Source organism: Streptomyces sp. SS8 (assembly GCF_054072955.1).
Genome location: NZ_JBSVCZ010000013.1, coordinates 112,095 through 161,800 on the forward strand (window position 1 = coordinate 112,095; position 49,706 = coordinate 161,800).

The window sequence follows — 49,706 nt, forward strand, 5'->3', positions numbered from 1 at the left end:
GCTGCGCTGCGAGGTCGGGGACGACGTGCCGCAGCTGCCCAGGCTGCGGCAGGCCAGGGCGACGGACGAGGGCGGCCGGGGCCTGTATCTGGTCAACCGGCTGGCCCGGCGCTGGGGCGCGACGAGGCTGAGCACCGGCAAGGTGGTCTGGTTCGAGCTGCCCCTGCCGTAGCGCGGCCGCGGGGTGAACGGAACGGACCCCGCACCACCGGTGGTGCGGGGTCCGTTCCGTTCACGCGGAGGGTTCGCGGCGGACCGCCGGTCCGCGGCGATCCGTCAGACCGCGGCGGCCGCCGGGGCGTCCGCCTGCGCTCCGGCCAGCGTGGCCTCGGCGTCCAGCACGGTGCCGACGGCCTGGATGACGGAGGCGATCTTGAAGGCCTCCTGGACCGTCTCGCGGTCCACACCGGCCTTGCGGAGCACCTGCTCGTGGGAGTCCAGGCACTGCCCGCAGCCGTTGACCGCGGAGACGGCCAGCGACCACAGCTCGAAGTCGGTCTTGTCCACGCCCGGGTTGCCGATGACGTTCATCCGCAGGCCCGCGCGCAGGGTGCCGTACTCCGGGTCCGACAGCAGGTGCCGGGTGCGGTAGAAGACGTTGTTCATCGCCATGACGGCCGCGGTCGCCTTGGCGGCGGTGTACGCCTCGGGGGAGAGGTTGGCCTTCGCCTCCGGCTCCAGCTCGGTGAGCACCTTCGGCGAGCGCGAGGCGATCGCGCAGGCCAGCACCGTGCCCCACAGCTGCTGCCGGGGCAGGTCGGAATTGCCTATCACGGAGCCGAGGTTGAGCTTGAGGTCCTTGGCGTAGGCCGGCAGCGCCGACTTCAGGTCGTCGAGAGCCATGTCGTCGTCTCAGCCCTTCACTCGCCCGAGAGCAGCTTGACCGGGTCGAGGGTGTCCTCGCCCTTGGACCAGTTGCAGGGGCACAGCTCGTCGGTCTGCAGGGCGTCCAGGACCCGCAGGACCTCCTTGGGGTTACGGCCGACGGAGCCGGCGGTCACCATGGTGAACTGGATCTCGTTGTTCTGGTCGACGATGAAGACGGCGCGCTGGGCGTAGCCGTCCTCGCCCTCGACGCCGCAGGCCCGCATCAGCTCGTGCTTGGGGTCGGCCAGCATCGGGAACGGCAGGTCGCGCAGGTCGGCGTGGTCCTTGCGCCAGGCGTGGTGCACGAACTCCGAGTCGCCCGAGACGCCGAGGATCTGGGCGTCGCGGTCGGCGAACTCGTCGTTCAGCTTGCCGAAGGCGGCGATCTCGGTCGGGCAGACGAAGGTGAAGTCCTTCGGCCAGAAGAAGACGACCTTCCACTTGCCCTCGTACGTCTTGTGGTTGATCTGCTCGAACGCCTTGTCGGCGTCGAGGTCCACACAGGCGGTCAGATCGAACTCGGGGAACTTGTCACCGACAGTGAGCACGCTCGCTCCTTGTTGCGTGGAAACGCCCCGTCGTGGGGCTTTCCTGAGGGTTGGACGCGATCCACACTGCCATAGCCAACATTGATCACAGAAATAGCTAGACTCACTGGCATTGATCGGAGGTGGTTATCAGTGACCCTGTCGGCGCACAGGCCGGGCCAGGAGTCCCGCAGGCGCCCCCACCAGGGGCCCGTGCCGCACGGCAGGGGGGAGGCCCGCAGGCCCACGCTGTCCCAGTTGCGGGCGTTCGCGGCCGTGGCGGACAACCTCCACTTCCGGGAGGCCGCCGCGGAGCTCGGGATGAGCCAGCCGGCTCTCTCGGGTGCCGTCGCGGCGCTGGAGGAGTCGCTGGGCGTGAAGCTGCTGGAGCGTACGACGCGAAGAGTACTGCTCTCCCCGGCGGGTGAGCGCCTGGCGTCCAGAGCCCGGACAGTGCTGGACGCGGTGGAGGAACTGCTGGAGGAGGCGGAGGCGGCACGCGCCCCCTTCACGGGCGCGCTGCGACTGGGAGTGATCCCGACCTGCGCCCCCTACCTGCTGCCGACGGTCCTGAGGCTCGTTCACGATCGCTATCCGGCACTGGATCTGCAGGTGCACGAGGAGCAGACCGCCTCGCTGCTCGACGGCCTGGTGGCCGGGCGGCTCGACCTGCTGCTGCTCGCGGTGCCGCCCGGCGCGCCGCGGACCGCGGACGCCGGCGGGGTGGAGACGGTGCCCCTGTTCGACGAGGACTTCGTGCTGGTGACCCCGAGCGGACACGAACTGGCCGGCCGGGACCGCCTGCCCCGCGAGACGCTGCGCGGTCTTGACCTGCTGCTCCTGGACGAGGGGCACTGCCTGCGCGAGCAGGCCCTGGACGTGTGCCGCGAGGCCGGGCGGACCGACGGGGTGCCGGCCACCACGAGCGCTGCGGGGCTGTCCACCCTGGTCCAGCTCGTCGCCGGCGGGCTGGGCGTGACGCTGCTGCCGCGCACCTCGCTGCACGTGGAGACGGAGCGCAACGAGTTGCTGGCGACCGCGCGCTTCGCCGACCCCGCCCCCTCGCGGCGGATCGGTCTGGCGATGCGGGCGGGAGCGGCGCGGCGGGACGAGTTCGCGGTGCTCGCCAAGGATTTGCGGGAGGCAATGCGTCCGCTTCCGGTGCGCATCGTGGACTGACGGTGCGGCGGGCCGGTGCGGCCGCCCGACCCGCCGCACGTCACGCTGCGCACACGGCCGCCGCACCCCTGGCCGGGCGCCGCCGGAGGGGCGCGCGGCGGGCCGTCCGGCCGTACGCCACCGTATGCATAAGCGTGCGCACAGTGGGTAGAGCCGATGCATCGTCTCTCGTACGGCCGCAGCGCGAACTGCCGTGCGCAGCAAGGCGGGTCAGGGTGACTCAATCGAAAGATCGAACAGCCGTAGCCGTCGTCAGGAGTGGACCGTGCTGCAAACGCCGCATCAGTCTCCGCAGGCCGCCGTCGTCCCCGTCCAGCGCACCTCCTCGCGCGAGCAAACCGGACCGTGGCACTCCGAGGCGGTCTGCCGCAGGGACGAGGCCGGCCTGTTCTTCGCGCCCTCCAAGGAGCCCACGGCGGCCCGCCTTTCGCGCGAGCAGGCGGCCAAGCGGGTCTGCGCACGCTGCCCGGTGCTCGTCGAGTGCCGTGAGCACGCGCTGCTCCAGCCCGAACCGTACGGAGTGTGGGGCGGGTTGACCGCGGCCGAGCGCAGAGTGGTGCTCGCCCGCCGCCGTCGCCACGACGCCGAGCTGGGACAGCCGGCCCAGGTGTCCCGCATCGCCTGACACCTCCCGCCGCACCCCGGCTCCCGCCCGGCGCCCGCACGCCGCCGCCACCGATACCGGTCCCGGCGCCGGCTCCGCCTTCCGGCCGGTCCGGGACCTTCTCCCGCGCCCCCGCGGCGGCGGGCCGCCCGGCCCGCCGCCGGGCGCGTCAGCGGGCCCGGTCGAAGTCGACCGCGCTGTAGGCGCGCAGCTTGGACAGCTTGTGGGTGGAGTCGATCTGGCGGATCGTGCCGGACCTCGACCGCATCACCAGGGACTGGGTGGTGGCCGTCTCCGCGCGGTAGCGCACCCCCCGCAGCAGGTCTCCGTCGGTGATGCCGGTGGCGACGAAGAACACGTTGTCGCCGCTGACCAGGTCGTCGGTGGTCAGCACCCGGTCCAGGTCGTGGCCCGCGTCGATCGCCTTGTGCCGCTCCTCGTCGTCCTTGGGCCACAGCCGTCCCTGGATCACACCGCCCAGGCACTTGATCGCGCAGGCGGCGATGATCCCCTCCGGCGTACCGCCGATGCCCAGCAGCAGGTCCACGCCCGTGCCCTCGCGGACGGCCATGATCGCGCCCGCCACGTCGCCGTCGGAGATGAACTTGATCCGGGCGCCGGACTCCCGCACCTCCCTGACGATGCCGTCGTGGCGCGGCCGGTCGAGGATGACGACGGTGACGTCCTCCGGCGTGCCGCCCTTGGCCTTGGCGACCCGGCGGATGTTGACCGAGGGCGGGGCGGTGATGTCGACGAACTCGGCCGCCTCCGGGCCGGTGGCGAGCTTGTCCATGTAGAACACGGCCGAGGGGTCGAACATCGAGCCGCGCTCGGCCACGGCCAGCACCGACACCGCGTTGCCCATGCCCTTGGCGGTCAGCGTCGTGCCGTCCACCGGGTCCACGGCCACGTCGCACTCCGGGCCGGTCCCGTCGCCCACGCGCTCTCCGTTGTAGAGCATCGGGGCCTCGTCCTTCTCCCCCTCGCCGATGACGACGACGCCGTTCATCGAGACGGTGGAGACCAGGGTGCGCATCGCGCGGACGGCCGCACCGTCCGCGCCGTTCTTGTCGCCGCGGCCGACCCAGCGGCCCGATGCCATGGCGCCCGCCTCGGTCACGCGGACGAGTTCGAGGGCGAGGTTGCGGTCGGGTGCCTCGGGGCTTACTTCGAGCTGGGAGGGAAGGTGGTGGTGATCGGTCATCGTGACGCACCTTTCTGCACGTCTGTACGGCGTCCGAACGCGACGGCCGAAGTGTTGAGGGTGCCTTCGACCCTATCCGGAGCAGTCGCAAAGTGAGCAGGCTGCCCCACGGATGAGCGCGACGGGGGTGGTGGTCCGGGCGGAAACGGGCATGGGGGACCATGGAGGCGTGGCAAGCACGGAGAACAAGCGCGGTAGGCAGACGGCCCGGGACATGGTGCTGTCGTTGCTGGTGATCCTTCTGGGTGCGGGGTTCGTGTACCTGCTCGTCCCGCACGACGACTCACTGGACCCGGTCCGCCCGGTCAGCTACGACGTGGAACTGGTCACGGCGCGGCGCGCGGCGCCGTACCCGGTGGCGGCGCCCGCGGGGCTGCCGGACACCTGGCGCGCGACCTCGGTGAGCTACAAGCGGCAGAGCGACCTCGGGGCCGTGTGGCACCTGGGCTTCATGGACCCGGACGACCAGTACGCGGCCGTCGAGCAGAGCGACGGCGATCCGGAGAAGTTCGTCCGGAGCGTCACCCACGGGGCGGAGCCGGCCGACCGGGCCCAGACGGTCGGCGGCGAGGAGTGGGAGCGCTACGAGGGCGAGAAGTACGACGCGCTCGTCCGGCGGGAGTCCGGGGTGACCACGGTGGTGACGGGCACCGCGTCCCTCGAGAGCCTCACACGGCTGGCCGCCTCGCTGGAGGCGGAGCGGGCCGGGGAGCCGGGGGAGGGCGAAGAGGCCGGCGAGGCCGGTACGGGCGGCGAGCCCGCGAAGTCCCAGGAGACCCAGGAGGCCGGGGCGTCCGGAAAGGACTGATCGCGGGCACCGGCCGGGAGCGGCGGCGGGCCGCCGGAACCCCGGTTCCGGCGGCCCGCCGCCTTCGGACCCTCCCGGCAGACGCTCCCCGGCCGGCTGCGGCGGCCTCCTCGCACGCCGGGCGCGAGAGGAGGGAGGGCCTTACCCCGTCACTCCCGCCCGTCCGCGGCCGTGCCGCCGTCCGCCGGCCCCGCCTCGTCCGCGGCCCCGCCGGAGTCCTCCCCGTCCTCGGCCAGCACCGCGTCCAGTCGCGCACGGGCGCCCTCCAGCCGGCGGCGGCAGACCGCGGCCAGCTCCTCGCCCCGCTCCCACAGCGCCAGCGACTCCTCAAGCGTGGAGCCACCCGCCTCCAGACGGCGGACCACGGCGACCAGCTCGTCGCGCGCCTGCTCGTAGCCCATCTCCCCGGCCGGCGGGGCGTCCGTGCTCGTGTCTGTCATGCGCCTCAGCCTAGTGTCCGGGCCTGACAGCGCGGCCTGTTCACTCCTCCTCGCCCCGCCGCGCGACCACCGTCAGCTCCCCCTCGGCCACCCGGGCGCGCAGCCGCTCGCCGTCGGCCACCTCCCGCGCCGCCCGCACCGCGCTGCCGTCGGCCCGCTGCAGCACCGCGTAGCCGCGTGCGAGCGTCGCGGCGGGGGAGAGGGCGACGACCCGGGCGGCGGTGTGCTCCAGCTCCGCCTCGGCCCGCGCCAGCAGATGCCCGAACGTCCGCCGGGCGCGGTCGAGCACCGCCGCGACCTGTTCCTCGCGCTCGGCCACCATCGTGTACGGCCGGGCCATCACCGGGCGGCTCATGGTGTCCGCCAGCCCCCGCTCCTGCCGCTCCAGCATCCCCTCGACCGCCCGCAGCGCGCGCTCGCGCAGCTGCCGCACCCGCTCCAGCTCCTCGCGCACGTCCGGCACGACGTCCTTGGCCGCATGGGTGGGCGTACGGGAGCGCAGGTCGGCGACCAGGTCCAGCAGCGGGGTGTCCGGCTCGTGCCCGATGGCCGAGACCACCGGGGTGACACAGCCGGCCACCGCCCGCACCAGCCGCTCGTCGGAGAAGGGCAGCAGATCCTCCACGCTGCCGCCGCCCCGGGCCACGATGATCACGTCCACGGCCGGGTCGGCGTCCAGCTCCCGCACCGCGTCGATCACCTGCGGCACCGCGTGCACGCCCTGCACGGCCACGTTGCGCACGGCGAAGCGGACGGCGGGCCAGCGCTGCCGCGCAGTCTCCAGCACGTCCCGCTCGGCGGCGGAGGCGCGGCCGGTGACCAGGCCGACCAGACCGGGCAGGAACGGCAGCGGCTTCTTCCGCTCGGCCGCGAACAGGCCCTCGGCGGCCAGTGACTTCTTCAGCTGCTCCAGCCGCGCCAGCAGCTCGCCCATCCCCACCGGCCGGATCTCGCTCACCCGCAGGGAGAGCTGACCGCGCGGCGCGTACCACTCCGGTTTGCCCAGCGCCACGATCCGGGCGCCCTCGCCCACCACGTCCGCCACCTTGTCGAAGACGGCGCGGTAGCAGGTCACGGTCAGCGAGACGTCGTAGGAGGGGTCGCGCAGGGTCAGGAACACCATCCCCGCGCCGGGGCGCCGGGAGAGCTGGGTGATCTGCCCCTCCACCCACACCGCGCCCAGCCGGTCGATCCATCCGCCGATCAGCCGCGACACCTCGCCGACGGGGACCGGCGCCTCGGGCGACGTGTTGAGAGCCATGGAAGGAGGCTAGCCGCACCCGCCGACAACCGGGGCCCGCCCACCCGCCCGTCCGCCCACCCCTCTGCCCGCCCGTCACGCCCCGCCGGGCGCCCGCGGGCCGGGCCCGTACGATGGCCCCATGACTGCTACGACCGCACGCCGGGTCCTCCTCGCCGCGCCCCGCGGCTACTGCGCGGGCGTCGACCGCGCCGTGATCGCCGTCGAGAAGGCGCTGGAGCAGTACGGCGCGCCGATCTACGTGCGCAAGGAGATCGTCCACAACAAGTACGTGGTGGAGACCCTGCGCAAGAAGGGCGCGATCTTCGTCGACGAGACGGAGGAGGTGCCCGAGGGCTCCATCGTGATCTTCTCCGCCCACGGGGTCGCCCCGGTCGTCCACGAGGAGGCCGAGCGGCGGAAGCTGGCGACCATCGACGCCACCTGCCCCCTGGTGACCAAGGTCCACAAGGAGGCCGTCCGCTTCGCCAAGGACGACTACGACATCCTCCTGATCGGCCACGAGGGCCACGAGGAGGTCATCGGCACCAGCGGCGAGGCACCCGACCACATCACGCTGGTCGACGGCCCCGGGGACGTGGAGAACGTCGAGGTGCGCGACCCCGAGAAGGTCGTCTGGCTCTCCCAGACCACGCTGTCGGTCGACGAGACGATGGAGACGGTCGACGCGCTCAAGCAGCGGTTCCCGGCGCTGGTCAGCCCGCCGAGCGACGACATCTGCTACGCCACCCAGAACCGCCAGACCGCTGTCAAGCAGGTCGCCGCCGAATCCGACCTGGTCATCGTCGTCGGCTCGAAGAACTCCTCCAACTCCGTGCGTCTGGTCGAGGTCGCCCTCGGCGCGGGGGCGAAGGACGGCCACCTGGTCGACAACGCCTCCGAGATCGACGAGGCATGGCTGGAGGGGGTCGCCACCGTCGGCGTCACCTCGGGCGCCTCGGTGCCGGACGTACTGGTCGAGGGCGTCCTGGAGTGGCTGGCCGAACGCGGCTACGGCGATGTGGAGGTCGTCCAGCCGATGGAGGAGAAACTGACCTTCTCCCTCCCCAAGGAGCTGCGCCGGGATCTGCGGGCCGAGGCCGGACGCAAGGCCGCCGGCTAACCGGCGGGCTGCCCCGCGGGCCGCTCCCCGCCGCCCTCCGCGCCGGCGGGGGCGGGCGGGGCCGCGGCCCGCCTCCGTGTCCCGGCCCTTCCGCTCCGGGCCCCGGCCCTCCTCGCCCCGCGGGACCCGGCACGCCTGGCGCCGGCCCTGCGGCCGGCCCGCCCGCGGGCGACCGCCAGGGCCACGGCGGTCAGCGTGCCCCCGTAGAGCCATCCGGCGTGCACGGCCAGCGCGGTCACCAGCTCCACCAGCCGGTCCGCCGGACCGCCCGAGCCGCCGCTGACGAAGACCAGTCCGGCGGTGAACGCGATGGGCACGGCGATCGGCGCGGCGGCCAGGTCGGCCGGGCGCACCCACAGCGCGCACACGGCGCTGACCAGCACGAAGGAGACCCCGTAGACGGCGGGCCGGCCGTCCAGCAGCAGCGCGTCGAGCCCGCCGGCCAGCAGCATCGCGCCCGTGGCCAGCAGCCCGCAGCCCAGCCCGGTCAGGCGCGCGCCCGGCGGCCACTCGCGCCGGGCGGGCGGGCCGGTCCGGGCATCCGCGCGCGGCGGGTCCGGCTCGGGCCGCTCCGGCGCGGCCCGGCGCGTGCTCTTCGCGGCTTCGGGGGATGGGGGCTGCGCCGTCCGGCGTCGCGGACGGAGACGGGGGATGCGCGCACTGTGTTGCTCCACCGCACCAACGTAGGCCGGGCACCGGCCCGGGGCCGGGCACGGACACGCCAGGGCCGTCCTTTGGAGTGCCCGTAGACTGGTGGATCGGCCCCCATCCGGGCCGGTCCACCCAGATCCTCTCGCTACGGGAAGTCGCCACGTGTCGCTCACGATCGGAATCGTCGGCCTGCCCAACGTCGGCAAGTCGACCCTGTTCAACGCCCTGACCAAGAACGACGTGCTGGCGGCCAACTACCCGTTCGCCACCATCGAGCCGAACGTCGGCGTCGTCGGCGTCCCCGACCCCCGGCTCGCCCGGCTCGCGGAGATCTTCGGCTCCCAGCGCGTCCTGCCCGCGACCGTCGACTTCGTCGACATCGCCGGCATCGTGCGCGGCGCGAGCGAGGGCGAGGGGCTGGGCAACAAGTTCCTGGCGAACATCCGCGAGTCGGACGCGATCTGCCAGGTCATCCGTGCCTTCGACGACGAGAACGTGGTCCACGTCGACGGCCGGGTCTCGCCGAAGGACGACATCGAGACGATCGACACCGAGCTGATCCTCGCCGACCTCCAGACCATCGAGAAGGTCCTGCCCCGGCTCCAGAAGGAGTCCCGGATCAAGAAGGATGTCCAGCCCAAGGTCAAGGCCGTCGAGGAGGCCAAGGCCATCCTGGACGAGGGGCGCACGCTGTTCTCGGCCGGCATCGTCCAGGGCTCCGAGCGGGCCGGGCTCCTGCACGACCTGCACCTGCTCACCACCAAGCCCTTCCTCTACGTCTTCAACGTGGACGAGGACGAACTGGGCGACGAGGCGTTCAAGGAGGAGCAGCGCAAGCTGGTCGCCCCGGCCGAGGCGATCTTCCTCAACGCCAAGCTGGAGTCCGACCTCGCCGAGCTGGACGAGGACGAGGCCCTGGAACTGCTCCAGTCGGTCGGCCAGGAGGAGCCGGGCCTGGCCACCCTCGCCCGTGTCGGCTTCGACACCCTCGGCCTTCAGACGTACCTGACGGCGGGCCCGAAGGAGGCCCGCGCCTGGACGATCAGGAAGGGCGCCACGGCCCCCGAGGCGGCCGGCGTGATCCACACCGACTTCCAGAAGGGCTTCATCAAGGCCGAGGTCATCTCCTTCGAGGACCTGGTCGAGGCGGGCTCGGTGGCCGAGGCCCGCGCCCGCGGCAAGGCCCGCATGGAGGGCAAGGACTACGTGATGCGCGACGGCGACGTGGTGGAGTTCCGCTTCAACGTCTGACACGTCCGGCGAAAGGCCGTCCGACCCGCAACGCAGCGGGTCGGGCGGCCTTCGCGGTCCACGCAGGGTCCGCGAGGACTCCGCGGTTGCTCCCTGATACCGCCACGGCTATCCCCCTCGGGACCGCGGGCCGGTCTGTGCCAGGGCCGTGATCAGCTACCGCTGATGCCTGGCTGGGGCTCCATGTCACGGGGGAGCTCCAGCCAGGCAAGTTTCCCCGCTTATTCGGCCGACGAGCTGGCACTGATCGCGGAGTCGTTCCCGGAAGCTCAAGGTGATGCCCTCACTGACGAGGCAGCGGTCGCACTGCGCACATCATGTGACCTCGTCGTCACCAATGGCATGGTCGACCAGCTCGGTAATGGCCGCTTCGCGCGCGAACTCGCCCGGAAGGCTGCCGCGGCTCGGGACTTGCGGCTCTACGACGCGCATGGCAGCTCCGGAGTCCCGTCGGAGGACGAGGCGACCACACTGCATATGGGTGATGTCATGGACGCGTACCAGGAACTCGCTGACGGTCTTCCGCCGAACCGCTGACTGATCGGTCAAGGCTGTCCCCGCACTCCGCAGGGCAGGCATGAGCGACCGGCGAGACCCAACGCCTGTCCGCGGCGAGACCCCTGGGTTGTCTCCCGTGCTGGGACAGCCCTGGGAGGACCGATGCCTCTTCACCTGAGAACCGGGCTTCGACAGGGTTGCCCGTCGCCCCTTCTGTCCGTGCCGCAGAGGGGGCTGACGGCTGTTCGGTATGTCCTTTGATCGAGGAAGACGCGGCGACGGTCGGTGACTGTGGGCGCGGTCGAGACCGAATACTGAGGCAAGACACTAACATTCATGTCAGTAACATTGACGTTAGTGCCTTGCGTGGGAGTCGGAGAGCGTGGTGAATTTTGTAGGCCGCCGGCAGGAGCTGGCGACTTTGGAACGAGAGCTGCAGAAGGTGGCGGCAGGGACGGGCAGGGAGCGCCCCGGTCGGTGCGTGATGTTGCGTGGGAGGCGCCGAGTGGGCAAGTCGCGGCTGGTCGAGCGGTTCGCAGAGCGCTCCGGAGCCCCGTTCTTGTTCTACGCGGCCACCGGCGCGTCCCCTCGGGACGACCTGGCACGGCTGGCCAGAGACGCCCAGGCGTCGACGCTGCCGCTGGCGCGGTTGGTGGCCGCAGCGCGGCCGGAGAGCTGGGACGCCGCGTTCGACGTGCTGGCCGCAGCGCTGCCCACCGACCGGGCGAGCGTGTTGGTCATCGATGAGGTGCCGTATCTGATGGATGCCGATGGCGCCTTTGAGGGAATGTTGCAGCGAGCCTGGGACCGGGTGCTGGAGACCAAGCCGGTGCTGCTGATCCTCATCGGCTCCGATCTGTCGATGATGGAGGCTCTGAACAGCTACGGGCGCCCCTTCCACCAGCGCGGCCGGGAGATGGTGCTCGGCCCCCTGAACCCCGCCGAGGTGGGGCGGATGCTCGGACTGGGACCGGCGGAAGCCTTTGACGCCGCGCTGGTCACCGGCGGGCTGCCGCTGATCTGTGCGGAGTGGCCGTACGGCGCGGGGCTGTGGGACTTTCTTGGCGAGGCCCTGAACGACCCCGTCTCGGCCCTGTTGGTGTCGGCCGAGCGCTCGCTGGCTGCCGAATTCCCCCCGCAGGCTCAGGCGCGTACGGTGCTGGCGGCCATCGGCAGCGGCGAGCGGACCTTCACCAACATCGCCCGTGCGGCCGGCGGAATCAGGGCCACGCCGCTGCAGCGGGCGCTGGAGCTGCTTGCGGACAAGCGGATCGTCGCCGCGGAACTGCCCGTGTCACTGCGTCCGTCGAAGGATCGTCGCTACCGGGTGGCGGACCCGTACCTGCGCTTCTGGCTGTACCTGCTCGGCCCCTCCATCGAGGAGATCGAGCGGGGGCGGGGTGATCTGACCTTGGCGCGGATCCGGGAGAGCTGGACCAGTTGGCGCGGCCGGGCGATCGAGCCGCTCGTCCGCGAGGCGCTCGCCCGGATACTGCCCGACGACCGGCTCCCCGCGGCCCCCGTGGTGGGGGGCTACTGGACCCGCACCAACGACGTCGAGATCGATGTCGTCGGGGCGGACCGTGCCCCCATCGCCAAGGAACTGGTCTTCGTCGGTTCCGTCAAGTGGCTGGAGCAGTCGCCCTTCGACCGGCATGACCTGGCGGCTCTCCATCGACACCGGGCCGCCCTCACCGGCGAACCCGTTCCAGTCGTGGCAGTCTCGCGCAGCGGAGTCGACTGCTCAGGGCTCGATGCCGCCTACGGCCCCGAGGATCTGCTGACCGCGTGGCCGCTGTGAGAGGCGGACAGCAGACGGGGGACGGAAGCCGGTGAGCGCGATCAGGCCGCAGGCGCTGGAGACGTTCCTCGTGCCCCGGCCCGTAGCCAACACCGTTGTGCGGTGTTGGCGGTCCTGGGACCCCTCGCACCCCGTCGAGGACCCCACGCTGGGGTGACTCTGTGTACTTCCTCAGGCCACATCGGTTGTGGTGGAGTTCCGCCCCGACGTGTGGCGGTTGAGACGGCGCCGGTGGCGAACCGCTCCCGGGAGCGCGGTCGCCGGCGTCGGCTGTGCCCGGGGCGCGGTGTTCGGCAACGCGCCCGTCGGGTCCGGGACGACCGTTCGCTATCCGGAACCCACCAGGGCCGCTCCGCACAGCAGGAGGCCGGTGGCCAGACAGCAGGTGCCCCACCGCAGCCACCGGTACTTGGAGGTGAGGATGAGGCTGACATCGACCATCTGCACCGTCAGCCACGACACCCGGTCGCGGGCCGCCGCGGTGATCGCCCGGACGAGCCGCTCGGTGTCCGGCGGCGCCGCGAGGACGTCTCCGAAGAACGTCATCCCCGGGCCCGGCCGGGCGGTGCCGGTGCGGGGCAGGACGACCCAGGCCAGCAGTGCCGTGCCGACGGCCCACAAGGTCCCTCCGGCGAGGAGCAGGACCTTCGTGGCGCCGGTCACCGAGGACGGGGTCCACACTTCTCCGCCCAGGAGCAGCACGGGTGCCGCGAAGGCGCCCGAGAGCAGTACGGCCGCCTTGGTGTCGGCCCGGGCGAGATCCTCCCGAGCGGTGGACAGAAGCCGTTCGGCCACGTAGACGGCCTGCTCCCGGCCGGTCGGGGGCACGTCGGTGGCGGACTCACCCGTTGTGCTCATCCTGGTCCTCCCGCTCCGGCCGGTGCGGCTCCTGCCTGATGTAGTCCACCCTCCCGCCGTCGGGCCCCGCCGGCGACTCGTCCCGCGTCTCCGCCGTGCCCGGCGGTACGGCGGAGGGGACCTGCGGCGGTACGGGCGGCATGGGGGGAGTACCCGGCGCGAGCGGGGCGAGGGGCGTGGCCGCGGCCTGTGCGGCCGGTTCCCGGGCCGTGGTGATCCACTGTCCGGGCGCCGGGTCGGCCGGCGGCACCGGCAGTGCCGTCGGGGGCTGCGGCAGACCGCTGTCGAACAGCGCTCTGCCGGTCGCCCTGGCGTAGTCGATGAGCTGCTGCACCTGGCCCTCCACCTGATGGCGCTGTACGACGCCCTGGTCGATCAGCCGCGTGAGGTACTCCAGGGCCCCCTGTCGCTGCTGCCGCGCCTGGCTCTGCAGTTCGTGCAGGATCTCCTGGGCGCGGGCCGGGTCCTGCGCGAGCATGTGGGCGTACTGCCCGGCCTCGCCCGCGGCGATGAGCTCCTGCGCGGCGGCCAGGTTGGACTGCACCCGGGCGGCGTCCGCCTGGTCCTTCGCCGACTGCACGATCGCGGTGTGCTGCACATCCAGCAGGGCCTGCTTGTGGTCGGCGGCGGCCCGGCCCAGGTCGATGCGTACGTACACCGTCGTGGCCAGGCCGATGTCGGCGCCGAGGGAGGACTGGTTCCCGGCGGCCAGTTCGGCCTGGATCGCCTCGTCGGCCTGCTGGGCGCCGTCGAGCCCGTAGCGCCTGGTGAAGGTCCGCAGCCGGGCCAGCAGGGGAGCGCGCAGCATCCTCTCGACGTCCACCACCCGCTTCTCCGCGGCCAGCAGGAAGTCCTGGACCTCCCAGTGGATGTCCACCGCGCAGGTGAAGTTGCCCTCGTCGCCCCGGGTGGGCAACTGCATCTCGAAGGAGGTCTGGTGCCGCCCCTGGGCGATCAGGCAGACCGACACCGGCCGCCTTCCCAGCCGGGGCCTGTTGTGGTGCCGCGCACCGCGTACGGTGATGACGCTGTGGCCGCCGTTGCGGTAGTGCACGACCGACGCCTGCTGCAGCCCGATGTGCCGGTAGGGGCCGTCCGGTGTGATCTCGAACAGGAACGGCCCCCGCAGCTCGTCCGGCAGCGTCACGCTGTTGTCGAGGGGCCCGCCTGCCGGTGCTTGGTGGTGGATGTTCTGGTTCATCGGGTTCTTCCTGTCCGGATCGTCTGCAGGAGGCGGTGGGCGTACTCCTGGGCCAGCGGTTCGTCGGGGTCCTGGGAGAGTTTTCCGACCAGCGAGAGCATTCGCTGCCGGTCGTCGTCGGTCAGCACCAGCAGGGGCAGGAAGCCGAGGACGGCCGCCTCCCACGGCTTGCCGGGGCATGTGCGCAGCCAGGCGGCCACGGCGTCCAGCGCCGCCTGGTAGGAGCGGCTGGTGTTGAGGGCCGTCCACAGCAGCCCGGCGACCTCGGACGCCTGGGCCGGGCGTGTCGCGCAGATCGCCAGTGCCAGCGGCCACTTCTCGCGGCCGGCGAGCTCCGCGGCCGGGTTCCAGAGGGCCTCCACCAGCGTCTCGGCCAGGAACAGCGTGCTGACCAGGCCGAGGTTCTGATGCTGCCGCCTGCTGTCGCCGAGCCACGCCCGGATCCTGGCCAGCGGTTCCCGGCCCGAGGCGGAGCCGGCCAGGTGCGCGACGCTCTCCGCCGCGATGGACCGCAGCCGGCCGTCCTCCCAGGTGCCGATTCGGCCGAGCCTGCCCAGCGCCTCGTCCACGGTCCGGGTCGCGGTGCCCCGGCTGAGCACCGCGGCAGCCGTCCACCGGAGGTTGCCGTTGCCGTGGGAACCCCACTTCTTCACCAGCGACCGCAGGGCCCCGCCGACCGTCGGGTCGTCGAGCACGTCCTGCAGGGCGGTGGCGACGAACAGGCCGCGGCGGGCCCGGTCGGCCTCGGCCATCGGGACGAGCAGCTCCCTGAGCGTGTGGGAGCAGTCGAGCCGGCACAGCTCACCCGCCGCCACGGCGGCCCTGGTCCACACCTCGTCGCGCGGGTCCTGGCAGAGCGAGTCGAGCCAGCGCAGCACCGGGCCGCGCATGTTGTGGTGGTGCTCCCACAGATGGGTGAGCAGGGCCGGCGCGAGGGCGGTGCCGAGGAACTGCACGGTGCGGACCGGGATCTCCTCGTCCGCCACCACCGGCTGGAGACTGATCCGGGTGGTGGCGCGGGCCGAGGTGAGCCTGGCCTCCAGGCCGTCGCTGAGCAGCGGCCGTCCGGGCACCCGCTCGGGATCGGCGGTCACCGCCAGTTCCCAGGTGAGGAGCTCCGCGGCCTCGGCGGCGACGTTGAAGGAGCTGTTGCCGAACACCGCGAGTGCGATCCGGTATGCCGCGTCCCGCAGCGCGGGCAGGGTCTCGGCCGCCGCGCCGCCGGCGAACCACTCGCGGACCTGCTCGGCGGCGAATCCGCGGCACGCGGTCAGCAGCTCCTCCTCGGTCAGCTCGCCGGTGACGTGCCGGGCCACGAGGCCGGCGAGCCTGGCGGCCTCGGCGGGCAGCAGCGTCTCCAGGCCCAGCGCGGCCCGTACGGTGTCCCGGCGGGCCAGCAGCCGGGCCGCCCGTCTCGCCTCGGCGGGTGCGCTGTCGAGTTCCGCGGCCAGGTGGCCGTCGAGTACGGCGTCCTCGGGGGCGGGTGTGTGCGCGCGGCGGTAGCGGGCCTGCGGCGCGCCGGGGGCACCGGTGTCGGGTACGGACAGCAGCACGGCGTAGGCGCCGCGGTCGGCCAGCAGGCGGCGCAGCCGGTCCAGGTGCAGTTCCGCGGGAAGCCGGCCGTCGGCCGGCTCCAGGGCGTAGCCGTGGCTCTCGGCCACCCGGCCGCCCTCGTCCTCCGAGTCCAGGCCGGCGAGGTCGGAACCGGGATCCAGCCGGGACACCTTCCCGCGGGTGAGGTCGTCGAGGAGCGACAGGGCGGTGTACGTCCGCCCGCTGCCGGGCTGACCGCAGAGCACCAGCAGGCGGTCGTCGCGCAGCTGCCGCTTGAAGTCCTCGTAGCCCGGCGGCCGGGTGAACCGCCGCCGCAGCCGTCGCAGCTCGTCCTCGGGCAGCGGTCCGGCGAGCAGGGACGCCCGGGAGGTGTCCCCGAAGCGGAAGTTGACCGCACCGATGGTGCCGCCGACGTAGGTGCTGGAGTCGCGCAGGAAGAACGCCCGGGACTCGCGCGCGATGCGGGCGGCGGCCCCTCCGGCCGCTGCCCGCCCCTCCTTGGCCGACGGGTCGGTCTCGGAGTCGCCGAAGAGTTCGTCCTCCGGTGGTCCGTCGGGCGCGGCTGGTCCGCCGTCCTGCCGCGGTCCGCGGTCCTGCCCTCCGTGCCGGTCCGACTGCGGTCGGCCGCCACCGCCGCCGCCTCCGTCCGGTCCGGGCGCGCTGTCCGCCCGGGACCCGGGGGTGTCCGTGTCGCCGGTGCTCATGCGCGTTCCCCGGAGCCGCCGGCGCCGCCGCGACGCTGGTCGAAGGTGAGATCTCCGAACCTGCCCTGCAGCACCTGGCCGGACCCGTGGTGGGTCACGGTGCCGAACCGGAAGTCGTCCCCGGCACTGTCCCGCCGCCCGGCGTCCTCCCGCGGCGGCCCGTCCTCCCGCGGCGCGGCGCTCTCCTCCTGACCGGGGAGCGGTGGCGGTGCGGTGCGGCCCGGCACCGTGAACCAGGGCTGCTGCGCTCCTTCCTTGAGCAGGACGCGGTACCGGCGGTAGTGATCCGGCTCGATCCACCGGCCCCCGTGCCGGATGACGTCCCGGTAGAGCTGCTCGGTGACGGCCACCAGCAGCGGCGAGCCGGGGGCGGCGGCCAGTACGGCCTTGGCCTCGGGGCAGTTGCCGATCCGGCAGGCGAGGTCGACCGCGGCGCCGGAGAAGCCCTGCCCGTCGGGGGTGAACGGGCCGACGTTGAGCCCGGCACGCAACCGCAGCGGCCGGCTCAGCTCCCGGTTGACCTGGCGCAGGTTCTGGTGGAGGTACTCCACCCACTCGCCCGCGAGCGCCTCGGTGCGGCGTGGCTCCACCACGGCGAGAATGCCGTCACCGCGGTCCTCCTGGACCAGCCTGGCGTCGCTGATGCCCGCCCTGTCGAACGCTTCCTCCGCCACCCGGTGGATCCGTGAGCGCAACCCGGGGCGGTCCGGGTCGGGGGCGGTGCCCGATCCCTGGGCGTCCAGGCTGATGATGAATCCGTACCGCGTCTCGCCGTGCATCGCTCCACTGCCTTTCGCCCCGGCCTGCCCGGTGTTCGTCCCGGTCCGGCCGCCACTGTCCCGTGGCGGCCGGAATCGCGCTGTAGCCGTTTACACACGGCCGTCACGTCGGCGTCGCGGAACCGCCGAGCAGCCGCAGCGGTTCCGGATCGTTGACCACGATGACCTTCGGCCCGGTGCGTACGAGCCCCTCCTCACGGAGCAGCCGCAGCGCCTTCGCCACCGCCTCGCGGGTCGCGCCTATCGCCGCGGCGATCTCGTGCTGGGACAGCGGGAGCCGGATCACCGTCGAGCCGCTCTCCTGGCGGCCGGTACGGTCGGCGAGTTCGACGAGGCAGGCGGCGAGCCGTTCCAGGACGGTGGCCGAGGCCAGGGAACGGCGCTGGTCGTCGGCGCTGCGCAGCCGCTCGGTGAGCTGTGCCATCACGAGACCGGTCACGAAGGGGCGGGCCGAGATGAAGTGCCGGAAGCGGTCACCCGGCACCACGAGGGCCTCCACAGTGCCCAGCGCGCTCACCGTGGCGCTGCGCGGGCGTCCGTCCAGGGCCGCCATCTCGCCGACCAGTTCACCGGCCTGACGCAGCGCCAGGATGAGGCGCCCACGCTCGGTGGCCCGCCACACCGTGCACCAGCCGGTCAGGATCAGCAGGACGAAGGTGGTCGCCGAGCCCTCACCGACGAGTTCCTCCTGCGACCGGTAGACGTGCCGGTGGCCGAGCGCCAGCAGCGACTGCTGGTCGGTGTGGGCCAGTCTGCTCAGAAAAACCGCGTTCTCTCCGAATAACCCCACGGTCCCCCCATGGTGCTCGGCAGGGCACACAGAGTATTTCAGCGGGTGTCGTCTTTCAGTCGAATGGCCGAAGTGGGACAGATCGTCGGTGAGCGGCGAACCGGCGCGGCGCCCGGTACCTCCGGCCGTACCGTCCGGCCGGGGAAGGAAGCGCGGGGCCTCCGCGCCCCGCGTACGCCGCCGGGTCCGGCCCGGCGGCGGAGTACCGCCGTGCCCGACCGGCGACGGAGGGGCGTGGACGTCCGGCCGTCGTCAACGGCCCGCAGGACCGCCCGGGGACACCCGCACGGCGCTCGCCCGACACCCGCCGGACACCCGGCGTCCGCCGTGGAGAGCGGCGTTCCGCAGGGCCCTGTCTGATGCCTCCGTACGCCAGTACGCTGTGCCCCCGGGCCACGGACCGTCGCGGAGGGCGCGTGGATGGGGGAGCCGACTTTCGGGGTGCTGGGGCCGCTGAGGGTACGGGGGTGTGGTGCCGAGGTCCGTGTCGGCGGCCCCAAGCCGAGGGCGGTCCTCGCCACGCTGCTGCTGCAGCCCGGCGCCTTCGTCTCGCTCGACATGCTGACCGAGGTCCTGTGGCCCGGCGGCGCCCCCCGCTCCGCCGTCGCCAATGTCCGCACCTATGTGCGCACACTGCGCCGTGCCCTGTCGGAGGCGGGGGTCGCCACCGGCGGGCTGAGCACCCGGCCGTCGGGGTACGCGTTCGACGTCGCGCCCGGTGACATCGACTTGTCGCTCTTCGAGCAGCGGCTGGAACGGGCCCGCGCGGAGCGCGAGAGCGGCGACGACGAGGCGGCGCTGCGCCGCTACGAGTCGGCCCTCGGGCTCTGGCGCGGCGGCGTGCTGCAGGACGTGCCGTCCAGCGTGGTGTGGGATCCGGTGATCGTCAGGGCCGAGGAGGCGCGGTCGGCCGCGGTCGGCGAGTGCCTCCAAGTGCGGCTGCGCATGGGGGAGTACGCGCCGCTGGTCGTGGAGCTGCGCTCCCGTCTGGCCGAGGACCCGTTACGCGAGGACCTGTGGCAGATGCTGGTGCGGGCGCTGCACGGGTCGGGCCGCACCGCGCAGGCCCGTGCCGCCTACGCCGAGGCCGAGCGGATCCTGGCGGCCGAGCTCGGCGTCGAACCGGGCGCCTCCCTGCGCCGCACCGGGGAGGAGGTCAACGGCTACACGGGCCGGCGCCGGCCCGTGCCGGCCGAGCCGGTGTGCCAGCTGCCGATGGACGTACCGGACTTCACCGGCCGGTCCGAGGAGGTCTCCGCGCTGGAGCGGCTGCTGTCGGCGGCAGGCCGGCAGCCGGTCGTGGCCGTCCTGTCGGGCCCGCCGGGATCGGGAAAGACGACCCTGGCGGTCCATGTGGCGCACCGGGTGCGCCACGCCTTCCCCGACGGCCAGCTCTTCGTGGACCTGGGCGGGATGAGTGACCGCCCGCGCGAGCCGGCCGACGTCCTGGCCGAGATGCTGCGGGGGCTCGGCGTCATCGACAGCGCGGTCCCCGGCGAACTGGGCGAGCGGGCCGCGCTGCTGCGCTCGCGCATGGCGCAGCGCCGATACCTCGTCGTCCTCGACGACGCGGCGGGCGGCGCGCAGGTGCGCCCCCTGCTCCCGGGGACCGGTGGATCGGCGGTGCTGGTCAGCTCGCGCCGCCGGACGCCGGAGCTGCCGGCGCACCACTTCCCCATCGGGGTGATGAGCCGCGACGAGGCCCGCGCGCTCCTGGGCGCGATCGTGGGGGAGGACCGGCTGCGCCGGGAGGGCGCCGACGCCGACCGGGTGCTCACCGGCTGCGGCTCGCTGCCGCTGGCCGTACGGATCGCCGGCTCCCGGCTGGCCAACCGGCCGGGCTGGAGCGTCGGCACGCTGGCCGACTTCCTGCACGACGAGCGCGGACGGCTGGACCAGCTCCAGACGGGCGAGTTGGAGGTGCGGGCGAGCGCGGAGCTGAGCTACCGCCATCTGCCGGAGCGGGCGGCGGCGGCCTTCAGGGCCTTCGGCCACCTGACCGGCGACGCGGTGCCCGGCTGGCTCGTCGCGGTGGCGATGGACCGCCCGGACGGGGCCGCCGGGGAGCTGGAGGCGCTGGCCGACGAGCATCTGGTCGAGGTGGTGGGCACCGACCCGCTGGGGCTGCAGCGCTACCGGATGCACGACCTGCTGCGCTGCTACGCCGGGGAGCTGGCCGAGGCGGACGGCGCGGGCGCGCTCCGGCGGCGCCGGCTGCAGGTCGTCGACGCGCTGATCGCGCTCGCCCGCTGCGCGAACTCGGCGATGCCCACCCGCTTCCTGGGGGTGCTCGGGGAACCGGTCCGGCCCACCGGGCCCGCCGCCGCGGTCGCGCAGACGGTACGCGCCCGGCCCGTCGAGTGGTTCGAGACCGAGCGCCGGCTGCTGGTCCGGGCGGTGGAGTCCGTGCTGCGGCTGGGCCGGGTCTCCCTGGCCGCCGACCTCGCCGTCGAACTGGCGGGCTTCTTCGACATGCGCGGCCACTACGGCGACTGGCTGAGAACGCACCGGCTCGTACTCGACGCGATGCCCGACCCGGCCGACGCCCGGGCCGCGGCGCTGCTGCGCAACCTGGGCCAGCTCCACCTCTACCAGGACCGGTACACGGAGGCGCTGGAGTCGTTCCGGACCTCGCGCGCCCTCTTCGCCCGGCTGGGGCATCCGCCGGGCGAGGCGGTCGCCGCGGTGGGGGCCGGTTCCGTGCACCGGGTGGTGGGCGACCTCGGCGCGGCCCTGAAGGCGTTCACCGAGGCGCTGCGCGGGTTCGGCCGTGTGGGCGACCCGCACGGCGAGGCGGTCGCGCACAACGCGATCGCCTCGGTGTGGCTGGAGCGCCGGGATCCGGACGCCGCGGCGCCGTGGCTCGACGGCGCCCTGGAGCTGTCCCGCGCCGTCGGCGACCGGCACCGGGAGGCGCAGGTGCGCCGCCGGATCGCGGTGCTGCACGAGCTGCGCGGCGAACCGCACGCCGCGCGGGCCGAGCTGGAGCGCGCGCTGGGCATCTTCGACGACCTGGCCGACACCCACTGCGCGGCCTGTGTGCAGCAGAGCATCGGGGAGCTGTGCCTGCGGCAGGGCGACGCGGGCCAGGCGTCGGCGCTGCTGGTGGACGCGCTCGCCGTGCAGCGGCAGCTCGGCGACCGCCGGGCCGAGGCGCGCGTCGCGTGCCTGCTGGGTGAACTGCACCGGGCGACCGGCCGGGAGCAGACCGCCAGGCGCTACTTCCACCGCTCCCTGTCGACGTGGCGCCGGCTCCAGGCGTGCGATCAGGCCGAACTCGTGGACGCGAAGCTGCGATCGCCCCGCTGACGCGTCCGCGCCCCTGACGCGTCAGCGGGGCGTGCCGCCTTCGGCGCCGAAGGCGGCACGCCCCGCGGGGGCGGACGGCGGGTGCGGCGGGCCCGGCCGCCCGTCACGGGGCGGGCGTCAGGTCAGCACCTGTTGGTGCTCTTCTGGTAGCGCGTGGTGTAGTCGGGGTAGCCGACGCCCTGCACGACCGCGGTGACGACCGATCCGTTGTGGATCTGCTCGTAGTGCAGGTGGGGGGAGAGGCTGTACTTGGCGGACGACTTGCCGACCCGGCCGATCCGCTGGCCCGCCGCGACCTTATCGCCCTTGCTGACCCCCCGGCTGTACAGGTGGGCGTAGCGCGTCCGCCAGCCGTTCCCGTGGCCGATCACGATGGTGTGGCCGTAGCCGGTGGTGGTGGAGTAGTGGGAGGAGAGGACGGTGCCGCCGGCGCTGGCGAACACCCGGCGCTTGAAGTCGTCCGGGTTGCCGTTCGCGTCGTAGTGGTTCCAGTCGATCGAGTGGGCCGGGCTGTGTCCGCTCCAGTTGCTGCCGCGCCAGACCTGGCCGCACAGGAACGGCATCTTGAAGTTGGGCCGGGACAGGGCCTGTACGGCGTCCGGTGAGCTCTCCTGCGGTGTCGCGGCGGCGGTGGGGGCCGTGGCCGCGAGGGCGGCGACCGCGCTCGCGGCCGCGAGTATCCGGCGGGAACGTCTCTGCATGGGCTTCCCCTTGTGGTCGGTGACGGGGCGATTGAAGGGGGCGCCCATACAAAGCGGATACAACCGCCGGGCCCCGCCCGGCGGCCGGGCGGAGCGGTGGTGCGGCCCCGGCCCGGGGGCCGGGGCGCCGTGGCCGGAAGTGTGTTGACGGCGCGTGACATGTACGTGTCTTTGTGCACGCACCCTTGTGTCTTTCCTATGGATCGGCGAATCTTTCGAACGGCGAATCATTCCGGCACCGCGCACCTCCCGGTGCTTGATTTGTCATGCTCATGCGCATTCCCTCAGTAGCGCACCCCACAGGAGGAGGACCCCCACATGGCAGCGATGCGTCCCACCCGACGCAGACGTGCCCGTGCGGCCACGGTGACCGCCGCGGCCCTGGCCATCGGCTTCGTGCCCGCGGTGACAGCCGTGGCCGCTCCGCCCGCCGAAGGCGTGATCCAGAACGCCGGCGCCCCCGGAGCGATCAAGAACAGCTACATCGTGACCCTCGACGAGGACGCGGCCGACGCCGGCTCCTCGAAGGGCAGGTCGCTGGTGGAGAAGTACGGCGCCTCCATCAAGCGCACCTACCACGAGGCGCTCAACGGCTACGCGGTCCGGCTGACCGAGGCCGAGGCGAAGAGGCTCGCCGCCGACCCGGCCGTGGACGCGGTGGCGCAGGACCAGAAGGTCTCCATCGCCGGCACCCAGACCAACCCCCCGTCCTGGGGCCTGGACCGCATCGACCAGCGGTCCCTGCCGCTCGACCGCAGCTACACCTACCCTGACTCCGCGGGTCAGGGCGTGAACGCCTACATCATCGACACCGGTGTGCGGATCAGCCACAGCGACTTCGGCGGCCGGGCGGTGAACGGCTACGACGCCGTGGACGGCGACAACGTCGCGCAGGACGGCAACGGCCACGGCACCCACGTCGCCGGCACCGTCGCGGGCACCTCCCACGGCGTCGCCAAGAAGGCGAGGATCGTGGCCGTGCGCGTGCTGGACAACAACGGCTCCGGCACCATCTCCGGCGTGGTCGCGGGCGTCGACTGGGTGACGCGGAACGCCGTCAAGCCCGCGGTGGCCAACATGAGCCTGGGCGGCGGCGCCAACTCCACCCTCGACACGGCCGTGCGCAACTCCATCGCCTCCGGCGTCACCTACGCCGTGGCCGCGGGCAACTCCAACACCAACGCGTCGAGTTCCTCGCCCGCCCGCGTCGCCGAGGCCATCACCGTCGGATCCACCACCAGTTCCGACGCGCGCTCGTCGTTCTCCAACTACGGCAGCATCCTGGACATCTTCGCGCCGGGCTCGTCCATCACCTCCACCTGGCACACCTCGGACAGCGCCACCAACACCATCTCGGGGACGTCGATGGCCGCGCCGCACGTCGCCGGCGCCGCCGCGCTGTACCTGGGGGACAACCCCGGCGCCACCCCGTCCCAGGTCGCGGCCGGCCTGGACTCCGCCGCCGTCACCGGCGCGATCTCCGGCCCCGGCAGCGGCTCCCCGAACAAGCTGCTGAACGTGGGCGAGGGCGACCCGGGAGACCCCGGCGACCCCGGTGACCCGGACGGCCGCTTCGAGAACACCACCGACTACCCGATCCGCGACAACTCCACGGTGGAGTCCCCGATCACCGTCTCGGGCATCAGCGGCAACGCCCCCTCCGGCCTGAAGGTCGAGATCGACATCCGGCACACCTACATCGGCGACCTGCAGATCGACCTGGTCGCCCCCGACGGCAGCGCCTACCGCATCAAGAGCTACGGGACGGGCGGCAGCGCCGACAACGTGATCGGCACCTACACCGTCGACGCCTCCTCGGAGACCGCCAACGGGACCTGGAAGCTGCGGGTCAGCGACAACGCCTGGTGGGACACCGGAACGATCAACTCCTGGGCGCTGCAGTTCTGATCCCCCGGAACCCCTGCTCCACGGACCGGCCTCCGGTCTGATCTCCGGGCCGGTCCGCGGCCCGGCCCCCGGCGGCTTCGACCGCCCGCGCACAGCCCCGGCCCCCACGGCCCTGCCGTGGGGGCCGGATTCGTGCTTGAAACCTGCCCTGAGCAGCACTTCATCACATCGGGTGAAACCCTGGCCGATTATTGCGGCGTACAACCTTCCGTTGCCAAGCTGTTGCACACCGTCAAGCTGTTGGGAGGACATGTGCCTTTCGGTGAACAGCCCGCATATCTGCGTGTGGCCGGGGATCTCCGCCGGAAGATCGCCGACGGCACGCTTCCGCCGCGCACCCGGCTGCCGTCGCAGGCCCGCATCCGCGCGGAGTACGGCGTCTCGGACACCGTCGCACTGGAGGCCCGCAAGGTGCTGATGGCCGAAGGGCTGGTGGAGGGCCGCTCCGGGTCGGGGACGTACGTGCGCGAGCGGCCCGTGCCGCGCAGGGTGGTCCGCACCGGCTACCGGCCGGCCGGCGAGGCCGGCCCGTTCCGCCAGGAGCAGGCCGACGAACGGATCGCGGGCACCTGGGAGTCGCACAGCGAGCAGGAGGAGGCGGGTCCGGGGATCGCCGAGCGGCTGCGGATCAAGGAGGGGGAGCGGGTGATGCGCACCCACTACCTGTTCCGCGTCGACGGGGAGCCCTCGATGCTCTCCACCTCCTGGGAGCCGCTGGCCGTCACCGGGCGCACCCCCGTGATGCTGCCGGAGGAGGGGCCGCTCGGAGGGCGGGGGGTGGTGGAGCGGATGGCGGCCATCGACATCGTCGTGGACAACGTCGTGGAGGAGGTCGGAGCCCGCCCCGGGCTGGCCGAGGAGATGCTCGTGCTGGGCGGGGTGCCGGGACACACCGTGCTGGTGATCGAGCGGACGTACCGCGCCGGTGGACGCCCGGTGGAGACCGCGGACGTGATCGTGCCGGCGGACCGCCACCGCACCGTGTACCACCTCCCGGTGCGCTGAACCGCTCCCGCGCCCCCGCGGACGCCGCGCCCACTCGCACACATGGCCGAAATCATGCCGCATTGTGCCAACGCGAATGCGTTGAGTGAAGTCCGGGCGTAGGCTCGGGCATATGCAGACCGGTGGATCGTTGGGGGAAGTCGCGCGGCGCGGGGCGCCGGGCGGGAGGGGAGCGCGATGAGCGAGAGCAGGACCGTGCTCCCCTGGATGGTCATACGGCAGGACCCGAACGGCAACCGCTACCGCGTCGGCCGCTACGCCACCCGGGCCGAGGCCCAGAGCATGGCCGAGCGGCTGGGCGGGGACCGGGCGGGCGGCGCCGGGGCGGAAGGGGCGGACGCGGGGGCGCGGGAGCGGCGCTACCTGGTCGAGCGCCTGCGCCGCGGAGGCGGTGATCACGGCTGACCCATTGCACAATCGGGTATACGGACAAACAGTCCCAAAAGGCCCGGGTGTGCGCCCGGGCGAGAGCCCGAGCGTGGACGAGGACGGCGTGAACGACCCACCCAAGGCATTCCACGGCGCGGTCGAGGGCGTGACCACCTCGCTGCTCGACACCCTGCGCGTCGGTGTCGTCATGTTCGACACCGACGGCTACATCATGCTGTGGAGCCCCACGGTCGAGGAGATCCTCGGGTGGCCCGCCGAAGCCATGGTCGGCCACTACTACGGGGGCTACCTCACGGACGTCCCCGTCGAGGCGTCCTCGGGAGCCCCGGCCTCGCACGCCGGGATCTACCGGACGCTCCGGGAGAACAGGTACTGGCGCGGCAGCATGCGCGTCCGCCACCACGACGGGCACACCGTGGAGGTCGAGGCCCGTGCCTCCCTGCTCACGCCCTCCGACTGCAAACCGTTCGTTCTGGCCAACATCGTCGAGACCTCCCGGCTGCGCGCCGTCGAACAGGACCTCGCAGCCCTCGACGCCCTCTTCGCCACCTCCCCGCTCGGCATCGCCGTCTTCGACACCGAGCGCCGCTACGTCCGCGCCAACGAGGCACTCGCCCGGCTCAACGGGAGGCCGGTCCACGAGACCCTCGGCAGGACCGTCCACGACGTCCTGCCGCAGGCCATGGCCGACACCCTCGCCCAGATCCAGTCCCTGGTGCTGGAGACCGGCCGCCCGGTGGTGGACACCGTGCTGGCCGCGCCCGACGGGCACGGCTGGCGCTCGGTTTCCTACGGCAGGCTCACCAGCCCCGACGGACGCGTCCTCGGCGTCAGCTCCACGGTGATGGACGTCACCGAGCGGCGCGACGCGATGGAGAAGATCGAGCGCGCCCGGCAGCGGCTCAAGCTCCTGGACGACGTCGGCGTGGCCCTCGGCGACCTGCTCGACGTGCCCAGGATCGCCAGGACGCTCGCCGGCGCCCTCGTCCCGCGCTTCGCCGACTACTCGAGCGTGATGCTCTACGCCGCCGTCGCCCACGGCGGCGAACTGCCCCGCGCCGCCCGGCCGTCCGGCGCCCCGCTGCTCCAGCTCGGAGCCGCGGCCAAGGCCCGCGGCCCGGTCGTGGAGCGGATGCTGAGGGTCGGCCAGGACATCGCCCTGGAGAGAGGGTCGATCTTCGAGAGCGTGCTCACCTCCGCCGTCCCCCATCTGGTGATGTCCCGCGAGGAGCTGGTCTCCGCCTCCTACCCGGGGGACCCCAGGGTCCAGGCCGCCCTCGACCTGGACATCCACTCCCTGATGGTCGTCCCGCTGCGCGCCCGGGGCACCGTCCTGGGGCTGCTGCTGCTCAACCGCGCCGAGGGCCGCGCCGCCTTCGACCGCGACGACCTCGCGCTCGCGATGGAACTGGCCGGACGCGCCGGCATCAGCCTGGACAACGCCCGCCTCTACGCCCGCGAGCGCGAGAGCGCCCTGATGCTCCAGCGCAGCCTGATGCCCCAGCAGGTGCCCTCGCCGCCCGGCGTGCAGATCGCCTACCGCTACGTCCCCGGGGGCAGCCACGCCGAGGCCGAGGCCGAGGCGGGCGGCGACTGGTTCGACGTGATCCCCCTGGCGGGCGGCCGGGTCGCCCTCGTCGTCGGCGACGTGATGGGCCACGGGCTGCGCGCCGCGGCCACCATGGGGCAGCTGCGCACGGCGGTGCGCACCCTGGCCGCCCTCGACCTGCCGCCCGACGAACTGCTGCGCCGCGTCAACGACCTGGCCGACGACCTCGGCCAGGGCCCCGAAGAGCCCCTGATGGCCACCTGCGTCTACGCCGTCTACGACCCCTCCACCCGTCAGTGCACCCTGGCCACCGCCGGGCACGTGCCGCCGCTGCTGCTGACCGGCCGGGGCGGCGGCTGGGAGGTCACCCCCGTCGAGGCGCCCTCGGGCGCCCCGCTGGGCGTCGGCGGGGTGGAGTTCGAGTCCGTGGGCCTGGAGGTGGAGGACGGGTCGGTCCTCGTGCTCTACACCGACGGGCTGATCGAGCACCGGGGCGAGGACATCACCGAGGGGCTGGGCCGCCTTGTGTCCCTGCTCGGCGGCCTGCCTCCCCAGCCGTTCCTGGAGGACGTCTGCGACCGGGTGCTCGGCGGCATGGACCCGGGCGCCGCGCCCCCCGCGTCCGGCACCCCCACCGGTCCCGGCGGCCCGGCGGGACCGGTGGGGTCGGTGGACGACGTGGCGCTGCTGATGGCCCGGCTCGGCGGCCTCCCCGAGGACAGCGCCGCCTCCTGGACCTTCCCCGCCGAGACGTACGCGGTGCGCCGGGCCCGTGATGCCGTCCGCGGCGTCCTGCGCGGCTGGGGGCTGGAGGCGCTGACCGACGACACCGTGCTGCTCGTCAGCGAACTGGTCACCAACTCCATGCGCCATGCCCACGGGCCCATCGGCGTACGGATGGTGCGCGGCACCTCCCTGCTGGTGGAGGTCTCCGACCCGCTGCCCGTCCCGCCCCGCGAACGCAACGCCGCCGTGGACGACGAGGGCGGGCGCGGCATCCAGCTCGTCGCCCGCGGGGCACGCCGCTGGGGGACCCGTCACGGCCCGATCGGCAAGACCGTCTGGTTCGAACTGAGCCTGCCGTGACGGAAGGTGGGCTCGATCCCATTTCCCGGCCCCGTAACAGCCGTCCCACCTGCGCCTTGACGCTGTGTCCAACACACCGGAAAAATTGCGCCACACCACATCGTGTGCCCTGTGCTTCTGGCTGCGGTGCCGCCGCCGGACCCGGCCGGGAACGGTCACGCAGCCACGGCGCGTGGTTCGAGCGGACCCCGCTTGGTTAGGAGAGAGGGGACGGGCGCGGCCCGGGTCCCGCCGGAGGTGGCGGAAACCGTGCGGCGGACGGGACCAGCGGGTTCCGGGCGGAGTGTGCCCGGGAGGATGCTGGACCGGAACAGGAAGGGGCGGCGTTGAGCGAGATTCCGGCCGAGGCGGGAAAGCCCGACGACGTACGCCGGGCCCTGGCGCTGCTGAACGCCGCGGGGGCCCGGATAGGCAACTCCCTCGATCTGGACACCACCGCCCGCGAACTCCTCGACGTGGCCGTGCCCCAGTTCTGCGACCTGGCCTCCGTGGACCTGTACCCGGAGGTGTTCTCCGGGGAGGACCCCCGGGCTGCGGAGGGCCTGGAAGGCACCCGCCCGCTGCGGCGCGTGGCCTTCGCCAGCGCCGTCTCCGACGGCCCGATCACCCTCGGCCACCACACGAGCGGCGCCCCCGACCCGGACCACGTCGAACCGGGCAGCGTCCACCGCTACCCCGCCGGCTCCCCGTACGCCGACGCGCTGCGCACCGCCCGCGTCCAGCGCGTCACGGGCACCCTGGTGCAGTCCACCCTCGCCGTGCCGATGGTCGCGCGCGGCCGGGTGCTCGGGCTGGTGCAGTTCTCCCGCACCAAGGGCAGCGAGCCCTTCGGCGAGCGGGACGCCGCGCTCGGCGCGGAGCTGGCCGCCCGCGCGGCCGTGTGCGTCGACAACGCGCGGCTGTACCGCAGGGAGCACGAGCGCGCGCTCATACTCCAGCGCAGCCTGCTGCCCCCGGACGACCCCGAGGCCGCCGGGCTCGACATCGCCTGCCGTTACCTGCCGGGCAGTACGGCCAGCGAGGTGGGGGGAGACTGGTTCGACGTCATCGAACTGCCCGGGCACCGCACCGCCCTGGTGGTCGGCGACGTGATGGGCCGGGGCCTGCGCGCGGCCGTGGCCATGGGCGAGCTGCGCAGCGCGGTGCGCACCCTGGCCCTGCTGGACCTGGAACCCGCCGAGGTGCTGGGCGCGCTGGACGAGATCGCCCAGGGGCTGGGCGCCTCCCGCGACGGCCGCGGCGACCGCGAGGGCCGGTCCGGCCGGGACGCCGACCTCTCCGAGGTGTACCTGGCCACCTGTGTCTACGCCGTCTACGACCCCGTCACCCGCCGCTGCACCTTCGCCAACGCCGGGCATCTGCCGCCCGCGCTGGTCGAGCCGCGCGACGACGGGGGCGAGCAGTCCGCGCTGCTGCTGGAGGTCCCCAAGGGCGTGCCGCTGGGCGTGGGCGGCGAGCCGTTCGAGGAGTCCGAGGTCGAGCTGCCCGACGGTTCCCTGCTCGCCCTCTACACCGACGGCCTGGTCGAGTCCCGCCACCAGTCCCTGGACGAGGGGCTCCAGGCGCTGCGCACCACCCTGTCGGGCCCCGACCGCCCGCTGGAGGACGTCTGCGACGAGGTGCTGGGCGCGCTGGAGACCCACCACGGCGAGGACGACATCGCCCTGCTGCTGGCCCGGATCCAGGGGCTCCCGGCGGAGTCGGTGGGCGACTGGACACTGCCGGCCGAGCCCCGTTCGGTCGCCCGCGCCCGGGACCTGACCCGCCGTCGGCTCGCCGCATGGGGGCTGGAGGACCTCGCCGACACCACCGAGCTGCTCGTCAGCGAGCTGGTCACCAACGCCCTGCGCCACGGCATGGGGGTCTCCTCCGCGCAGCCGGGAGCGGGGGCCCTCCCGGCGCAGCCCGGCGTGGGGGTCCCCCCGGCGGGGCCGAGGGGAGAGATACGGCTGCGCCTGCTGCTGGACCGCACCCTGGTCTGCGAGGTGTGGGACTCCGGGCTCGTCCAGCCCCGCCGCCGCCGCGCCCGCGACACCGACGAGGGCGGCCGCGGTCTGCAGCTGGTCGATCTGCTCTCCTCGGGCTGGGGCAGCCGGCGCACCCCGCGGGGGAAGACGGTCTGGTTCGAACTCGCCCTCCCCCAGGAGGGTGAGCCCAAGCCGCCGGACTCGGCCGAGGCCCTGCTGAGCATCTTCTGAAGGGGCGGCCGACGCCGTCTTCGCCGTCTCCGCTCCCGCCCCCGCCGTGTGCGCGGGCGGGAGTGCCGCACGTCACACCGTCCCCGCGCGGGAGCCGTGCCCGTGCCCCGGCGCGGGGCGAAGCTCCCGGTCGGCGGGCGGTCACCCCGGCGTCACCGGGTGGACACGGCCGCGGCCTACGGTCGCACAGAGCGCGGGCCGGGGCCGCGGGGAGCCGTCGGGCCCCGTCCACCGGCGCCGGGCCCGTAACATGGAGGGATGACAGGCCGTGGCGATGATCAGCCCGGCGGGCGCGCGACGCACCGGTCGCGCCGCCATCCACGATTCCGGGAGAAGCGCCCCCAGTATGCCCACGCGCCACGACATCCGTAACGTCGCCATCGTCGCCCACGTCGACCACGGCAAGACGACCCTGGTCGACGCCATGCTCAAGCAGGCCGGCGCCTTCGCCGCCCACCAGCTCGACCAGGTGGACGACCGCGTGATGGACTCCAACGACCTGGAACGCGAGAAGGGCATCACCATTCTCGCCAAGAACACCGCGGTCAAGTACCACCCCAAGGACGGCGGCGCCCCCGTCACCATCAACATCATCGACACCCCCGGCCACGCCGACTTCGGCGGCGAGGTCGAGCGCGGCCTGTCCATGGTGGACGCGGTGGTGCTGCTGGTGGACGCCTCCGAGGGCCCGCTGCCGCAGACCCGCTTCGTGCTGCGCAAGGCGCTCCAGGCCCGGCTGCCGGTCATCCTGTGCATCAACAAGACCGACCGCCCCGACTCCCGCATCGACGAGGTCGTCGACGAGGCCTACGACCTCTTCCTGGACCTGGACGCGGACGAGGAGCAGATCGAGTTCCCCATCGTCTACGCCTGTGCCCGTGACGGCGTGGCCTCGCTGACCAAGCCGGCCGACGGCACCGTCCCGGCCGACAGCGACAGCCTGGAGCCGTTCTTCTCCACGCTGCTGGAGCACGTCCCGGCCCCCTCCTACGAGGAGGGCGCCCCGCTCCAGGCCCACGTCACCAACCTGGACGCCGACAACTTCCTCGGCCGCATCGCGCTGCTGCGCGTGGCCCAGGGCGAGCTGCGCAAGGGCCAGACGGTGGCCTGGATGAAGCGCGACGGCTCGGTGCAGAACGTGCGCATCACCGAGCTGCTGATGACGGAGGCGCTCACCCGCAAGCCGGCCGAGGTGGCGGGCCCCGGCGACATCTGCGCCGTGGCCGGCATCCCGGACATCACCATCGGCGAGACGCTGGCCGACCCGGAGAACCCGGTCGCGCTGCCGCTGATCACCGTCGACGAGCCGGCGATCTCCATGACCATCGGCACCAACACCTCGCCGCTGGTCGGCCGGGGCGGCACCGGCAAGGGCGCGGACGCCAAGTCGGCCGTCAAGGACCGCAAGGTCACCGCCCGCCAGGTCAGGGACCGCCTCGACCGGGAGCTGATCGGCAACGTCTCGCTGCGCGTGCTGGACACCGAGCGCCCCGACGCCTGGGAGGTGCAGGGCCGCGGCGAGCTGGCGCTGGCCATCCTGGTGGAGACCATGCGCCGGGAGGGCTACGAGCTGACCGTCGGCAAGCCGCAGGTGGTGACCAAGGAGGTCGACGGCAAGGTCCACGAGCCGGTCGAGCGCCTGACCATCGACGTCCCCGAGGAGCACATGGGCGCCGTCACGCAGCTCATGGGCACCCGCAAGGGCCGGATGGACAACATGTCCAACCACGGCTCGGGCTGGGTGCGCCTGGAGTTCGTCGTGCCCTCCCGCGGCCTGATCGGCTTCCGCACGGAGTTCCTGACCCAGACCCGCGGCACGGGTATCGCGCACTCCATCCACGAGGGCCACGAGCCCTGGTTCGGCGAGCTGAAGACCCGCAACAACGGCTCGCTCGTCGCGGACCGCTCCGGGGCCGTCACCGCCTTCGCGATGACCAACCTCCAGGAGCGCGGCGTGCTCTTCGTCGAGCCGGGCACCGAGGTGTACGAGGGCATGATCGTCGGTGAGAACTCCCGCTCCGACGACATGGACGTCAACATCACCAAGGAGAAGAAGCTCACCAACATGCGGTCCTCGACCGCCGACGTGGCCGAGTCGATCGTCCCGCCGCGCAAGCTCTCGCTGGAGCAGTCCCTGGAGTTCTGCCGCGACGACGAGTGCGTGGAGGTGACCCCGGAAGCCGTGCGCATCCGCAAGGTCGTCCTCGACCAGAAGGAGCGCGCCCGCGCCGCCTCCCGGGCCAAGCACGCCTGACGCGCCGCCCCTCCGCGCTGCCGGGGACTGCCCGGGACTGTTCGAGGTCGTCCGGGACCGGCGGCCGTGCGGGGCCGTGCGGCATCCGGGCGGCCGCCGGAGCGCTCCGGGAGCCCGTTCGGCGTAGCGACGGGAAAAGTCTCTTATGAGGTGATATGGCTCCGGAGAGAGGATCTCCAGGCCCTGAAGGAGGCGCTTGTGCGAGGAGCCGTCCCCACCGCTTCGGCGGCGGCGGTCCGCCGCGTCGGCGCCGTGCCGTCACGCGGCCCGCGGCTCCGGCGCCCGTTCGCGTGCCCGGGAGAGGGCCCGGCGGGTGTGGGCGGAGGGCCCGCGGCGGGCGGCCGGTACGGACGGCTCCGCGGGGCTCCGCCCCCGTCGGCAACGCGGCGCGGAACGGGCCGCGCGAACATGCCGTTGTTTGCCGTCGCAACGGTTTTGGCGGCCGTTCGCGCGGGATGGATCTACGCGCGTCCGCTCTTTCGGGGGACATCCTCAGGGTTGCGGGCGTGTCACGAGAGGTCCGTACGCAGTTCAGAACGGCGCGTTCGTATATCGGCGCAGCGACGGCTGGGTTGCGGATTCATTAACTCTCTATGGGTCCAAAGTGGCTATATGTCCGACTCTTCTGGAGTCTGTCAAGCACGCTGGGACCTCAATCTGCAAAACCTTCGCTCAAGATGTGCGGAGAGTGGCCAACCGAAGGCCAAGACCTCTTGACTGAGCTGGGAACCGATTGCAAAAGTCCGCTCAGCCCATGGCATTTCCCAGTGCCGAAGAAAGAGCGGGTTCCGCCAACACCCACAGCGCGGGGGCGCAACGCGATGACGAGTCCAACCCAGGCTGCGACAGCCCAGGCCGACAACCCTGGCCCGGACGCCGAGAGCCTGAGCAAAGAGCAGACCGCCGGCAGTGGCGGCCAGCTCGCCGGCCGTTCACCCGGCCAGCTGATGTGGCTGCGCTTCAAGCGTGACCGTGTCGGTGTGATCAGTGCATTTGTGGTGATCTTCTTCTTCCTGATCGCCGCCCTCGCACCGGTGATCTCCTGGCTCTACGGCAAGGACCCGTACACGCTGTACGGCCAGGACCAGTACGAGCTGCTGGACGAGTTCGGCTTCCCGGCCGGTCCCAACGGAGGCATCTCCTCCGAGTTCTGGTTCGGCATCGAGCCGGAGCTCGGCCGCGACGTCTTCACGCAGCTGCTGTACGGCATGCGGACCTCGCTGTTCACCGCGCTCCCGGTGACGATCCTGATGGTGGTCACCGGTGTGCTGATCGGTCTGATCGGCGGTTACTTCGGCGGGAAGGTCGACTACTGGATCGGCCGGGTCACCGACTTCATGATGGCCCTCCCCAGTCAGCTCACACTGATCGCGGCGATGCCCGTGGTGGTGGCCGTCTTCGTGTCGCCCGTCGACGAGACCCCGGTCTACGTCCGGGCGTCCGCGATCATCGTCGTCCTGTGGCTGCTCGGCTGGATGGGCATGGCGCGCCTGGTGCGCAGCCAGGCGCTCACCCTGCGCGAGCGTGAGTTCGTGGAGGCCGCCAAGGTCTCGGGGGCGTCGCCCTGGCGGATCATCCGCAAGGAGCTGCTGCCGAACCTGGTCACCCCGATCCTGGTGCAGGCCACCTACATGCTCCCCGCGACGATCCTCTCCGTGGCCTTCCTGTCCTACGTGGGCGTGGGCTACGTGGAGCCGACGCCGGACTGGGGGCGCATGTTCAGGACCGCCGCCACGATCTACCAGGACAACCCGACGTACATGTTCTTCCCGGGGATCGCAATGGTGATCTTCGTGGTGGCCTTCAACCTCCTCGGCGACTCCGTGCGGGACGCCTTCGACCCCAAGTCCGGACGCTGATCACGTCCATCTGAGGGGGGCTGCCACCCCCGCGTCCGGGAGACCGGGCGCGACAGGGCAGCAGACGGATCCCAACTGACAGGCAGGTGCACAAGCATCATGAATCCCATCCGATCGCGCACACTGCGAGGCGCGCTCGTCGCCCTCGCCGCCGGCTCGCTGGTGCTGACCGGCTGCAGCAGCGGCAGTGACAACGGCAGCAAGAGCGAGGAGAGCGCCAAGGACAAGGAGGCCGCCAAGGCCCAGTCCGCGGCGGTCGAGTACGGCGACGCCGCCGCCTCCAAGGGCCCGGCCAAGCCGGTCGAGGGCGCCCAGGAGGGGGGCACCATCCGGGTCTACCAGGAGGACGACTTCTCCCACCTGGACCCGGGCCAGATCTACGTCAGCGACGCCGGCCAGCTCTCCGGTCTCATCCACCGCGGTCTGACCACCTACACCCAGGCCGAGGACGGCAGCCTGACCGTCGTGGGCGACCTCGCCACCGACTCGGGCAAGCAGTCCGACGACGGCAAGACCTGGACGTACACGCTCAAGGACGGCATCAAGGACCAGGAAGGTGACCCGATCACCTCCAAGGACGTCCGCCACACCATCGAGCGCCTGTACTCCAAGCACATCACCGACGGCCCGACCTACATCCAGCAGTGGCTGTCCGGTGGCCCCGACTACCGCGACGAGCTGCCCGACGGTCCGTACGAGGGCGACCACCTGCCCGACTCCGTCCTGGAGACCCCGGACGAGAAGACGATCGTCTTCCACTTCGAGACCGCGCAGCCCGACCTGCCGCAGGCGCTCGCGATGCCGGGCTACTCCATCGTCCCCGAAGAGGACGACACCAAGGCGAAGTACGACCAGAAGCCCGTGGCGCTCGGCCCGTACAAGATCGCCGACTTCAAGCCCGGCAAGTCCATGAAGCTGGTCAAGAACACCGAGTGGGACCCGAAGACGGACCCCTCCCGCCACCAGTACGTGGACGGCTGGAACATCACGTTCAACCACGACCGCGCGGACCAGACCGAGCGCATCCTGGCCGACCGCGGTGAGTCCGCCAACGCCATCCAGCTCAGCGGCTCGGTGGACTCCACCAAGATCAAGCAGGTCATCGAAGAGGCCGACGACCGCACGATCAAGGGCTACCAGCCCTACGTGTGGCAGCTCAACATGAACATGGACCGCCTCAAGGACAAGAAGATCCGCGACGCGATCACCCATGCGCTGCCCAACGGCCAGATCCTGCGCCCCGACGGCGGCTCCTACGCCGGTGAGCCGGCCGGCGGTCTGCTCGCCCCGACCCTGCCGGGCTACGAGGAGGGCTACGACCCGTACGGCAAGCTCGACAAGCCCAACGGCGACATCGAGAAGGCGAAGCAGCTTCTGAAGGAAGCCGGCAAGGAGGGCATGAAGCTCACCTACGCCTACGCCAACGCCCCGCACCGCCAGAAGCAGGCCGTCATCATCGAGACCGCCCTGGAGAAGGCCGGCTTCGACGTCCAGAAGAAGGACATCGACCCCTCCACCTGGTACGAGCAGGTCGGCAAGGTCGACAACGGCCTGGACATCTACATGACCGGCTGGGGCCAGGACTGGCCGTCGCCCTCCACCGTCATCCCGCCGGTGTACGACGGTGACCAGATCGCCGACGGCGCGTCGAACTACTCGCACATCAACGACAAGCACGTCAACGGCGAGATCGACCGGATCTCCAAGATCCAGGACCCGGAAGAGGCCACCAAGGAGTGGGTCGAGCTGCACAAGTACATCGTGGAAGAGGTCAACCCGGCCGCTCCGCTGTACTACACCAAGCAGCTGCAGATCTACGGCTCCAACGTCGGTGGTGCCCGGTACAGCACGGTCAAGAGCTACATCGACCTCACCCGGCTGTACCTGAAGAAGTAACCGGCTCATGAGGTGGGTCCCCGGGGGAGAACCCCCCGGGGGCCCGCCCACGGGCTTTCGCTTCGCACGTCCCACCCCCGTCGTCGTTGTCGCCGTGCTGAGAGCTGCGAACCACCACCATGTTTAAATTCCTCATTCGCCGGTCGGTCGGCGCCTTCGTCATCCTGATCCTGATCAGCGCCTTCACCTTCGCCATGTTCTTCGCCATCCCGCAGGACCCGGCCCTGCTGGCGTGCGGCAAGAACTGCACCCCGCAGAACCTGGCGATCATTCACGAGAACCTCGGACTGGACAAGCCGATCACGGCGCAGTACTGGGAGTTCATGAAGGGCATCGTGGCGGGGCGGGACTTCGCCGTCGGCCACTGCGACGCCCCCTGCTTCGGCGTGTCGTTCAACGACGACCGGTTCGTGTGGGACACGATCATCGACCGGCTGCCCCTGACGCTCTCCCTGACCGTCGGCGGCCTGGTCATCTTCCTGACCCTCGGCCTCGGCGCCGGCATGATCGCCGCCCGCAACAAGGGCACCTTCATCGACAAGGCCTTCAGCTCCGCCTCGCTGGTCCTCAGCTCGATGCAGATCTACTTCCTGGGCCCGATCGTGCTGGGCCTGCTGGTCTACAGCACCGGCTGGCTGTCCTCCCCGAAGTACGTGCCGATCACGGAGAACCCGGCGGCCTGGTTCGTCGGCCTGCTGATCCCGTGGTTCGTGATGTCGCTGATCTTCACCGCGAACTACACCCGTATGTCGCGGTCCACCCTGATCGAGCAGATGCAGGAGGACCACGTCCGCACGGCGAAGGCCAAGGGCATGTCCGAGAAGTACGTCTTCTTCCGGTACGCCTGGCGCGGCTCGCTGACCCCGATCGTCACGATCCTGGGCATCGACCTGGGCGCGCTGCTCGGCGGTGCCATCGTGACCGAGCTGACCTTCAGCCTCGCCGGCGTCGGACGCCTGGCCGTCGAGTCGGTCCTCTACAAGGACCTGCCCCTGACCATGGGCGTCATGCTGGTCAGCGCCGCCTTCATCCTGCTCTGCAACCTCGTCGTGGACGCCGTGTACGGGTTCATCGACCCGCGTGTGCGCCTGTCCTAGGAGAACGACCGTGACCACACTCACCAAGACCGAGGGCGCGCCGTCCCCGACCGGGGCGGGTTCCTTCCTCTCGGTTCGCGACCTCCACGTCCGGTTCTCCACCGAGGACGGCATCGTCAAGGCCGTGAACAACCTCTCCTTCGAGGTCGAGCGCGGCAAGACGCTCGGCATCGTGGGCGAGTCCGGCTCCGGCAAGTCGGTCACCAACCTCGCCATCCTGGGCCTGCACAACCCGCGGTCCACGGAGATCACCGGCGAGATCGTCCTGGACGGCCAGGAGCTGACCGGCGCCTCCGAGAAGACGATGGAGGGTCTGCGCGGCAACAAGATGGCGATGATCTTCCAGGACCCGCTGACCGCGCTGTCGCCGTACTACACCATCGGCCGCCAGATCGGGGAGCCCTTCCGCAAGCACACGGGCGCCTCCAAGCGCGAGGCGCGCGAGCGCGCCATCGAGATGCTGGAGAAGGTGGGCATCCCCCACCCCAAGACCCGCGTCGACGACTACCCGCACCAGTTCTCGGGCGGTATGCGGCAGCGCGCGATGATCGCCATGGCGCTGGTGTGCGACCCCGATCTGCTGATCGCGGACGAGCCGACCACCGCCCTGGACGTCACCGTCCAGGCCCAGATCCTCGACCTGCTCAAGGACCTCCAGCAGGAGTTCGGGTCGGCGATCATCTTCATCACCCACGACCTCGGCGTGATCGCCGACGTGGCCGACGACATCATGGTGATGTACGGCGGCCGGGCCGTGGAGCGGGGCACCACCGGCGAGGTGCTGCGGGCCCCCCAGCACCCCTACACCTGGGGCCTGCTCAGCTCGATGCCCCGGCTCGGCGGGGATGTGAACCAGAAGCTCCGGCCGATCGAGGGCACTCCGCCCAGCCTGCTCAACCCGCCGTCGGGCTGCCCCTTCCACCCGCGCTGCGAGTACAGGGACAAGGTCCCCGGCGGTGTCTCCTGCACCGGTGACAGGCCGCTGCTGCCCGAGGGCCGCGGAGCCGCCTGCCACCTGACGCCGGAGCAGAAGCGGACGTACTTCATCGAGCAGATCAAGCCCCGGCTGGGCTAGGGAGCAACAGACATGAGCGACGAACTCACCCTGACCAGGCCGGCGGACCCGGCCGTGGGCACAGGCGAGCCCCTGCTGGAGGTCAAGGGGCTGACCAAGCACTTCCCGATCAAGGGCGGCTTCCCGATCAGGCGGACCGTCGGCGCGGTCCAGGCCGTGGACGGGGTCGACATGACCGTGCACGCGGGCGAGAGCTTCGGCCTCGTCGGCGAGTCCGGCTGCGGCAAGTCCACCACCGGCCGGCTGCTGACCCGGCTGCTGGAGCCGACCGGCGGCACGATCAACTACCGGGGCCGGGACATCACCCACGCCAAGCGCAAGCAGCTGGCGCCGATCCGGTCCGAGATCCAGATGATCTTCCAGGACCCGTACTCCTCGCTGAACCCGCGCCAGACGGTCGGCAAGATCATCGGCGGGCCGATGGAGATCAACGGCATCAACCCGCCCGGAGGCCGTGAGAAGCGGGTCCGCGAGCTGCTGGAGATCGTCGGCCTCAACCCCGAGCACTACAACCGCTTCCCGCACGAGTTCTCCGGCGGTCAGCGCCAGCGCATCGGAGTGGCCCGCGCACTCGCGCTGGAGCCGAAGCTGATCGTGGCCGACGAGCCGGTCTCCGCGCTGGACGTCTCCATCCAGGCGCAGGTCGTCAACCTGCTCCAGCAGGTGCAGCGGGACATGGGCATCGCCTTCGTCTTCATCGCGCACGACCTCGCGGTCGTGAGGCACTTCTCGCAGCGGGTCGCGGTGATGTACCTCGGCAAGATCGTGGAGGTCGGGGACCGCGAGTCGATCTACACCCGGCCGCGGCACCCCTACACCCACGCGCTGCTGTCCGCCGTCCCCGAGGCGGTGCTGCGCGACGAGGACGAGACCGAGGGGCGCGAGCGCATCCGCCTCGCCGGCGACGTGCCCTCGCCCATCTCGCCGCCGTCCGGCTGCCGCTTCCGCACCCGCTGCTGGAAGGCGCAGGACAAGTGCGCGACGGACGTGCCGCCGCTGGTGCAGATCGAGGGCAACACCCCCGGTCACCTGACGGCATGTCACTTCCCGGAGGCCGGGACCATCGAGGGCGGCAAGGAGATCGTCCTCGACCCGGGCCTGGTCGCCATGGAGAACAAGGACACCGGGGCCGCCGGCTCGGGCAAGGAGTCCTGAGCACGGCGCCCCGCGACACGCCCGGACGCCGCCGTGCCCCGTGAGGGGCTCGGCGGCGTCCGCGCCGTACGGCTGCGCGGTCCGGCGCGACGCGGCCGGGCACGGTCACGCCACGCCCAGCGACCTCTTGAGGAAGGCCACCTGGAGCAGCAGCAGGTTCTCGGCCACCTGCTCCTGCGGGGTCATGTGCGTCACCCCGGACAGCGGCAGCACCTCGTGCGCACGGCCCGCGGCCAGCAGCGCCGAGGACAGCCGCAGGGTGTGGGCGGCCACCACGTTGTCGTCGGCCAGGCCGTGGACGATCATCAGCGGCCGGTGCGGAACGGCCGGCGCCGACAGCCCCTCGTCGGTGACCAGGGAGTTGGCCGCGTACACCTCCGGCCGCTCCTGGGGCAGGCCGAGATAGCGCTCGGTGTAGTGGGTGTCGTACAGCCGCCAGTCGGTGACGGGCGCGCCGGCCACCGCCGCGTGGAAGACGTCGGGGCGGCGCAGCACGGCCAGCGCGGCCAGATAGCCGCCGTAGGACCAGCCGCGGATGCCGACCCGGCCCAGGTCCAGGGGGTGGTCCCCGGCCAGTGCGTGCAGGGCCTCGACCTGGTCGTCCAGGGTGGTGCCCGCCAGATCGCCCGCGACCGCCTTCTCCCAGGCGGGGGAGTTGCCGGGGGTGCCGCGGCCGTCCGCGACCACCACGGCGAACCCCTGGTCGGCGAACCACTGCGAGGTCAGGTGCGCGTTGTGCGCGGCCACCACGCGCTGGCCGTGCGGGCCGCCGTAGGGGTCCAGCAGGACCGGCAGCACCCCGTCGCCGTCGCGGTACCCGGTGGGCAGCAGCACGGCGGCCGGAATCCGCCGGGCACCCGCGCGCAGCAGCCGGGGGCGGGCGGTCAGCACGGGTGTCTCGGCGTGTGAGGCGATGACGGCCAGCGGTGCCGGGGAGCCCTTGCCGGTCCCGGGCAGGCGCAGCGCCTCGGCGCGGGCGCCGGGCCGGTCCAGGGCCGCGGTGGACAGCACCACGGTGTCCCCGCCGCGGACGGCGGAGGCGATGTGCGCGCCGCCCGGGGGACTCACCCGCTCCCAGCCGCCCTGGTCGCCGCTGCCGCGGAACCAGACCCGGTAGACGGCGATCTCGCCCACGGGGGAGTCCTCCGGCGCGTCCGGCCCGGCCGAGGCGGAGAACAGCACGTCCTCGTCACCGACGTCCAGTACCGCGCGTACGTGCAGGGCGGCCGAGGTCAGCGGCCGGTCACCGACCACCAGGACGCGAGCCCCGCCCTCGTCGGCGATCCGCACCAGGCGCCCGTCGGGCGTCCAGACGGGCACGCCGGGGAAGAGCTCCAGCCACGCCGGGTCCTCGTCGGCGTGCAGCGGCGAGGTGCGGCCGGTGGCGGTGTCGACGGTCAGGTAGAGGTGGCTGCGCTGGTCGCGCGACTGGACGAGCAGCAGGGGCGGCCCGGCGGCCGACCAGTGGACGCGCGCGAGGTAGGGGTAGCGGACGCGGTCCCAGACCACCTCGGTGCGGCCCGCCTCCCCGGCCGCCCCTTCGGCTCCTTCCCCGTCCCCGACGTCGAGCAGATGGAGCGTCACCTCGGCGTTGTCCGTGCCGGCGGCCGGATAGGCCACCTCGGCCGGCTCGCTCTCGGGATTGGCCGGGTCTGCGATCCACCAGCGGCGCACGGGCGAGTCGTCCACCCGGGCGGCCAGCATCCGGGTGCCGTCCGGAGACCACCAGAAACCCCGGGAGCGGTCCATCTCCTCGGCCGCGGCGAACTCCGCCAGACCCCAGGTCGTACGGCCGCCGCCGCGGGTCTCCTCCGGCCCGGCCACCGCCCGGTCGCCCCCGCCGCCGAGGTCCGCCACTCGCAGGGCGCCGTCCGCCACGTAGGCGACGCGCCGGCCGTCGGGGGAGGGGCGGGGGTCCACCACCGGGGTGGGGGTGGACAGCTCGCGTACGGCGGCCGTGCGCAGGTCGGCGGTGAACAGCCGCCCGGACAGGGCGAAGGCCGCGGTCTCCACCGCGGAGTCGGTCGCGTAGCCGACCACCCCGGCCGACCCCTCGCGGCTCCGCTCACGCCGGGCGCGCTCCTCGGGCGACAGCTCCTCGTCCGCACCGCCGAGCAGCTCCGCCGGATCGGCCACCGCGCGCTCCCGGCCCCCGTCCGGGCCGGTCCCGCCGGGGCCGCCGAGTTCCCGCACCCACAGCAGGTTCGCCCGGTCGGTGCCGCCGCGGGAGCGGAGGAAGACGATCCGGGAGCCGTCCGGGGCCACGGTGAAGGCGCGCGGCGCCCCCAGGGTGAAGCGCTGCGTTCTGGCGTACTGGCGTGGAAACGACATGACCATGGGGCGAGCGTACGGCGTCACGCGGCCGTGCTCCCGCGGTGCGCCCGCCACCGCTCCCGCGCACCCTCCGCGTGGCCCGCCGGAACCCCTCCCGGGCCCCTCCCGGAGCCCTGAGAGGGCCCGCGGCCGGTCGGGAGAAGGGGACGTGTCCAAGGTCACACAGGTGTGCGCCCCTCTTCTGCACCCGTGCACCGATCCGTGCCGACTCACGGAAAGTTATGATCCGTTGCGCATGGTTCGCGGCGGGGTATGTAGCTTCAGAACTGCCCTGTCGTACAAGCATCCTGATTCCGTGTCGACCGCGCGCTCTTGGAGGTGAACCGCCGTGGCACTCTCGATTTCGGCGGTGGTGCTGCTGGCGATCATCGTCTTCCTGCTGATCAAGAAATCAGGGCTGAAGACCGGACACGCACTGGTCTGCATGCTCCTGGGCTTCTACATGGCCAGCTCGTCGATCGCTCCCACCATCAGCGAACTGACATCGAACGTCGCCGGCATGATCGGCAGCATCAAGTTCTGACACCGGCGGCGTAGGCTCGCCACCATGACCGAGCTTCCCGCGCGCCGCCTGATGCTGGTCCACGCGCACCCCGACGACGAGTCGATCACCAACGGCGTCACCATGGCCCGATACGCCGCCGAGGGTGCGCTGGTCACTTTGGTGACCTGCACACTGGGGGAGGAGGGCGAGATCATCCCGCCCGCCCTGGCGCACCTCGCGGCCGACCGCGAGGACGGGCTGGGACCGCACCGGATCGGCGAACTGCGGCACGCCGTGCGGGAGCTGGGCGTGGCCGACCACCGCTTCCTGGGCGGCCCCGGCCGCTACCGGGACTCGGGGATGTTCGGCACCCCGGCCAACGAGCGCCCCGACTGCTTCTGGCGGGCGGACGTCGACGAGGCCGCCTCCCATCTCGTCGAGGAGATCCGCCAGGTGCGCCCCCAGGTGCTGATCACCTACGACCCGAACGGCGGGTACGGCCACCCCGACCACATCCAGGCCCACCGGGTCGCGATGCGCGCGGTGGAACTGGCGGCCGACCCCGCGTACCGCACCGAGCGGGACGGGGAGCCGCACCGGGTCGGGCGCGTCTACTGGAACTGCGCGGCGCGCTCGGTGGTCGAGGAGGGCTTCGCCCGTCTGCGCGCCCCGGGCGGCGCCCCCTTCCCGGAACTCGCCTCGGCCGGGGACGTCCCCGGCGTGGTGGAGGACGCGGAGGTGGACGCCGTCGTCGAGGGCGGTGAGGCGGAGGTGGCCGCCAAGGCCGCGGCGATGCGCGCCCACGCCACCCAGATCGTGGTGGCCGACTCCCCGTCCGGGCCGCCGGAGTCCTTCGCCCTGTCCAACCGGCTCGGCCAGCCGCTGCTGCGCACCGAGCACTTCCGGCTGGCCGACGGCACGGGGGGCCCCGGCGGGCCGCTGCGCGACCTCTTCGAGGGGCTGGTGGGGACGGCCGGGGGCGTGGAGGGCCCGCGATGAGGGCGCGCGGGGCGCGGATCGCCGCATACGCCGTACTGGCCGTGCTGGGCGGAGCGGTGGCCGTCGCGGGCGCCCTCGTCCAGGCCGGATGGTTCCCGCTGGGCCTGCTGCTGGCGCTCGGCGGTTCCGTGGCGCTGTTCCACGGCGGCGCGCGGCTGACGGGCACGAGGGCCGGAGCGGCGGCTCCGGGGGTCGGCTGGCTGCTGGTGGTGCTGCCGCTGACCACATCGCGCCCCGAGGGCGACTTCGCCTTCGGCGCCGGGGGAGGCACCTACTTCTACCTGCTGGGCGGGATGTTCGCCGCTGTGGTGTGCGCCACGGTCACACCCCCCGGGCAGCTTCCGCCCGGAGGGACCACGGGCCCGGCGGATCTCGTGAAGGGACGGTGAAACGGCCGGAGGCGGTCGGTCTCCGGTCGACAACCGGCCCCGAAGTGGCCGAGAATCCGCGCGGCGATATGCCGGCGCGGCATTCGCACACACGGTCCGCCGGGGCGGTGATTCGGCACTCCCGGGGCTCGGGGCAGCGGCCCCCAGTAAGGTGGTGCGCGCCGGCGAGCCGCTCGCGCAAGCCGATCGGAACCATGACGGGCGGCGAATCCAACCGGGAGATCCTGCATTGAGCCGTGAAACTGACACTCCGTCCTCCGGGCCCCAGGCGCGGGGCGGTACCGCCCACCCGCCGGGGGGCGAGCCGTACGCCGCACCGGCGGGCGAGCCCACCGCGCAGCCGGGCGAGCCGAAGACCGAGACCACGCTGACCACCCGCATCCGGATCAACATCCCGGGTTCCCGCCCCATCCCGCCCGTCGTCGTGCGCAAGCCCGTCGGCGAGGCCGGGGGCGACAGCGGCGGTGAGACGTCCGGCGCCGACGGGAACACGGCGGGGCCGGACGGTCCGTCGGGTACCGCGAACGGCACGGCGCCGTCCACCGCGGGCGCGCCGGGACCGAACGGGGCACCGGGGAGGCCGGGTTCGGCCGGTTCCGGGGGGTCCTCGGCCAACGGTGGCGGAAAGCCGACCAGTTCGTGGTTCGCCCCGCGCAAGCCCCCGTCCGGTGGAGCGCAGGGCGCGCCCGCCGGTGCGAACGGCGGCGCGCCCGCCCCGGGGGCCCCGGCCCCCGCGGGACCGCCGCGGCAGCGAACCGACACCCCGCCCCACGGCTTCCCGGCCGACCGGGCGGACGCCACCGGCCCGATCGGCGCCGTCCGCCCGGGCGGCACGCCGCCGTCCGGCCCCGAGGGCACCCCGCCGCACGGCTTCCCCGCCGTGCCGCCGGCCCGGGGCGAGGGCCCCAGCGGGCCGACCACCGGGCCGGCCACCGGCGGGATGCCGCTGCTGCCGCCGGGGTTCCGGCAGCAGGACGGCGCCGTGCCGCCGCCCGGTCCGGGCGACACCGGGCCGCAGCCCACCGCGGCCCCGGCCTCGGGCCCCGGTCCCGTCACCGCGCCCGAGCCGCCGCGCACCGGCGGACCGGCGTCGGACTTCGGCGGCCCCGCCGGCGGACCCGGTTTCCCGGCGGATCCGGACGCGGCCCCCGGCCCCTTCGGGGGGCAGGATCCCTTCGAGGGGCAGGGGCCCTTCGGGGCTCAGGACCCCTTCGAGGGGCAGGGCCCCGGCCCCTCCCACGGCAGGGTCTCCGGTGACACCCTCGTCAGCGGCATCCCGCGGGTGCCCGCGGCCGACGACGACGGCCGACCCGCCCCTCCGGCGGACGAGCACGGCGCCCGGCCGCCCGCACCCGCACCCGCACCCGCCAAGCGGGGCCGCTCCAAGCTGGTCCTGCTCGGCGTCGCCACCTTCGGTGTGCTCGGCATCGCGTACGGCGCCGGCCTGCTGCTGGACCACGCCGATGTCCCCAACGGCACCACCGTGCTCGGTGTGGACATCGGAGGCACGGGCAAGGCCGAGGCGATGAACAGGCTCGACGCCGTTCTCGGCGAGCGGGCCCGCATGCCGCTGGTGCTGGAGCTGGAGGGCGGGCAGAAGACGCTCAAGCCGAGCGTCGCGGGCCTGTCGCTGGACACCGAGAACACCGTGAGGGGCGCCTCGGGCCGGGACTACAACCCCGTCTCCGTGATCGGATCGCTCCTCGGCGGCACCCGGCAGGCCGAGCCGGTCTTCAAGGTCGACGAGGAGAAGCTCACGGCGGCGCTGAAGGACCTCACCGGGGCGTCCGGCGGCGGGCCGCGGGACGGGATGGTGAAGTTCACCGGCGGCAAGGCCGTCGGTGTCCCCGGCAAGCCGCACAAGCAGGTCGACGCGGGCAAGGGTGCGGACATGCTGGAGGACGCCTACCGGACGCAGGTCGCCACCGGCAGGAGCGAGTCGGTCGAGCTGCCGGTCGCCCTCACACAGCCCTCGGTCGACCAGAAGGAGATCGACCGGGCGATCCGGGAGTTCGGCGAGCCGGCGATGTCCGGACTGGTCACGGTGAGGGCGGGCGACAGGTCGATCCCGTTCAGCCCCACCGGGTCGCTGCCGAAGTTCCTGTCCATGAAGCCGGTGAACGGCAAGCTCGTGGACACCTACGACCTCAAGGTGCTCGAGGAGCTGTACGGCAGCACCTTCGACGGTGTCCTGATCACCCGCGGCAACGGGTCCAGGACGCCGGTCACCCCTCAGGACGTGGCCGGCGCGCTGCGCGAGGCGCTGCGCGAGACGGACCCGGCCAAGCGGGTCGGCGTCATCGAGCTCGATCCGCAGTAGCGGGCGGGCCCGCCTCCGGCCGTCACCGGAGCCGCGCCGGCCGGGGTTCGCCCCGGCCGGCGCGGCGCTAGTTGAGCCGGGAGCGGGCCGCCCGCGCCTCGCGGCGCACGGTGACCGCGGCGTTGGGCTCCATGGCGGCGACCATGTCGGCGTACTCCTCCAGCTCCCGCGCGCCGCCGGTGAAGTCGCCCCGCTCCACCAGCAGCCGCGCCCGCTCGTAGCGCAGCCGGGCCGGATGGTGCGGCAGCAGCAGGGACAGCTCCACCGCCCACAGCTGGACATCGGTGTGCTCGGGGCGGGCCGCCGCCCACGCGCGGATGTTGTTCAGCACCCGCAGCACGATCTCCACCGGGCCGGCCGGCTGGAGCATCGCCTCCGACAACGGCGTTCCCGCCGTGTTCGCCACCAGCAGTTCGACGTCCTGCCCGGTCAGCGGCAGACCGCCCGCGAAGGGGTCGGCGAGGACGTGCTCGCCGCGGGGATCGCCGAAGCCGACCACGAAGTGCCCGGGCAGGGCGACCCCGTAGACCGGCGCGCCCGCCCGGCGTGCGACCTCCATCCACACCACCGACAACAGGATCGGCAGCCCGCGCCGCCGCACGAGCACCTCGTTCAGCAGCGAGGACTCCAGCCGGCGGTAGTCGGCGGGCGTGCCGTGGAAGCCGTGGCGCCCGCCGAGCAGTTCGGCCAGGGCGTGCGCCCACTGCGCGGGGGTGCGCGAGGGCGCGTACGGCAGCAGACCCGTCAGCCGGTCCAGTTCGATCTGGGCGGCGTCGACGAGGCCGTCCACGCCCTTGCCGCCCTCCGCGCGTACGCCGGGGTCGGCCTCGGCACCGATCAGCAGGCACAGCAGCGCCAGATCGGGCCGCTCGGCCCGCGCGGCCCGTGCGAAGCGCTCCCGCACCGAGTCGGTTCCCGCGGTGTCCGGACTGTCCATCAGGCCCTCCCTGCCCGGCTCAGCCGCGCGGCGCCCGGCGGTAGTGGTAGGAGTGGTGGTCGGCGAAGCCCATCCTGGCGTACATCGCCCGTGCGGCGGTGTTCTCCGGCTCGACCTGGAGGTAGGCGGCCGAGGCCCCCTCCGCCAGCGCGGCGCGGGCCAGCTCGGCCATCACCGCCGTGGCCAGCCCCTCGCGCCGCCGCCCCGGGGCGGTCTCGACGGCGGCGAACCCCGCCCACCGGCCGTCCACCACACACCGCCCGATGGCCGCCGGCGCGCCCTGCGGAGCGTCGCCCGGCACGGTGGCGAACCACACCGACGGGCCGCCGGCCAGCACCTTCAGCGCGTCGTCGGCCGCTGCCCGGGCGCCGCGGCCGTAGGCGGACAGCCAGGCCGTGTCCGGCCGCCGCGACAGCCGGACCCGGCCGTCCGGCTCGCGGTCGGCCAGCGGTGCGAGCGCCCCGGTGCACAGGAGCGCGAACCGCTCGGCCGTCCAGCCGCGCCGCTCCAGCTCGGCGGCCAGCAGCTCGTCGCCCCCGGCCGCGCCCGTGGCGACCTGGACCAGCGCGGGCAGCCCGCGCTCGCCGTACCAGCGCACGACCTCGGCCAGGGCCGCGTCCAGGTCCGTGCCGGGGTCGCCCAGGGGGAGGGCGGAGTTGGCGCGGCCGGTGAAGCCGCCGGAGGCGCGCAGCAGCCACCCGCCCAGGCGGGCGGTCTCCACCGCGGGCCAGCCGCGCGCCGCCACCTCGGCCAGCTCCCGCACCCCCGCCGCCGGGCCGCGGCGGCGGGCGGGCTCGGCGGGCACGGTCTTCCCCGCGACCAGGGCCGCCTCCTCGATCGCCACGCTCTGCCCGCCACGCCGTGTGATGGAGAGCACACCGTCCTTCCAGGATGTGAGAACGCCGACCGTGTCGGTGAAGGCGGCACCGGTGTCCGCGGAACCGGTCAGACTGCGCACCGAGACACGTTTCCCCACGTCATCGGCGCTGATGCGAAGCTCGAGTCGTCCGCCCACGGTGAACTCCACGGTCGTTGTCACCCCTCCTGTTCGTCTCCTGCCCGGGAACGGAGATACTAGAGGCGGGCATCGACGACGCCGCGCTCCCGCGCGCCATGCGGCTCAGCCACAACCGGACCGGCTGCCCGCGCCCTACCGAGGAGGAACGACAGCGTGACCTACGTCATCGCGCAGCCTTGTGTGGACCTGAAGGACAAGGCATGCATCGAGGAGTGCCCCGTCGACTGCATCTACGAGGGCCAGCGGTCCTTGTACATCCACCCGGACGAATGCGTCGACTGCGGGGCCTGTGAGCCGGTCTGCCCGGTCGAGGCGATCTTCTACGAGGACGACGTCCCGGAGGAGTGGAAGGACTACTACAAGGCCAACGTCGAGTTCTTCGACGAGCTGGGTTCGCCCGGCGGCGCCAGCAAGCTCGGCCTGATCGAGCGCGACCACCCGTTCGTCGCCGCGCTCCCGCCGCAGAGCCACGACGAGTGACCCCGCGCCACCCGCAGCACTGACCCCGGTCCCGTACGGCCCCGCCGCCGTGCGGGACCGGGGCTTTTCCAGGAAAGAGAGCGAAGCCAAGTGCCACCCCTGTCCTCCCGCCTGCCGGTCTTCCCGTGGGACCGGCTGGAGCCGTACAAGAAGACCGCGGCCGAACACCCCGACGGAATCGTGGACCTCTCCGTGGGCACCCCCGTCGACCCGGTGCCCGAGGTGGTCCGCCGGGCGCTGGCCGGGGCCGCCGACAGCCCCGGCTACCCGACGGTCTGGGGCACGGCGGAGCTGCGGGACGCGATCGTCGGCTGGAGCGAGCGGCGGCTGGGCGCGCGGGGGCTGGCGCACACCCACGTACTGCCGGTCGTCGGTTCCAAGGAGCTGGTGGCCTGGCTGCCGATCCAGCTCGGTATCGGGGGCGGGCCGGCCACCGGGGACAAGGTGGCGTACCCGCGGCTGGCGTACCCGACGTACGAGGTGGGGGCGCGGCTGGCGGGCGCCGAGCCGGTCGTCTACGACGAGTCGCCGCGCGAGCTGGACCCCGAGGGCCTGCGGCTGCTGTGGCTGAACTCCCCCTCCAACCCCACCGGCCGGGTGCTGCCCAGGGAGGAGCTGAAGGCCACCGTGGCCTGGGCGCGCGAGCACGGGGTGCTGGTCTTCAGCGACGAGTGCTACCTGGAGCTGGGCTGGGAGGCCGAACCGGTCTCCGTCCTCCACCCGGACGTCTGCGGCGGCACCCACGAGGGCGTCGTCGCCGTCCACTCGCTGTCCAAGCGCTCCAACCTGGCCGGTTACCGGGCGGCGTTCCTGGCCGGGGACGAGGCGGTCCTGGAGGAACTGCTGCGGGTGCGCAAGCACGGCGGGATGATGGTGCCCGCCCCGGTGCAGGCAGCCACGGTGGCGGCGCTCGGCGACGACGCGCACGTGGCCGAGCAGCGCGAGCGCTACGCGGCACGGCGTGCGGCGCTGCGCACGGCGCTTCAGGCGAGCGGATTCCGGATCGAGCACAGCGAGGCGTCGCTGTACCTGTGGGCGACGCGCGACGAGCCCTGCTGGGACACGGTCGGGGAGCTGGCCCGGCGCGGTGTGCTGGTGGCGCCCGGCGACTTCTACGGCCCCGCGGGCGAGCGGTTCGTACGGGTCGCCTTCACGGCCACCGACGAGCGTGTCGGGGAGGCGGT

General features: G+C 72.8%; 41 protein-coding genes (1 of these 41 only partly in view). 26 read left to right on the top strand and 15 right to left on the bottom strand.

The window, feature by feature from the left end:
* Positions 1-172, top strand: partial view of a SpoIIE family protein phosphatase gene (locus ACW69E_RS14980; RefSeq protein WP_457498726.1) — the 3' end only. The gene continues 1,946 nt to the left of window position 1, outside the view; the window shows 172 of its 2,118 coding nt (coding positions 1,947-2,118); its start codon lies off the left edge, out of view; its stop codon occupies positions 170-172.
* Between the two features lie 104 nt (positions 173-276).
* Here ACW69E_RS14980 and ACW69E_RS14985 read toward each other — a convergent pair whose 3' ends face one another.
* Positions 277-843, bottom strand: a complete 567-nt coding sequence (locus ACW69E_RS14985) for an alkyl hydroperoxide reductase (RefSeq protein WP_457498727.1) — start codon at positions 841-843, stop codon at positions 277-279.
* 17 nt (positions 844-860) lie between these two features.
* Positions 861-1,415 carry a peroxiredoxin gene (locus tag ACW69E_RS14990; protein WP_457498728.1) on the bottom strand — a complete coding sequence of 185 codons (555 nt, stop codon included), beginning with the start codon at positions 1,413-1,415 and terminating at the stop codon, positions 861-863.
* A 192-nt stretch (positions 1,416-1,607) separates the two neighbouring features.
* On the opposite strand from ACW69E_RS14990, the gene ACW69E_RS14995 reads away from it, so the two are divergent.
* Both ACW69E_RS14995 and ACW69E_RS15000 read left to right on the top strand, forming a co-directional pair.
* The gene (locus ACW69E_RS14995) at positions 1,608-2,573 is read left to right on the top strand and encodes a hydrogen peroxide-inducible genes activator (protein ID WP_457498771.1); all 966 of its coding nucleotides are present in this window, start codon (positions 1,608-1,610) and stop codon (positions 2,571-2,573) included.
* A 265-nt stretch (positions 2,574-2,838) separates the two neighbouring features.
* Complete coding sequence (locus tag ACW69E_RS15000) at positions 2,839-3,198, top strand: WhiB family transcriptional regulator (RefSeq protein ID WP_237878002.1); 360 nt, start codon at positions 2,839-2,841, stop codon at positions 3,196-3,198.
* A gap of 148 nt (positions 3,199-3,346) precedes the next feature.
* Here the strand turns inward: ACW69E_RS15000 and glpX are convergent, their stop codons facing one another.
* Positions 3,347-4,381 carry a class II fructose-bisphosphatase gene (glpX, locus tag ACW69E_RS15005; RefSeq protein WP_457498729.1) on the bottom strand — a complete coding sequence of 345 codons (1,035 nt, stop codon included), beginning with the start codon at positions 4,379-4,381 and terminating at the stop codon, positions 3,347-3,349.
* 169 nt (positions 4,382-4,550) lie between these two features.
* Between glpX and ACW69E_RS15010 the strand changes: the two genes are divergently transcribed.
* Complete coding sequence (locus ACW69E_RS15010; protein ID WP_457498730.1) at positions 4,551-5,189, top strand: DUF4245 domain-containing protein; 639 nt, start codon at positions 4,551-4,553, stop codon at positions 5,187-5,189.
* 149 nt (positions 5,190-5,338) lie between these two features.
* On the opposite strand, the gene ACW69E_RS15015 is transcribed toward ACW69E_RS15010, so the two are convergent.
* Positions 5,339-5,629 (bottom strand): exodeoxyribonuclease VII small subunit, encoded by a 291-nt coding sequence (locus ACW69E_RS15015; RefSeq protein ID WP_457498731.1) that lies wholly within the window; start codon positions 5,627-5,629, stop codon positions 5,339-5,341.
* Positions 5,630-5,669: 40 nt separating this feature from the next.
* Entirely contained in the window at positions 5,670-6,890 is a 1,221-nt protein-coding gene (gene xseA, locus ACW69E_RS15020; protein WP_457498732.1) for an exodeoxyribonuclease VII large subunit, read from the bottom strand.
* Between the two features lie 121 nt (positions 6,891-7,011).
* On the opposite strand from xseA, the gene ACW69E_RS15025 reads away from it, so the two are divergent.
* Positions 7,012-7,992, top strand: a complete 981-nt coding sequence (locus ACW69E_RS15025) for a 4-hydroxy-3-methylbut-2-enyl diphosphate reductase (RefSeq protein ID WP_457498733.1) — start codon at positions 7,012-7,014, stop codon at positions 7,990-7,992.
* Here ACW69E_RS15025 and ACW69E_RS15030 read toward each other — a convergent pair.
* Positions 7,989-8,666, bottom strand: coding sequence for a DUF6542 domain-containing protein (locus tag ACW69E_RS15030; protein ID WP_457498734.1), 678 nt, complete (start codon positions 8,664-8,666; stop codon positions 7,989-7,991). The two genes, ACW69E_RS15025 and ACW69E_RS15030, sit on opposite strands and share 4 nt — an antisense overlap.
* Before the next feature lie 139 nt (positions 8,667-8,805).
* Here ACW69E_RS15030 and ychF point away from each other — a divergent pair, with 139 nt between their 5' ends.
* From ychF to ACW69E_RS15045, 3 genes are all read left to right on the top strand, one after another.
* A complete protein-coding gene (gene ychF, locus ACW69E_RS15035) occupies positions 8,806-9,894 on the top strand; it encodes a redox-regulated ATPase YchF (RefSeq protein ID WP_457498735.1) in 1,089 nt (362 codons plus the stop codon).
* A gap of 165 nt (positions 9,895-10,059) precedes the next feature.
* The gene (locus ACW69E_RS15040) at positions 10,060-10,431 is read left to right on the top strand and encodes a hypothetical protein (protein ID WP_457498736.1); all 372 of its coding nucleotides are present in this window, start codon (positions 10,060-10,062) and stop codon (positions 10,429-10,431) included.
* 343 nt (positions 10,432-10,774) lie between these two features.
* Positions 10,775-12,193 carry an ATP-binding protein gene (locus ACW69E_RS15045; RefSeq protein ID WP_457498737.1) on the top strand — a complete coding sequence of 473 codons (1,419 nt, stop codon included), beginning with the start codon at positions 10,775-10,777 and terminating at the stop codon, positions 12,191-12,193.
* A gap of 327 nt (positions 12,194-12,520) precedes the next feature.
* On the opposite strand, the gene ACW69E_RS15050 is transcribed toward ACW69E_RS15045, so the two are convergent.
* The 5 genes from ACW69E_RS15050 to ACW69E_RS15070 form a co-directional block, all read right to left on the bottom strand.
* The gene (locus ACW69E_RS15050) at positions 12,521-13,051 is read right to left on the bottom strand and encodes a Pycsar system effector family protein (protein ID WP_457498738.1); all 531 of its coding nucleotides are present in this window, start codon (positions 13,049-13,051) and stop codon (positions 12,521-12,523) included.
* Positions 13,035-14,252: a hypothetical protein gene (locus ACW69E_RS15055; RefSeq protein WP_457498739.1), complete on the bottom strand. Its 1,218-nt coding sequence runs from the start codon at positions 14,250-14,252 to the stop codon at positions 13,035-13,037. Before ACW69E_RS15055 ends, ACW69E_RS15050 begins: the two co-directional genes overlap by 17 nt.
* On the bottom strand, positions 14,249-16,510 hold the full coding sequence (locus ACW69E_RS15060; protein ID WP_457498740.1) for a hypothetical protein: 2,262 nt from the start codon (positions 16,508-16,510) through the stop codon (positions 14,249-14,251). The genes ACW69E_RS15055 and ACW69E_RS15060 overlap by 4 nt, the downstream gene beginning before the upstream one ends.
* Positions 16,507-17,289, bottom strand: coding sequence for a hypothetical protein (locus tag ACW69E_RS15065; protein WP_457498741.1), 783 nt, complete (start codon positions 17,287-17,289; stop codon positions 16,507-16,509). Before ACW69E_RS15065 ends, ACW69E_RS15060 begins: the two co-directional genes overlap by 4 nt.
* A gap of 103 nt (positions 17,290-17,392) precedes the next feature.
* Positions 17,393-18,079 (bottom strand): Crp/Fnr family transcriptional regulator, encoded by a 687-nt coding sequence (locus ACW69E_RS15070; protein WP_457498742.1) that lies wholly within the window; start codon positions 18,077-18,079, stop codon positions 17,393-17,395.
* 420 nt (positions 18,080-18,499) lie between these two features.
* Here ACW69E_RS15070 and ACW69E_RS15075 point away from each other — a divergent pair, with 420 nt between their 5' ends.
* Positions 18,500-21,388 (top strand): BTAD domain-containing putative transcriptional regulator, encoded by a 2,889-nt coding sequence (locus ACW69E_RS15075; protein WP_457498743.1) that lies wholly within the window; start codon positions 18,500-18,502, stop codon positions 21,386-21,388.
* Between the two features lie 122 nt (positions 21,389-21,510).
* Here the strand turns inward: ACW69E_RS15075 and ACW69E_RS15080 are convergent, their stop codons facing one another.
* Entirely contained in the window at positions 21,511-22,089 is a 579-nt protein-coding gene (locus ACW69E_RS15080; protein ID WP_457498744.1) for a M23 family metallopeptidase, read from the bottom strand.
* Positions 22,090-22,407: 318 nt separating this feature from the next.
* Between ACW69E_RS15080 and ACW69E_RS15085 the strand changes: the two genes are divergently transcribed.
* The 11 genes from ACW69E_RS15085 to ACW69E_RS15135 all read left to right on the top strand — a co-directional run bounded on the left by ACW69E_RS15085 (position 22,408) and on the right by ACW69E_RS15135 (position 39,561).
* Positions 22,408-23,997, top strand: a complete 1,590-nt coding sequence (locus tag ACW69E_RS15085) for a S8 family peptidase (RefSeq protein WP_457498745.1) — start codon at positions 22,408-22,410, stop codon at positions 23,995-23,997.
* Positions 23,998-24,249: 252 nt separating this feature from the next.
* Entirely contained in the window at positions 24,250-25,002 is a 753-nt protein-coding gene (locus tag ACW69E_RS15090) for a GntR family transcriptional regulator (protein ID WP_457498746.1), read from the top strand.
* A 177-nt stretch (positions 25,003-25,179) separates the two neighbouring features.
* Positions 25,180-25,407 carry an SPOR domain-containing protein gene (locus ACW69E_RS15095; protein ID WP_457498747.1) on the top strand — a complete coding sequence of 76 codons (228 nt, stop codon included), beginning with the start codon at positions 25,180-25,182 and terminating at the stop codon, positions 25,405-25,407.
* Positions 25,408-25,495: 88 nt separating this feature from the next.
* The gene (locus ACW69E_RS15100) at positions 25,496-28,027 is read left to right on the top strand and encodes a SpoIIE family protein phosphatase (protein WP_457498748.1); all 2,532 of its coding nucleotides are present in this window, start codon (positions 25,496-25,498) and stop codon (positions 28,025-28,027) included.
* 326 nt (positions 28,028-28,353) lie between these two features.
* Positions 28,354-30,225 (top strand): ATP-binding SpoIIE family protein phosphatase, encoded by a 1,872-nt coding sequence (locus ACW69E_RS15105; RefSeq protein ID WP_457498749.1) that lies wholly within the window; start codon positions 28,354-28,356, stop codon positions 30,223-30,225.
* A 346-nt stretch (positions 30,226-30,571) separates the two neighbouring features.
* The gene (typA, locus tag ACW69E_RS15110; protein ID WP_237880220.1) at positions 30,572-32,479 is read left to right on the top strand and encodes a translational GTPase TypA; all 1,908 of its coding nucleotides are present in this window, start codon (positions 30,572-30,574) and stop codon (positions 32,477-32,479) included.
* Between the two features lie 821 nt (positions 32,480-33,300).
* A complete protein-coding gene (locus ACW69E_RS15115; RefSeq protein WP_457498750.1) occupies positions 33,301-34,338 on the top strand; it encodes an ABC transporter permease in 1,038 nt (345 codons plus the stop codon).
* Between the two features lie 99 nt (positions 34,339-34,437).
* On the top strand, positions 34,438-36,234 hold the full coding sequence (locus ACW69E_RS15120) for an ABC transporter substrate-binding protein (RefSeq protein ID WP_457498751.1): 1,797 nt from the start codon (positions 34,438-34,440) through the stop codon (positions 36,232-36,234).
* 119 nt (positions 36,235-36,353) lie between these two features.
* On the top strand, positions 36,354-37,331 hold the full coding sequence (locus ACW69E_RS15125) for an ABC transporter permease (RefSeq protein ID WP_457498752.1): 978 nt from the start codon (positions 36,354-36,356) through the stop codon (positions 37,329-37,331).
* 10 nt (positions 37,332-37,341) lie between these two features.
* On the top strand, positions 37,342-38,406 hold the full coding sequence (locus ACW69E_RS15130) for an ABC transporter ATP-binding protein (RefSeq protein WP_279950693.1): 1,065 nt from the start codon (positions 37,342-37,344) through the stop codon (positions 38,404-38,406).
* 12 nt (positions 38,407-38,418) lie between these two features.
* A complete protein-coding gene (locus ACW69E_RS15135; RefSeq protein WP_457498753.1) occupies positions 38,419-39,561 on the top strand; it encodes an ABC transporter ATP-binding protein in 1,143 nt (380 codons plus the stop codon).
* A 105-nt stretch (positions 39,562-39,666) separates the two neighbouring features.
* On the opposite strand, the gene ACW69E_RS15140 is transcribed toward ACW69E_RS15135, so the two are convergent.
* Complete coding sequence (locus tag ACW69E_RS15140) at positions 39,667-41,898, bottom strand: prolyl oligopeptidase family serine peptidase (RefSeq protein ID WP_457498754.1); 2,232 nt, start codon at positions 41,896-41,898, stop codon at positions 39,667-39,669.
* 325 nt (positions 41,899-42,223) lie between these two features.
* On the opposite strand from ACW69E_RS15140, the gene ACW69E_RS15145 reads away from it, so the two are divergent.
* The 4 genes from ACW69E_RS15145 to ACW69E_RS15160 all read left to right on the top strand — a co-directional run bounded on the left by ACW69E_RS15145 (position 42,224) and on the right by ACW69E_RS15160 (position 46,087).
* Entirely contained in the window at positions 42,224-42,418 is a 195-nt protein-coding gene (locus ACW69E_RS15145) for a hypothetical protein (protein ID WP_093661216.1), read from the top strand.
* Positions 42,419-42,442: 24 nt separating this feature from the next.
* Positions 42,443-43,378 (top strand): N-acetyl-1-D-myo-inositol-2-amino-2-deoxy-alpha-D-glucopyranoside deacetylase, encoded by a 936-nt coding sequence (gene mshB / locus ACW69E_RS15150; protein WP_457498755.1) that lies wholly within the window; start codon positions 42,443-42,445, stop codon positions 43,376-43,378.
* A complete protein-coding gene (locus ACW69E_RS15155) occupies positions 43,375-43,767 on the top strand; it encodes a DUF6113 family protein (protein WP_457498756.1) in 393 nt (130 codons plus the stop codon). The genes mshB and ACW69E_RS15155 overlap by 4 nt, the downstream gene beginning before the upstream one ends.
* A 229-nt stretch (positions 43,768-43,996) precedes the next feature.
* On the top strand, positions 43,997-46,087 hold the full coding sequence (locus tag ACW69E_RS15160; protein ID WP_457498757.1) for a hypothetical protein: 2,091 nt from the start codon (positions 43,997-43,999) through the stop codon (positions 46,085-46,087).
* A gap of 67 nt (positions 46,088-46,154) precedes the next feature.
* Here the strand turns inward: ACW69E_RS15160 and ACW69E_RS15165 are convergent, their stop codons facing one another.
* Both ACW69E_RS15165 and ACW69E_RS15170 read right to left on the bottom strand, forming a co-directional pair.
* Positions 46,155-47,024, bottom strand: coding sequence for a transglutaminase family protein (locus tag ACW69E_RS15165; RefSeq protein ID WP_457498758.1), 870 nt, complete (start codon positions 47,022-47,024; stop codon positions 46,155-46,157).
* 19 nt (positions 47,025-47,043) lie between these two features.
* Positions 47,044-48,051: a GNAT family N-acetyltransferase gene (locus ACW69E_RS15170; RefSeq protein ID WP_457498772.1), complete on the bottom strand. Its 1,008-nt coding sequence runs from the start codon at positions 48,049-48,051 to the stop codon at positions 47,044-47,046.
* A gap of 144 nt (positions 48,052-48,195) precedes the next feature.
* On the opposite strand from ACW69E_RS15170, the gene fdxA reads away from it, so the two are divergent.
* Positions 48,196-48,522 (top strand): ferredoxin, encoded by a 327-nt coding sequence (gene fdxA, locus ACW69E_RS15175; RefSeq protein ID WP_093661226.1) that lies wholly within the window; start codon positions 48,196-48,198, stop codon positions 48,520-48,522.
* A gap of 90 nt (positions 48,523-48,612) precedes the next feature.
* The coding region (gene dapC / locus ACW69E_RS15180) for a succinyldiaminopimelate transaminase (RefSeq protein ID WP_457498759.1) at positions 48,613-49,706 on the top strand (1,094 nt) is incomplete at its 3' end.

What these genes read in the sequence shown, in the direction of transcription:
- ACW69E_RS15025 (WP_457498733.1), top strand. Translation starts at nt 7,012, where the DNA reads ATGACTGCTACGACCGCACGCCGGGTCCTCCTCGCCGCGCCCCGCGGC.
- ACW69E_RS15040 (WP_457498736.1), top strand. Translation starts at nt 10,060, where the DNA reads ATGCCTGGCTGGGGCTCCATGTCACGGGGGAGCTCCAGCCAGGCAAGT.
- ACW69E_RS15080 (WP_457498744.1), bottom strand. Translation starts at nt 22,089, where the DNA reads ATGCAGAGACGTTCCCGCCGGATACTCGCGGCCGCGAGCGCGGTCGCC.
- mshB (WP_457498755.1), top strand. Translation starts at nt 42,443, where the DNA reads ATGACCGAGCTTCCCGCGCGCCGCCTGATGCTGGTCCACGCGCACCCC.
- ACW69E_RS15125 (WP_457498752.1), top strand. Translation starts at nt 36,354, where the DNA reads ATGTTTAAATTCCTCATTCGCCGGTCGGTCGGCGCCTTCGTCATCCTG.
- glpX (WP_457498729.1), bottom strand. Translation starts at nt 4,381, where the DNA reads ATGACCGATCACCACCACCTTCCCTCCCAGCTCGAAGTAAGCCCCGAG.
- ACW69E_RS15140 (WP_457498754.1), bottom strand. Translation starts at nt 41,898, where the DNA reads ATGGTCATGTCGTTTCCACGCCAGTACGCCAGAACGCAGCGCTTCACC.
- ACW69E_RS15085 (WP_457498745.1), top strand. Translation starts at nt 22,408, where the DNA reads ATGGCAGCGATGCGTCCCACCCGACGCAGACGTGCCCGTGCGGCCACG.
- ACW69E_RS15050 (WP_457498738.1), bottom strand. Translation starts at nt 13,051, where the DNA reads ATGAGCACAACGGGTGAGTCCGCCACCGACGTGCCCCCGACCGGCCGG.
- ACW69E_RS15055 (WP_457498739.1), bottom strand. Translation starts at nt 14,252, where the DNA reads ATGAACCAGAACATCCACCACCAAGCACCGGCAGGCGGGCCCCTCGAC.
- ACW69E_RS15065 (WP_457498741.1), bottom strand. Translation starts at nt 17,289, where the DNA reads ATGCACGGCGAGACGCGGTACGGATTCATCATCAGCCTGGACGCCCAG.
- typA (WP_237880220.1), top strand. Translation starts at nt 30,572, where the DNA reads ATGCCCACGCGCCACGACATCCGTAACGTCGCCATCGTCGCCCACGTC.
- ACW69E_RS15120 (WP_457498751.1), top strand. Translation starts at nt 34,438, where the DNA reads ATGAATCCCATCCGATCGCGCACACTGCGAGGCGCGCTCGTCGCCCTC.
- ACW69E_RS15095 (WP_457498747.1), top strand. Translation starts at nt 25,180, where the DNA reads ATGAGCGAGAGCAGGACCGTGCTCCCCTGGATGGTCATACGGCAGGAC.
- ACW69E_RS15155 (WP_457498756.1), top strand. Translation starts at nt 43,375, where the DNA reads ATGAGGGCGCGCGGGGCGCGGATCGCCGCATACGCCGTACTGGCCGTG.
- ACW69E_RS15115 (WP_457498750.1), top strand. Translation starts at nt 33,301, where the DNA reads ATGACGAGTCCAACCCAGGCTGCGACAGCCCAGGCCGACAACCCTGGC.
- ACW69E_RS15165 (WP_457498758.1), bottom strand. Translation starts at nt 47,024, where the DNA reads ATGGACAGTCCGGACACCGCGGGAACCGACTCGGTGCGGGAGCGCTTC.
- ACW69E_RS15075 (WP_457498743.1), top strand. Translation starts at nt 18,500, where the DNA reads ATGGGGGAGCCGACTTTCGGGGTGCTGGGGCCGCTGAGGGTACGGGGG.
- xseA (WP_457498732.1), bottom strand. Translation starts at nt 6,890, where the DNA reads ATGGCTCTCAACACGTCGCCCGAGGCGCCGGTCCCCGTCGGCGAGGTG.
- ACW69E_RS15015 (WP_457498731.1), bottom strand. Translation starts at nt 5,629, where the DNA reads ATGACAGACACGAGCACGGACGCCCCGCCGGCCGGGGAGATGGGCTAC.
- ACW69E_RS14985 (WP_457498727.1), bottom strand. Translation starts at nt 843, where the DNA reads ATGGCTCTCGACGACCTGAAGTCGGCGCTGCCGGCCTACGCCAAGGAC.
- ACW69E_RS15060 (WP_457498740.1), bottom strand. Translation starts at nt 16,510, where the DNA reads ATGAGCACCGGCGACACGGACACCCCCGGGTCCCGGGCGGACAGCGCG.
- ACW69E_RS15135 (WP_457498753.1), top strand. Translation starts at nt 38,419, where the DNA reads ATGAGCGACGAACTCACCCTGACCAGGCCGGCGGACCCGGCCGTGGGC.